50 protein-coding genes (2 of these 50 cut by a window edge) are annotated in these 57,671 nt (G+C 33.7%); 20 read left to right on the forward strand and 30 right to left on the reverse strand.

The window, feature by feature from the left end; all coding sequences use genetic code 11:
- The 8 genes from RB619_RS10030 to RB619_RS10065 form a co-directional block, all read left to right on the forward strand.
- Positions 1–1,380, forward strand: the 3' portion of a protein-coding gene (locus tag RB619_RS10030) for an MFS transporter (RefSeq protein ID WP_308096945.1). The gene continues 12 nt to the left of window position 1, outside the view; only the last 1,380 of its 1,392 coding nucleotides appear in the window; its start codon lies off the left edge, out of view; it ends in the stop codon at positions 1,378–1,380.
- Positions 1,381–1,409: 29 nt separating this feature from the next.
- Positions 1,410–2,600 carry a glycosidase gene (locus tag RB619_RS10035; protein ID WP_308096946.1) on the forward strand — a complete coding sequence of 397 codons (1,191 nt, stop codon included), beginning with the start codon at positions 1,410–1,412 and terminating at the stop codon, positions 2,598–2,600.
- Positions 2,601–2,606: 6 nt separating this feature from the next.
- Positions 2,607–3,797 (forward strand): AGE family epimerase/isomerase, encoded by a 1,191-nt coding sequence (locus RB619_RS10040; RefSeq protein WP_308096948.1) that lies wholly within the window; start codon positions 2,607–2,609, stop codon positions 3,795–3,797.
- Between the two features lie 44 nt (positions 3,798–3,841).
- Positions 3,842–4,399 carry a carbohydrate binding domain-containing protein gene (locus tag RB619_RS10045; RefSeq protein ID WP_308096950.1) on the forward strand — a complete coding sequence of 186 codons (558 nt, stop codon included), beginning with the start codon at positions 3,842–3,844 and terminating at the stop codon, positions 4,397–4,399.
- Positions 4,400–4,401: 2 nt separating this feature from the next.
- Complete coding sequence (locus RB619_RS10050; protein WP_308096952.1) at positions 4,402–5,637, forward strand: glycosyl hydrolase; 1,236 nt, start codon at positions 4,402–4,404, stop codon at positions 5,635–5,637.
- 281 nt (positions 5,638–5,918) lie between these two features.
- Positions 5,919–7,205 (forward strand): cellulase family glycosylhydrolase, encoded by a 1,287-nt coding sequence (locus RB619_RS10055; protein ID WP_308096954.1) that lies wholly within the window; start codon positions 5,919–5,921, stop codon positions 7,203–7,205.
- 155 nt (positions 7,206–7,360) lie between these two features.
- Complete coding sequence (locus RB619_RS10060; RefSeq protein ID WP_308096956.1) at positions 7,361–8,920, forward strand: glycosyl hydrolase family 28 protein; 1,560 nt, start codon at positions 7,361–7,363, stop codon at positions 8,918–8,920.
- A gap of 106 nt (positions 8,921–9,026) precedes the next feature.
- Positions 9,027–11,006 (forward strand): glycoside hydrolase family 97 protein, encoded by a 1,980-nt coding sequence (locus tag RB619_RS10065; RefSeq protein WP_308096958.1) that lies wholly within the window; start codon positions 9,027–9,029, stop codon positions 11,004–11,006.
- A 118-nt stretch (positions 11,007–11,124) separates the two neighbouring features.
- Here the strand turns inward: RB619_RS10065 and RB619_RS10070 are convergent, their stop codons facing one another.
- The 4 genes from RB619_RS10070 to RB619_RS10085 all read right to left on the reverse strand — a co-directional run bounded on the left by RB619_RS10070 (position 11,125) and on the right by RB619_RS10085 (position 17,639).
- The gene (locus RB619_RS10070; protein WP_308096960.1) at positions 11,125–12,081 is read right to left on the reverse strand and encodes an aldo/keto reductase; all 957 of its coding nucleotides are present in this window, start codon (positions 12,079–12,081) and stop codon (positions 11,125–11,127) included.
- A 368-nt stretch (positions 12,082–12,449) separates the two neighbouring features.
- Positions 12,450–14,747 carry a beta-glucosidase BglX gene (gene bglX / locus RB619_RS10075; RefSeq protein WP_308096962.1) on the reverse strand — a complete coding sequence of 766 codons (2,298 nt, stop codon included), beginning with the start codon at positions 14,745–14,747 and terminating at the stop codon, positions 12,450–12,452.
- A gap of 416 nt (positions 14,748–15,163) precedes the next feature.
- Positions 15,164–16,555: a sialate O-acetylesterase gene (locus RB619_RS10080; protein WP_308096964.1), complete on the reverse strand. Its 1,392-nt coding sequence runs from the start codon at positions 16,553–16,555 to the stop codon at positions 15,164–15,166.
- Complete coding sequence (locus RB619_RS10085; protein ID WP_308096966.1) at positions 16,545–17,639, reverse strand: GDSL-type esterase/lipase family protein; 1,095 nt, start codon at positions 17,637–17,639, stop codon at positions 16,545–16,547. The genes RB619_RS10080 and RB619_RS10085 overlap by 11 nt, the downstream gene beginning before the upstream one ends.
- Positions 17,640–17,846: 207 nt before the next feature.
- Here RB619_RS10085 and RB619_RS10090 point away from each other — a divergent pair, with 207 nt between their 5' ends.
- Entirely contained in the window at positions 17,847–18,356 is a 510-nt protein-coding gene (locus RB619_RS10090) for a C40 family peptidase (RefSeq protein ID WP_308096967.1), read from the forward strand.
- Positions 18,357–18,443: 87 nt separating this feature from the next.
- On the opposite strand, the gene RB619_RS10095 is transcribed toward RB619_RS10090, so the two are convergent.
- Together RB619_RS10095 and RB619_RS10100 are read right to left on the reverse strand one after the other, a co-directional pair.
- Positions 18,444–20,021 carry a L,D-transpeptidase family protein gene (locus RB619_RS10095; RefSeq protein WP_308096969.1) on the reverse strand — a complete coding sequence of 526 codons (1,578 nt, stop codon included), beginning with the start codon at positions 20,019–20,021 and terminating at the stop codon, positions 18,444–18,446.
- A gap of 156 nt (positions 20,022–20,177) precedes the next feature.
- A complete protein-coding gene (locus RB619_RS10100) occupies positions 20,178–20,591 on the reverse strand; it encodes a DUF1573 domain-containing protein (protein ID WP_308096971.1) in 414 nt (137 codons plus the stop codon).
- Positions 20,592–20,757: 166 nt separating this feature from the next.
- Between RB619_RS10100 and RB619_RS10105 the strand changes: the two genes are divergently transcribed.
- The 3 genes from RB619_RS10105 to RB619_RS10115 all read left to right on the forward strand — a co-directional run bounded on the left by RB619_RS10105 (position 20,758) and on the right by RB619_RS10115 (position 23,591).
- Positions 20,758–22,020, forward strand: coding sequence for a HAMP domain-containing sensor histidine kinase (locus RB619_RS10105; protein ID WP_308096972.1), 1,263 nt, complete (start codon positions 20,758–20,760; stop codon positions 22,018–22,020).
- Positions 22,017–22,703 (forward strand): response regulator transcription factor, encoded by a 687-nt coding sequence (locus RB619_RS10110; RefSeq protein WP_308096974.1) that lies wholly within the window; start codon positions 22,017–22,019, stop codon positions 22,701–22,703. Before RB619_RS10105 ends, RB619_RS10110 begins: the two co-directional genes overlap by 4 nt.
- 123 nt (positions 22,704–22,826) lie before the next feature.
- Complete coding sequence (locus RB619_RS10115; protein ID WP_308096976.1) at positions 22,827–23,591, forward strand: MBL fold metallo-hydrolase; 765 nt, start codon at positions 22,827–22,829, stop codon at positions 23,589–23,591.
- 1 nt (position 23,592) lies between these two features.
- Here RB619_RS10115 and RB619_RS10120 read toward each other — a convergent pair whose 3' ends face one another.
- Positions 23,593–25,815: a B12-binding domain-containing radical SAM protein gene (locus tag RB619_RS10120; RefSeq protein ID WP_308096978.1), complete on the reverse strand. Its 2,223-nt coding sequence runs from the start codon at positions 25,813–25,815 to the stop codon at positions 23,593–23,595.
- A 133-nt stretch (positions 25,816–25,948) separates the two neighbouring features.
- Between RB619_RS10120 and RB619_RS10125 the strand changes: the two genes are divergently transcribed.
- Entirely contained in the window at positions 25,949–29,254 is a 3,306-nt protein-coding gene (locus RB619_RS10125) for a T9SS type B sorting domain-containing protein (protein ID WP_308096980.1), read from the forward strand.
- A gap of 81 nt (positions 29,255–29,335) precedes the next feature.
- Here RB619_RS10125 and RB619_RS10130 read toward each other — a convergent pair whose 3' ends face one another.
- From RB619_RS10130 to RB619_RS10145, 4 genes are all read right to left on the reverse strand, one after another.
- On the reverse strand, positions 29,336–30,700 hold the full coding sequence (locus tag RB619_RS10130) for an alpha/beta fold hydrolase (RefSeq protein ID WP_308096982.1): 1,365 nt from the start codon (positions 30,698–30,700) through the stop codon (positions 29,336–29,338).
- 32 nt (positions 30,701–30,732) lie between these two features.
- Positions 30,733–31,401 (reverse strand): SdpI family protein, encoded by a 669-nt coding sequence (locus tag RB619_RS10135; protein WP_308096984.1) that lies wholly within the window; start codon positions 31,399–31,401, stop codon positions 30,733–30,735.
- A gap of 3 nt (positions 31,402–31,404) precedes the next feature.
- Positions 31,405–31,659, reverse strand: a complete 255-nt coding sequence (locus RB619_RS10140; protein WP_308097203.1) for an autorepressor SdpR family transcription factor — start codon at positions 31,657–31,659, stop codon at positions 31,405–31,407.
- Positions 31,660–31,758: 99 nt separating this feature from the next.
- On the reverse strand, positions 31,759–33,036 hold the full coding sequence (locus RB619_RS10145; RefSeq protein WP_308096986.1) for an MFS transporter: 1,278 nt from the start codon (positions 33,034–33,036) through the stop codon (positions 31,759–31,761).
- Positions 33,037–33,308: 272 nt separating this feature from the next.
- Here RB619_RS10145 and bshC point away from each other — a divergent pair, with 272 nt between their 5' ends.
- The 3 genes from bshC to RB619_RS10160 all read left to right on the forward strand — a co-directional run bounded on the left by bshC (position 33,309) and on the right by RB619_RS10160 (position 37,030).
- Positions 33,309–34,898: a bacillithiol biosynthesis cysteine-adding enzyme BshC gene (gene bshC, locus RB619_RS10150; RefSeq protein ID WP_308096988.1), complete on the forward strand. Its 1,590-nt coding sequence runs from the start codon at positions 33,309–33,311 to the stop codon at positions 34,896–34,898.
- A 219-nt stretch (positions 34,899–35,117) separates the two neighbouring features.
- Positions 35,118–36,389, forward strand: a complete 1,272-nt coding sequence (locus RB619_RS10155; protein WP_308096990.1) for a DUF5009 domain-containing protein — start codon at positions 35,118–35,120, stop codon at positions 36,387–36,389.
- A 221-nt stretch (positions 36,390–36,610) separates the two neighbouring features.
- On the forward strand, positions 36,611–37,030 hold the full coding sequence (locus tag RB619_RS10160) for a nucleoside-diphosphate kinase (RefSeq protein ID WP_129052660.1): 420 nt from the start codon (positions 36,611–36,613) through the stop codon (positions 37,028–37,030).
- 124 nt (positions 37,031–37,154) lie between these two features.
- On the opposite strand, the gene RB619_RS10165 is transcribed toward RB619_RS10160, so the two are convergent.
- Together RB619_RS10165 and RB619_RS10170 are read right to left on the reverse strand one after the other, a co-directional pair.
- Positions 37,155–37,451 (reverse strand): DUF721 domain-containing protein, encoded by a 297-nt coding sequence (locus RB619_RS10165; RefSeq protein WP_308096993.1) that lies wholly within the window; start codon positions 37,449–37,451, stop codon positions 37,155–37,157.
- On the reverse strand, positions 37,432–37,872 hold the full coding sequence (locus tag RB619_RS10170; RefSeq protein ID WP_308096995.1) for a hypothetical protein: 441 nt from the start codon (positions 37,870–37,872) through the stop codon (positions 37,432–37,434). The genes RB619_RS10165 and RB619_RS10170 overlap by 20 nt, the downstream gene beginning before the upstream one ends.
- 233 nt (positions 37,873–38,105) lie before the next feature.
- Here RB619_RS10170 and RB619_RS10175 point away from each other — a divergent pair, with 233 nt between their 5' ends.
- Positions 38,106–39,170 carry a serine hydrolase gene (locus tag RB619_RS10175; protein ID WP_308096997.1) on the forward strand — a complete coding sequence of 355 codons (1,065 nt, stop codon included), beginning with the start codon at positions 38,106–38,108 and terminating at the stop codon, positions 39,168–39,170.
- 19 nt (positions 39,171–39,189) lie between these two features.
- Here the strand turns inward: RB619_RS10175 and RB619_RS10180 are convergent, their stop codons facing one another.
- From RB619_RS10180 to RB619_RS10235, 12 genes are all read right to left on the reverse strand, one after another.
- Positions 39,190–39,798, reverse strand: a complete 609-nt coding sequence (locus RB619_RS10180) for a Zn-dependent protease (protein WP_308096999.1) — start codon at positions 39,796–39,798, stop codon at positions 39,190–39,192.
- A 202-nt stretch (positions 39,799–40,000) separates the two neighbouring features.
- On the reverse strand, positions 40,001–40,954 hold the full coding sequence (ftsY, locus tag RB619_RS10185) for a signal recognition particle-docking protein FtsY (protein ID WP_308097001.1): 954 nt from the start codon (positions 40,952–40,954) through the stop codon (positions 40,001–40,003).
- Between the two features lie 187 nt (positions 40,955–41,141).
- Complete coding sequence (locus RB619_RS10190) at positions 41,142–41,294, reverse strand: DUF4295 domain-containing protein (RefSeq protein ID WP_008468081.1); 153 nt, start codon at positions 41,292–41,294, stop codon at positions 41,142–41,144.
- Between the two features lie 75 nt (positions 41,295–41,369).
- Positions 41,370–41,552: a 50S ribosomal protein L33 gene (gene rpmG / locus RB619_RS10195; protein WP_008253902.1), complete on the reverse strand. Its 183-nt coding sequence runs from the start codon at positions 41,550–41,552 to the stop codon at positions 41,370–41,372.
- A gap of 27 nt (positions 41,553–41,579) precedes the next feature.
- Positions 41,580–41,816 carry a 50S ribosomal protein L28 gene (rpmB, locus tag RB619_RS10200; RefSeq protein ID WP_008468080.1) on the reverse strand — a complete coding sequence of 79 codons (237 nt, stop codon included), beginning with the start codon at positions 41,814–41,816 and terminating at the stop codon, positions 41,580–41,582.
- A 71-nt stretch (positions 41,817–41,887) separates the two neighbouring features.
- Positions 41,888–43,141, reverse strand: a complete 1,254-nt coding sequence (locus tag RB619_RS10205; protein ID WP_308097003.1) for a competence/damage-inducible protein A — start codon at positions 43,139–43,141, stop codon at positions 41,888–41,890.
- A 213-nt stretch (positions 43,142–43,354) separates the two neighbouring features.
- Entirely contained in the window at positions 43,355–43,699 is a 345-nt protein-coding gene (locus RB619_RS10210; protein ID WP_133524699.1) for an Hpt domain-containing protein, read from the reverse strand.
- Complete coding sequence (locus RB619_RS10215) at positions 43,699–44,310, reverse strand: fumarylacetoacetate hydrolase family protein (RefSeq protein ID WP_308097006.1); 612 nt, start codon at positions 44,308–44,310, stop codon at positions 43,699–43,701. Before RB619_RS10215 ends, RB619_RS10210 begins: the two co-directional genes overlap by 1 nt.
- 89 nt (positions 44,311–44,399) lie before the next feature.
- Entirely contained in the window at positions 44,400–45,170 is a 771-nt protein-coding gene (locus RB619_RS10220) for a 3'-5' exonuclease (protein ID WP_308097008.1), read from the reverse strand.
- 214 nt (positions 45,171–45,384) lie between these two features.
- Positions 45,385–46,710: a dihydrolipoamide acetyltransferase family protein gene (locus RB619_RS10225; RefSeq protein ID WP_308097010.1), complete on the reverse strand. Its 1,326-nt coding sequence runs from the start codon at positions 46,708–46,710 to the stop codon at positions 45,385–45,387.
- 84 nt (positions 46,711–46,794) lie between these two features.
- Positions 46,795–47,958 (reverse strand): glycosyltransferase family 2 protein, encoded by a 1,164-nt coding sequence (locus tag RB619_RS10230; protein ID WP_308097012.1) that lies wholly within the window; start codon positions 47,956–47,958, stop codon positions 46,795–46,797.
- 30 nt (positions 47,959–47,988) lie between these two features.
- Positions 47,989–49,173, reverse strand: a complete 1,185-nt coding sequence (locus RB619_RS10235) for a hypothetical protein (protein ID WP_308097014.1) — start codon at positions 49,171–49,173, stop codon at positions 47,989–47,991.
- 144 nt (positions 49,174–49,317) lie between these two features.
- Here RB619_RS10235 and RB619_RS10240 point away from each other — a divergent pair, with 144 nt between their 5' ends.
- Positions 49,318–49,893, forward strand: a complete 576-nt coding sequence (locus tag RB619_RS10240; RefSeq protein ID WP_308097016.1) for a hypothetical protein — start codon at positions 49,318–49,320, stop codon at positions 49,891–49,893.
- Between the two features lie 4 nt (positions 49,894–49,897).
- On the forward strand, positions 49,898–50,299 hold the full coding sequence (locus RB619_RS10245; RefSeq protein WP_308097018.1) for a hypothetical protein: 402 nt from the start codon (positions 49,898–49,900) through the stop codon (positions 50,297–50,299).
- A 103-nt stretch (positions 50,300–50,402) separates the two neighbouring features.
- Here the strand turns inward: RB619_RS10245 and RB619_RS10250 are convergent, their stop codons facing one another.
- Positions 50,403–51,593, reverse strand: a complete 1,191-nt coding sequence (locus RB619_RS10250) for a DUF5009 domain-containing protein (RefSeq protein WP_308097019.1) — start codon at positions 51,591–51,593, stop codon at positions 50,403–50,405.
- A 139-nt stretch (positions 51,594–51,732) separates the two neighbouring features.
- On the opposite strand from RB619_RS10250, the gene RB619_RS10255 reads away from it, so the two are divergent.
- Positions 51,733–52,476, forward strand: a complete 744-nt coding sequence (locus tag RB619_RS10255; RefSeq protein ID WP_308097021.1) for a CpsB/CapC family capsule biosynthesis tyrosine phosphatase — start codon at positions 51,733–51,735, stop codon at positions 52,474–52,476.
- Between the two features lie 88 nt (positions 52,477–52,564).
- Here RB619_RS10255 and RB619_RS10260 read toward each other — a convergent pair whose 3' ends face one another.
- The 4 genes from RB619_RS10260 to RB619_RS10275 form a co-directional block, all read right to left on the reverse strand.
- Complete coding sequence (locus RB619_RS10260) at positions 52,565–54,949, reverse strand: polysaccharide biosynthesis tyrosine autokinase (protein WP_308097022.1); 2,385 nt, start codon at positions 54,947–54,949, stop codon at positions 52,565–52,567.
- A gap of 14 nt (positions 54,950–54,963) precedes the next feature.
- The gene (locus tag RB619_RS10265) at positions 54,964–55,755 is read right to left on the reverse strand and encodes a polysaccharide biosynthesis/export family protein (RefSeq protein ID WP_374119684.1); all 792 of its coding nucleotides are present in this window, start codon (positions 55,753–55,755) and stop codon (positions 54,964–54,966) included.
- A 120-nt stretch (positions 55,756–55,875) separates the two neighbouring features.
- Complete coding sequence (locus RB619_RS10270; protein ID WP_308097025.1) at positions 55,876–57,234, reverse strand: undecaprenyl-phosphate glucose phosphotransferase; 1,359 nt, start codon at positions 57,232–57,234, stop codon at positions 55,876–55,878.
- Between the two features lie 56 nt (positions 57,235–57,290).
- On the reverse strand, positions 57,291–57,671 hold the 3' end of the coding sequence (locus RB619_RS10275; protein ID WP_308097026.1) for a WecB/TagA/CpsF family glycosyltransferase. The gene runs 381 nt beyond the window's last position; only the last 381 of its 762 coding nucleotides appear in the window; the start codon falls outside the window, past its right edge — the gene reads right to left on this strand; its stop codon occupies positions 57,291–57,293.

Here is a 57,671-nt window from a genome sequence, read left to right on the forward strand (position 1 = left end):
ATTAATTTAAAAGAAAAAATCGGTTACGGTCTCGGAGACGCTGCATCATCCATGTTCTGGAAAATTTTCAGCATGTACCTTCTCTTTTTCTATACCGATGTTTTCGGGTTAGCCCCTGCTGTCGTAGGAACCATGTTTTTAATTACCAGAATCTGGGATTCCTGTTTTGATCCTATCGTAGGAATCATTGCTGACAGAACAAAAACAAAATGGGGAAAATTCAGACCGTATTTATTATGGATTGCCGTGCCTTTTGCTGTAATTGGAGTTCTAACTTTTTACACACCTGATTTCAGCGAAAAAGGAAAAATAATATATGCTTACGTAACGTATTCATTAATGATGATGATCTACTCGTTAATAAACGTTCCGTATGCTTCACTTTTAGGCGTAATGTCGTCTGACCGAAAAGAAAGAACAACTTTATCTTCTTACCGAATGGTTTTTGCTTTTGGAGGAAGTTTATTGGCACTTTGGTTAATTGAACCTTTAGTAAATTACTTTGGCGGAAGCCTTAATTCTAAAACGGGCTGGTTGGCAACCATTGCAATTTTTGGCGTTATTACGACTGCATTTTTCTGGGCTTGTTTCTTTTTCACCAAAGAAAGAGTTCAACCAATAGAAGATGAACAATCTAACTTAAAAGAAGATTTAAACGATTTACTAAAAAACAAACCTTGGTGGATTTTATTAGGAGCTGGAATTGGGACTTTGGTTTTTAATTCTATCAGAGATGGTGCCGCGGTTTATTACTTTAAATATTATGTAAGCAGTTCTGTAAACTTCGATTTTTCACTTTTCGGAACTGATTTTCACATGGCACCAACTTCAATTTATTTAGTATTAGGTCAGGCAGCAAATATTATCGGAGTTATATTGGCAACTCCAATTGCGAATAAAATTGGCAAGAAAAAAACCTTTTTTGGCGCAATGGCAATCGCTTCAGCTTTGAGTATTATTTTCTATTTCTTCGGAAAAGAAGATGTGTTCTTAATCATGACTTTCCAAATTTTAATCAGCATTTGTGCGGGCTGTATTTTCCCGTTAATCTGGTCAATGTATGCTGACAGTGCCGATTATTCAGAATGGAAACAGGGACGTCGTGCAACGGGCTTGGTTTTCTCAGCTTCATCAATGTCACAAAAATTTGGATGGACAATTGGCGGTGCTGGCGCTGGATGGCTTTTGGGCTATTATGGCTTTCAGGCCAATGTTGAGCAAACCGCTACAGCACAACACGGAATTCAATTAATGTTAAGCATACTTCCTGCAATTGCGGCCGCAATATCAGTCGCTTTTATTGCCTTCTACCCGCTTTCTGAAGAAAAACTGCAAACGATAGAACAAGATTTAAACGAAAAAAGAGACCAGAAAATTTAAAAATAAATCAGATACAGAAATAAAAATATATGACAACAATATCATCTTCAGCTGTTTTTCAGGACCGAAAAGCAGCATTAGAAAAAGAACATAAAGCACTTGTCGAGCAAAAAAATGCTCCCGAAGAAAATGCTGGAAACGGAATTTATCAGCGTTATAAAAATCCTGTTGTTACCGCAGCTCACGTGCCTTTGAACTGGCGTTTTGACTTAAACGAAAAAACAAATCCGTTTTTGCAGGAAAGAATTGGAATGAACGCAGCGTTTAATGCCGGCGCTATGAAATGGAACGGAAAATATTTGCTTGCAGTACGTGTGGAAGGAATTGACAGAAAATCATTTTTTGCAATTGCCGAAAGTCCGAATGGTGTTGATAATTTTAAGTTTTGGGAGAAACCATGTGTGATTCCTCAAACCGAAGAACCAGATACAAACGTTTATGACATGCGTTTGATCAATCACGAAGATGGCTGGGTTTACGGTATTTTTTGTACCGAAAGAAAAGATCCAAAAGCACCAAAAGGCGATACAAGTTCGGCTGTAGCCAATGCTGGAATCGTGCGCTCTAAAGATTTAATAAACTGGGAAAGGCTTCCAGATTTAATTTCGAATACAGGACAACAGCGCAATGTTGTTTTACACCCAGAATTCGTAAACGGAAAATATGCTTTATATACACGTCCACAAGATGGTTTTATTGATGTTGGAGCTGGTGGCGGAATTGGATTAGGTTATGTTGAAGACATGAAAAACCCAATTGTTAAAGAGGAAAAAATCATCTTCGGGAAACAATATCATACAATTTATGAATTGAAAAACGGTCTAGGTCCCGCTCCTATCAAAACCGAAAAAGGTTGGTTACACTTGGCACACGGCGTTCGTAATACTGCTGCAGGTTTGCGCTATACATTATATATGTTCATGACTGATTTGAATGATATTTCAAAAGTTACACACGTTCCTGCCGGACATTTTATGGGACCTGAAGGAATTGAAAGAGTTGGTGATGTATCAAATGTTTTATTCTCAAACGGTTGGATAGAAGATGCTGATGGAACTGTTTATGTGTATTACGCATCATCAGATACGAGAATGCATGTTGCAGTTTCATCTGTTGCAAAACTTGTTGATTATGTTACGAATACGCCAGCCGATACATTTATTTCTGCAGGTTCTGTAGAAACGATTATCAGCCAAATTGAAAAAAATAACGCAATATAATTCGTCGTGTCAGCAAAACTAAAGCAATTAAAATCTGAACTTTCAGCCGAACTTGATTCCATTTTAAAATATTGGTCAAAAAACACTATTGACAATCAAAATGGCGGTTTTATTGGTCAGATTGATTTTGAAGAACATATTATCGCCAATACCGAAAAAGGTGCTGTTTTGAATGCCCGAATTTTATGGTCGTTTTCAGCAAGTTATCAGGTTACGAAAAATGAAGAACATAAAAAATTGGCAGAAAGAGCTTTTAATTTTCTTTCCAAATATTTTTATGACTCAGAATTTGGCGGTTTGTTTTGGAGCATCAATGTTGACAAAACACCAAAAGATACCAAAAATCAAATTTACGCTTTGGCTTTTGCGATTTATGGATTATCTGAATATTATGCTATTTCTAAAGATGAAAAAGCTTTAGAAATAGCCATCAATTTATATTTAAAAATTCAGGAGAACAGTTTTGATCCTGAAAACAAAGGCTATTTCGAAGCTTTAACCCGCGAGTGGCAACCAATTGACGATTTGCGTTTGAGCGACAAAGATGCCAATGAAAAAAAGACCATGAACACACATTTGCATATCGTCGAGGCGTATGCAAATTTGTTTAAAGTCTGGAAAGACAAAGCACTTCAAAATGATATTATCGGATTGCTTGAAACCATTCATAAACATTTTATCAATACTGAAACCGGACATTTGCGTTTATTTTTTGACGAAAACTGGATCGAAAAACCAGATGTAATTTCATACGGTCATGATATTGAAGCCGCTTGGCTTTTATTGCAATGTGCTGAAATATCAGAAGATAAAAGTTTGATTTCCCGCTATAAGAAACACGCTCTTTTAATGGCAGAAGTTACAAAAGAAGGCCTTGATTCTGATGGTGGTTTATGGTATGAATTAGATCCAAAAAACAATGAACTTGTTGCCGAAAAACATTGGTGGGTTCAGGCCGAAGCTTTAATTGGTTTTTATAACGCATACCAATTAACGGGCGACGAAAATTATTTAGACATTGTTTTTAAAAATTGGAATTTCATTAAAAAACACATTCTCGACAAAAAAAATGGCGAATGGTTTTGGGGAATTTACAGCGATTATACTTTAATCGAAAAAGACAAAGCCGGTTTCTGGAAATGCCCGTATCACAACAGTCGCGCTTGTTTAGAACTTATCCAGCGAATAAACGATTAAAAAAAACTTTCTACTGCATTTAATATTGAATTAAAATATTGATTATGAAAACACTCTTCTTTTTTTGTTCCCTATTTCTAATTACAATAACAAATGCGCAAACCAACTTAGTAAAAAACGGCGGATTTGAAACCGATCTTCTTAATTGGAGAGGCGAAGAAAATGCTGTGCTTTCTCCAATTGAAAAAAAATCAGGAAAGAAGAGTGCCGTAATTAATCAGTTTGTTGGCGCCGAGTGGAAAGCTTTGGACCAAATTATTACGTTGCCTAAAAACACTTATGCTTTAGAAGTTAGCGCTTGGATAAAATCTGACGCTATTGAAACTCAAAAAGAGGAATACAAAAGCGGTGCAGTAATTTTAGAATTTACAAATTCCGGAGACAAACAAATTAGTACTGAAAGAATTGGTCAGGCTGTAGGTTCTACAAACTGGACTCATTTTAAAAAGACAATAAAAGTACCTGCAGAAGCTAGGAAAATAAGAATTATGTTGGCGTTAGCTCAGACAAACGGAACTGTTTTTTTTGATGATGTAAAAGCCATAACACTTTCTGAAGAAGAATATCTCAAATTAAATCCGATTGCTAATCCTGAAAAATAAAAATGAAAAATACTATTCTGAAAATAACTTTCATAAGTGCGCTGTTTCTATCAATTATAGGCTGTTCTGGCAGTGATGATCCAGAGCCAGTAGTTGTGGTTGATCCGCCAGTTGTGGTCGACACTGATCCATTGACGACCGCAAATGCTGCAACGTATTTAGTTGATGCTAATGCGACCAAAGAAACGGTTGCTTTATTTTATAATTTAAAAAAATTAGCCAAAACTAAAACGGCAATTGGTCAGCAAGATGCTTTTAATAGTTATTACCAAGATGCGGGAGGCGATTCTGATATCAAAAAAAATACGGGTTATGATCCAGCTATTTTAGGTTCCGATTTTATGTTTATTACGGACAAAAGTAACGACGGTACGGCAAGCAATTGGTTTTATCAACAGGAACAAAAAATTGTTTCAGATGCAAAAGCCGCTTACGCAAAAGGCATGATCAATACTTTTTGCTGGCATTTGAGAGAACCTAATAAAGAGGAATCTTTTTATGCTGCCGATATGACATCGGAACAAAAAACTACAGCTTTCAGGAGCATTTTACCAGGCGGAACAAACAATGAATGGTATAAGAAAAAATTGGATAAAGTTGCCAGCGTAGTTTCCAATTTAAAAGGCGCAAACGGCGAATTGATTCCGATAATATTCAGGCCTTTTCATGAATTTGATGGAAGCTGGTTTTGGTGGGGAGCGAATTTTTCAACTGCTGATGAATACAAAAAAGCATACCAATTTACCGTTGATTATTTGAAGAATACTAAAGGCGTTCACAACATTTTATATGCTTTTTCTCCTGATAATTCATACACAACTCAAGCTGATTATTTGAGCCGTTATCCAGGCGATAATTATGTGGATATTATTGGAATGGACAATTATGGTGATTTCAATAATCAAGGACAAACTGGCGCTGATAGAGCAAACAGTAAACTAAAAATCCTTTCTGATTATGCAAAAACTAAAGTAAAAATTGCTGCTTTGACAGAAACTGGTTTTCGCGTAACAGGCACAACGCCTGCAATTACCGATTGGTTTTCAACTTTATTGTATAGTGCTTTAACTAAAAATGAGATCCAAATAAGTTACGTGATGTTTTGGAACAACAATAAAGACGGTTATTATGTTCCAAATGGTTCGGTTTCGAATACAACTGATTTTAAAAATTATAGTGCAAAAACAAAATCGGCATTAGTGAATTCCTTGCCGAAAATGTATGAATTGCCGAAATAACACAAAGTTTGTCATTCCGAGGAACGAGGACACGAGCGATAGCGAACTGGCGAAGCAATCTCCGCGAGTAACTCTGTCCTGAGAATCGCCAATCTTTATCGAGCTTCTTGTGGAGATTTCTCCTTCGTCGAAATGACAAGATTGTGGAAAATTGAAAAACTTAAACATCTAATAAAAACCTAAACCCTAGCCCTGATAGAAGTGGAAATCCTTTTATTTTTTTCTTTAAAAAATAAAAGATTGAAACGGATAGCAGGAAATTGCTCCTAAAAAAATAAATAATGAAAAGTATATTTCGCAAAACCCTTGGATTAGCTTTAATTTTTACCGCAATCGCTTGTCAGGCACAGGAACGAATTACGGTAAAAGGAACGCAATTTTACAAAGGCAATAAACCGTACGCGTACATTGGAACCAATTATTGGTACGGAAGTTTATTGGCCTCAAAAAAAATTGGAGATCGAAAAAGATTGCTTCGTGAACTAGACTTAATGCAGAAAAACGGCATTGATAATCTCCGAATTTTAGTTGGTGGTGATGGCGGAAAATATGATTTTACGGTTCGTCCGGCGTTGCAATACGAACAGGGGAAATACGACCAAGATTTATTGGACGGATTGGATTTCCTAATCAACGAAATGCGTAAACGTAAAATGTACGCCGTTTTATACTTGACAAACAATTGGGAATGGTCTGGCGGAATGTCGCAATATTTAGAATGGAACGGTAAAGGTTCGGTTCCGGTTCCGGGAATTGCTCCAAATACTTGGCCTCAGTTTATGTCGTATACAGAGCAATTTCACAGCTGTGAGCCTTGTATGAAAGCTTTAGAAAATCATGTGAAATTTATTATGGGAAGAACAAATGCGTATTCTCATAAAAAATACACAGAAGACAACACGATTATGGCTTGGCAAGTTGGGAATGAACCAAGACTTTTTACGGTTGAAAACGAAACAAAATTTACAGTTTGGCTAAACAATATTGTCAATTTAATGGACAGTTTAGACAAAAATCATTTGATTTCAACGGGTTCTGAAGGATTAAACAGCTCAAATGATGACATCGGAATTTTTGAGCGAACACATCAAAATCCGAATATTGATTATTTGACGATGCACATTTGGCCAAAAAACTGGGGTTGGTTTAAAGCAGATAATGCTGAAAAAACTTTACCAACGACTTTGGAAAATGCCGGAAAATATATTGACAAACATGTGGCTGTTGCAAACCATTTAAAGCGCCCAATAATTATTGAAGAATTTGGTTTGGGAAGAGAAAACGAAAGTTTATTACCAACGGCATCAGTCTCAAATCGAGATATTTTTTACAATTATATTTTTGGCCGAGTTGCTGAAAGTGTTAAAAATAACGGAGCATTACAAGGAGCGAATTTCTGGGGATTTGGTGGCGAAGGAAAAGCAGTTAACGAATCTGGAAAATGGAGTCCGGGCGATCCGTTAACGACAGACCCTCCACAAGAGCCACAAGGATTGAATTCGGTTTTTTCTTCGGATAAATCGACTTTGGATATTGTAAAAAAATACAATTTACAATTGAGGAAATAAAAATTTTAAACCATATAAGTAATTTAAGAAAATATAATTGAATCCCTATTCTCTGTAGAGACGCACTGCTGTGTGTCTTATGCGCAAAGAATAAACTGGACGTAGATGCAGATGCATTGCTGTGCGTCACTGCGGAATAACCAAATCAAAATTTGATGAAAAAACACATTTCTATATTATTCATTTTCTTTTCTATAATCTCAAATGCTCAGACTTTTGATGTAACAAAATATGGTGCAATTGGTGACGGAAAAACCATAAATACAAAAGCGCTTCAAAATACGATTGACGCTTGTTTTAAAAATGGAGGCGGAACAGTTTTTGTTCCAACGGGAATTTTTATGACGGGAACTTTGAATTTAAAAAGCAATGTAAACCTTCATTTAGAAAGCGGTGCCGTTATAAAAGGAAGCGCCAACATCAATGATTATATTCCCGTAAATGGCGTTCATTACGGAATGTTTTTTACTGAGAATTCAGAAAACATTACCATTTCTGGAAGCGGAACAATCGATGCAAATGGTGATACTTTTTTCGACACAACAAAAGCAAAAAAAATTGAATGGGGTGGCACTTCGGGAACGCGTCAAAAAGAAAATTTCAGAAAAGTTGTAGATGGCGGAATTGGAGACGGACCTATTGTACCAAAAGAAAGACCGTATCAAACTATCATTTTTAGTAATTGCAAAAGAGTCACAATAAAAGATGTTTTCATTACACAATCAACTTTCTGGACCATTTTGATTGCCGATTGTGACAGTGTTTTGATTGATGGAATTCGACTTTGGACGAATATGCTGGCGCCAAATGCAGACGGAATTGATATTACTTCAGGACGAAATATAACGGTTAGTAATTGCGATGTTCGCGCGGGCGACGACGCCATTATTGTTGTGGGTTACGCTTCGCATTTTGAAGTTCCGGGTTTTAAGGATTTGCGTCATTCTTCAGAAAATATCAATATTGTGAATTGTAACCTTCAGTCGGCTTCGAGCGCGATTCGCATTGGTTATTTTGATCATAATTCGGTTCGAAATATCAATATCTCGAATTGTAACATCACGAATTCGACACGCGGAATCGGAATTTTTCTGAGAGATCAAGGTTCTCTTGAAAACATAAATGTATCGAATGTCAATATCGAAACTAAACTCAGAACCGGTGATTGGTGGGGAAATGGTGAACCAATTCATATTTCGGCAGTTCGTGGAAAAGTAAAAGTTGCAGGCACAGAAACGGAAACTTTGGGCGTTATTAAAAATGTAACTTTCAGCAACATAAATTGCAAAGCTGAAAACGGAATTTTAATTTATGGTTCAGAAGAAAGTGTTTTGCAGAATATCAATTTCAAAAATGTAACTTTCGATTTTATCGACAGCAAATTAAATGATGTTGCCGGCGGAAATATCGATCTTCGTGGCTGTCTTGACGAAAAACAACAACTTTTTCAGCGTGATATTCCCGGAATTTACGGTCAATATGTTGACGAACTTACAATCGAAGATTTTAAATTAACGTGGACAAAAACCAGAATGCCTTATTTTACAAACGGTATCGAAATCAATAATTTTAATGATGTACGAATCATTAATTTTAAAGGAACTGGATCGCCAATTAATAAAAACGCTGTTCCAGTTTTATTAGAAAACGGAACTAAAACCGACTTGAATTTAGATAAAAAGATGGTTGTAAAATTGGTTAACGTTAAAAATTAATTTTCTCACCATATAAGTAATATAAATTCATTTAACTGGTTTGCGCATTTGCAGTCAGCTTTTTTAAATGAACTTATATTACTTATATGGTTTAAAAAATATTAGCATGAAAAATACATTTCTTCTTTTTTGTTTTTTATTTCTCACCGCTTCTTTTTCTCAAAAGAAAAAGGATTTCAACTTGACTTCTCCAAATGGAAAAATAAAGATTACTGTTTCTGTGAATGATAAAATTACATGGACGATTCTTCATGAAAAAGATTTGATTTTGGCTTCTTCCCCTATGTCAATGACTTTGGATGAAAATGTTGTTTTAGGAAAAAATGCTATTGTTTTAAATTCAAAAAAAGAAAATGTTGATACTTCATTTGAAACTCCTTTTTACAAAAAGAAATCGGTCGAAAACAAATACAATCAGCTGACTTTAAATTTTAAAAATGATTTCAGTATTGAATATCGTGCTTTTGACGACGGTGTTGCGTATCGATTTATCACTAAAAAGAAAAAAGACATTACCGTAAAATCAGAAGAAGTTACTTTGAATTTTGATCAAGATTACAATACTTTAATGCCTTATGTTCGTGATTTAAGAAATCCGAAAGATCCATTTATTTCATCATTTGAATCACATTACGAAAACAAAAAAATAAGCGAATTTTCAAAAGATACTCTTGCATTTTTACCGTTTTTAATTGATTATAAAAACCATAAAAAAGCCGTTTTTCTAGAAGCCAATTTAGAAGATTATCCAGGATTATTTGTGACAAATAACAATCAGAAAACAGGTTTTGAATCTCGTTTTTCAAAATATCCAATTCAGGAAACCAATGGCGGATTTAATTACCTCAACAAGTTAATTACCGAAAGAGCTGATTATTTGGTTAAAACCAAAGGAACGCGAACTTTTCCTTGGAGAGCGATTGTTATTTCTGAAAATGATTCGGCTTTAGCTAATAATGATATGGTTCAGAAATTATCCGAACCTTCAAAAATAAAAGACATTTCGTGGATAAAACCCGGAAAAGTCGCTTGGGATTGGTGGAACGATTGGAATATTTATAACGTTGATTTTAAAGCCGGAATTAATACACAAACCTATAAATATTACATAGATTTCGCTTCTAAAAACAAAGTCGAATATGTTGTTTTAGATGAAGGCTGGAGCGTTGAAACCGACATTATGAAACACAATCCGAATGTCGATTTGGAAGCTTTAATTGCTTACGCGAAAGAAAGAAACGTCGGAATTATTTTGTGGGCTTCGTGGATGGCGATAAACAATAAAGCAGAAGCCGTTTTTGAAAATTATGCAAAGTTAGGCGTAAAAGGTTTTAAAGTTGATTTCATTGATAGAGACGATGCAAAAATGGTGAATTCCGTTTATGATATTGCTCAGCAAGCCAGCAATCATAAATTGCTTTTGGATTTTCATGGCATGTATAAACCAACCGGAATTCAAAGAACTTTTCCAAACATCCTAAATTTTGAAGGTGTAAAAGGTTTAGAAAATAATAAATGGACACCGAATGATGATGTTCCATTATACGATTGCACAATTCCGTTTATCAGAATGATGGCCGGTCCAATGGATTACACGCCCGGCGCCATGCGAAATGCTACGAAAAGCGAATTCAAACCAAGTCATTCTAATCCTGTAAGTCAGGGAACAAGATGTCATCAATTGGCGCTTTACACCATTTTTGAAGCACCTTTGCAAATGATGGCTGACAGTCCAACGGCTTATATGAAGGAACAAGAAAGCACCAATTTTATTGCTAAAGTTCCAACCACTTTTGATGAAACTGTTTCGTTAAATAGTGAAGTTGGAAAGTTTGTAACGATAGCGCGAAAAAAAGAAAATACTTGGTATTTAGGCGCAATCACAAACTGGGATTCACGAGAAATTACAATTGATTTTTCTTTCCTAGAAAAAGGCAAAAAATTCGAAGCCGAAATTTTCTCTGACGGATTAAATGCTGATAAAGCCGCTGTTGATTTTAAAAGAGAAACTATAACCGTTGATTCAACAACAAAATTGACATATCGACTAGCAAACGGTGGCGGATTGGCGATGATTATAAAATAAATATGTCTTTTCTAGATATTTCAAACCCGACAGGTTTTAAAAACCTGTCGGGTTTAATATTCATGACGTAGACGCATTGCTGTGCGCCTCTACGATTATGCGTTTTTACGATTCACAATTAAGACAAAATCTTCTCAATCGCATTCAATTCATCATGCGTAAACTCCGTATTTTGCAAACAATCAATATTATTACACAATTGTTTTACAGAACTAGCACCAATTAAAACCGATGTAATTCGTTTGTCCTTTTGCAACCAAGCCAAAGCCATTTGCGCCAAAGATTGATTTCTATTCTTAGCAATTTCATTCAGCTGAATTAATTTCTGAATTCTTTCTTCCGTAACCTCATCTTCTTTCAAATGTCCGTTTGGATTATGAGCTCTCGAGTTTTCAGGAATTCCGTTTAAATATTTATCTGTCAAAAGTCCTTGCGCTAAAGGTGAAAATGCAATACAGCCCACTCCTTTTTCTTCTAAAACATCAAGTAAACCATCTTCAACCCAACGCTGTAACATCGAATATTTAGCTTGGTGAATCAAACAAGGCGTTCCCAATTGTTTTAAAACATCAACCGCAACACGAGTTTGCTCTGCCGAATAATTACTGATTCCAACATACAATGCTTTTCCGCTTCTAACAGCGTAATCCAACGCCATCATCGTTTCTTCAATTGGTGTTTCCGGATCAGGACGGTGTGAATAAAAAATATCGACATAATCGACTTTCATTCTCTTTAAACTCTGATCTAAACTTGACAATAAATATTTCCTTGAACCCCAGTCGCCATAAGGTCCGTCCCACATCGTGTAGCCAGCTTTGGTAGAAATTATAATTTCATCACGAAGGTTTCCTTGAAAATTATGCCACAGAATTTTACCAAAATTAGTCTCCGCAGAACCCGGAACTGGTCCGTAATTATTAGCTAAATCATAGTGAGTAATTCCTTTATCAAAAGCTTCTACAGCAATACTTTCAGCATTATCAAAATTATCTACTGATCCGAAATTATGCCATAATCCTAAGGAAATTTCAGGCAATAATAACCCGCTTTTTCCGCATCTGTTATATTTCATTATTTTAAGTTAAGGTTGGAAGTTTAATAGGTTTTAAAAATACAAAAAACTCCCGCAGATTTGGCAGATACAAGAGATAAAAAAATCTATCGAATTTGCCAAACCTGCGAGAGGAGAATATTTCTACCATTAATCTCGCAAAGTCGCAAAGTCGCAAAGTCGCAAAGTTTTAATTTAAAAATATGATTCAATAGCGTCCAGCTTTAGCTGGATGAAAATATAAACGCAATCAAAAAGGCTTTAGCCAAACTTTAAAGTTTGGCTAAAGCCTTTTCTTATTGAAATCTTATTCCCCCTAGCTAAAGCTAGGGGCTATTCAAAAAACCTTTGCACCTTTGTCACTTTGTCACTTTGCCTCTCAAAAAAATCTATTCTTTTATTTCAAAGCCACTTTGCAAACCTTTATCAGAACTTCCTCCAACCATGATTTTAAAAGTTCCCGGCTCAACTAAATACTTTCCTTCGTTATCATAAAAACCAAGTTCTTTATCCGTTAAAGTAAAAGTTACCGTTTTCGTTTCACCTTTTTTAAGATTAACCAATTCAAAGCCTTTCAATTCTTTTATTGGGCGAACGATGCTTGCAAATTCATCATGAATATACAATTGAACTACTTCTTTTCCGTCATAATTTCCTGAGTTTGTAACCTCAATGCTAACCTGAACTTTTTCTCCTTTTGCAAAAGATGTTTTATTCAATTTCAGGTTTTTATAATCAAAAGTCGTATAACTCAAACCAAAACCAAACGGAAATTGAGGTGTTTTCTCCACATCCATATAATGTGACCAGAAAACATTTTTATCGCTGTCTGTTGGTCTTCCAGTGCTGTATTTATTGTAATAAATCGGCACTTGACCTACATTTCTAGGAAACGACATAGGCAGTTTTCCGCTTGGGTTATAATCTCCGTATAAAACCTGTGCAACTGCATTTCCAGTCTGCGTTCCTAATTGCCAAGCCTCAACAATTGCCGGAATATTTTCTGCCGCCCACGGAATACTCAACGGACGACCATTATTCAAAACCAAAACTACATTAGGGTTTACTTTATAAATTTCCTCCAATAATTCTTGCTGTAAACCTGGCAAATTTAAATCCGTTCTACTTCTTCCTTCACCACTTTGAAAACCGTATTCTCCTAAAACCATTACTACAACATCTGCATTTTTTGCTGCAGTTTTAGCTACTTCGAATCCGCTTTTGTCTGTAGTATTAAAAACTGTTTCGGTCAAGAAAGTTGCTTTTTGTTTCAATAAATCGGCACCTTTTTCAAAAGTCAATTGATTGTCTTTGTATTGCTGCATTCCTTCCAAGACTGAAACTGCAGTATTATCATCCGCTGCAATTCTCCAGCTTCCTAACGGACTGTTTTTATCATTTGCCAAAGCGCCAATCAAAGCAATTTTTTGTCCTGATTTTTTCAGCGGAAGCAAATTCTTTTCATTCTTCAATAAAACGATAGATTTTTTCGCCATGTCTAAAACGCCATCATTGTTAGCTTTACTTCCAACAACTTCTTTTTCACGTTTTTCGTCGCAATATCTGTACGGATCATCAAATAAACCTAACTCAAACTTCACGCGTAAAATTCTTCTAACAGCATCATCAACCAAAGACTCTTTTACTTTTCCAGATTTTACTAAATCAACCAATTTCGCAACATACAAATACGATTCCATATCCATATCAGAACCCGCAATTACAGCTTTTGCCGTTGCATCAGCTTCATCTTTTGCGTAGCCGTGCGCAATCATTTCACGAATCGAAGCATAATCCGAAATCACAAATCCGTCAAACTTCCATTTTCCTTTTAAAATATCTCTTTGCAAAAATGCATTTCCAGTTGCTGGAACGCCATTTAAAGTATTAAAGGAATTCATAAACGTACGAACTCCAGCCTGAACTGTCGCTTCAAAAGGAGGCAAAACCGAATTATACAATTTAGAATTACTGATATCCACAATATTATATTCCAATCCCGCTTCAACATAACCATATGCGGCAAAATGTTTCGCGCAAGCCGCAATCGTATTTACTTTAGCCAAATCAGCAACAGTTTCTCCCTGAAAACCTTTTACACGCGCATAACCTACTTTACTTCCTAAATACGGATCTTCACCCGCACCTTCCATCACACGTCCCCAGCGCGCATCATTTGCAACGTCAACATTTGGTCCAAAAGTCCAATTAATTCCAGATGCCGAAGCTTCATCTGCTGCAATCGCCGCCGACTTTTTTATCGCTTCCAAATCCCAACTAGCTGCTTCTGCTAACGGAATCGGACTCAATGTCTTATAACCATGTATTACGTCAAAACCAATAATTAATGGAATTCCCAAACGTGTTTCTTCAACCGCTATTTTCTGCACGGCACGAACTTCTTTTACACCACGAACCGTCAGCATCGAACCGACTAATCCTTTTCTTAAATGTTCGTATTTTAATTCGGCCGTTCCGCCTTTTGGAGCCGGTCCAGTCACATCCCAAAAACCGTTATATTGGTTCATCTGTCCCACTTTTTCTTCCAAAGTCATCAAAGGCAAAAGCAAATCAATTCTTTGCTCAACAGTTTTATTTTTATCCAGATACGGCTTTTTTTGTGCATTCATATTTCCAACAGTAAACAGGGACAAAATCCCAATAATTATTATTTTTTTATTTTTCATAGTTTTTTTTAAAAAAAAGGTGCTAAGATTCTGAGATACTAAGTTTTTTCTTTTGGGCGTGTCCCTCCGGGTCGGGCTATCCGTTTCAAGTCCTCGCTCTTCCTTCGTCAGGCTGTGGGCTTTCCACTTCTATCCCTCACGCGAATCGTTTTCAAAAGAGCGTTTTTGATTATCTTGTCATCCTGAGGAACGAAGGATCACACTAGAAACTCCACATAGAACGTCACCAATTTTTGTCGAATCCCGAGTGTGATCCTTCGTTCCTCAGTATGACAAACTTTGCGAGGGCTTCAACTCCGCTCAGCCTGACAAACGCAAAATAAAAAATCAGTGCTAATCCGTTCAATCAGTATAATCCGTGGGCAAAAAATCTAAAATCTATCCCAAGGCTTCGGGACTAAAATCTAAAATTTCTACTACTCCGAAATAAAACAAGAAGCCGGCAAATTCACCTTATTAAACAAATCCGACTGAATTGTATTTCCCCATGCAAATCTCACTTTTGCAGGATTTGACACTTTTTTAGAAACCAAAATGACTTGATTATTTTTTATAGAAGCTTCCGCAGGAAAGAAATTTCCATCCGCACCAGCTACTTCAAACTGATTCGAAACTTTGTTTTTGAAATACAATCCCTCAGCATAATCAAAAGAAACTGTGACTTTATTTTTCTCGATTTTAATGTTTTTAAAAAGGGGGCCGTTTACCAAATTAGAATTTAGTCCCGAAGCCTCGGGATAAGTTTCGGCAAGAGCCAAATTAGCCAAACGAATTCCAACTGACTTTTTATTCTTTGGATGAATATCAATCGTATCTGAAATATCAGAAGTCAAAACCATTCCAGTTTTTGGAACTTCTTTCAGAATTTTTCTTTGAGAATTTCGAACCGTAACATTCGAGAAATTATTACTTCCCGTTTTAAATGGCGCAATCTGAACGTAGTAAAAAGGAAATTCGTCGTTCCAAGCTTTTCTCCAAGAGGAAATTAAAGCCGACAACGTTTTATCATAAACCAAAGAACCAACATTAGATTCTCCCTGATACCACAGTGTTCCAGCAATTTTGAACCCTACAAAAGGATAAATCATTGCATTATAAGCACGCCCAGGTTGTCTTGGGCCGTATTCTTGTTCGTTTAGTTTTTTGGCATTTTCTAGTAAAACTGCGTCATTATTAACAACTTCTTCCGGCATCCAGATTTCTGCCGGAGTTCCGCCCCAATTCGAAGAAATCAATCCAATTGGAACATTTTTTAAATCTTCGCGCAAACGTTTGGCAAAAAAATAGCCAATTGCACTAAAATATTTCATCGTTTCAGGAGTCGACTCAACCCAGTTTCCAAGCAAATTATTTTGCGGACTTGTAGCGGTTAATTTTGGAACAGTAAAAAAACGAATATTAGAATTCGTCGCATTTTTCATTTCTTCTTCTCCATTATCAATTCCCCAGCTTACTGACATTTCCATATTCGATTGTCCGGAACAAACCCAGACTTCGCCAATCAAAATGTTTTTAAGAACAACTTCATTATACCCTTTTATGGAAATTGCAAAAGGTCCGCCTGCTTCTGGAGTTTTAATATGAACTTCCCATTGTGCCTGATTGTTCGCAACTGTTTTATATTCCTGATTGTTCCAGCTCGAAACCAATTTGATTTCTTCTTTTGGATTTGCCCAGCCCCAAATTTTAACTTCAGAGTTGCGTTGCAAAACCATATTGTCGCCAAAAATATTCGGAAGTGTAACGTTTGCCATCATAGAACTGGAAATCAACAGAAAGAAAACAAACTTAAAAATATTATTTTTCATTTAGAAGCTTTTTTAAAAAAGGTCCGTATTGATCTGCCATTACTTTTTGATCTGCAACGTCTGGATGACCTAAACAGCCATTCGGTTTCATTGGTTTGAATTTGAAAATTAAAATTGTTTTGTGCGCTTTATCATTCGCGAAAGCGTTTTTAACTTTATTCAAACATTCTTCAAAAACAACTGCTTTTTCTCCGTTAACCATTGGGCTGTTTGTAATTACAATTTGTGCTTTTGGATTATGTTCGTAAAGCATTTTTATAAAATTGATGTAATTCGAAACGTATTTTTCTGCGTTAAAAGGCAAGCGCTCTTTCTTTCCATCTCCACCAGAAAAATCATTTGTTCCTAAAGCAATGCTGATAATATTTGGCTGAAAAGCAAAATCATATTTAGGTTTTGAATTATCTTTCGTCAAATATAAATTCTGATATACTTCTGGCATTATAGGTTCGTCCTTATTTTCGTCATTCCAGTTGCGATACATTCCGATTCCGGAAACAGAACTAGTCAAATAATCAACATCAATTGCTCTTGAAAGTGTTGGTCCATAAGCATAATATCCGTTATGATGATCCATGTATTCTCCTTTGTCGCAATCAACAGAATCACTTGCAGCTGCACATGTAATGGAATCGCCTATAAATTCAATTTTCTTTTTCTTTTTTGATGAAATTGGAGTCAGTTTTGCTGTTGTTCCGGCAAATAAAATACCGCCAGTTCGCGCTTCTGTATTTTTATAAATTTCAAGGCGATGCTCTTTTTTATTTGAAGTTGCTTTTATTGGAAAAGCTTGTAAAGCACCTTTTTCAATTTTAATTTTTCCAAGATATTTTCCATCTAAAACTAAAGCGACATAATTATGATGTTCATAAGAATCAACACTTTGAAGCGAAATCGAACATTCATTTCCAGTAAAATTAAAAGAAACAGAAGAAGCAGTTCCAATTAAAATAACATTATCATTTTGAAGTTTTTCGATTCGGCCTTCGTATAAAAAAGTTTTATTCTGATTTGTATTTTGAGAAACACAAACCGTTGCAATCTGCAAAAACAAAATTAAAAATGGTATTTTTTTCAGAAACATAAGTTATTTGTTAAAATATAAATAGTATTCACAAATATATCTGAAATCTAGCAGACAGAAAGATACTAAAACATCAAAATACAATAAAAAAACACCATGCAAATACAGCAACTTTCAAATTCTAATTGCAAAGTCTTACAAAATCAAGAGTTTTTCTTTGAATTTCAAAAACAACGGTCTACTTTTATGAATTAAACTTTAGTAAAAATGAAAATCTATCCAATTATTCTTTTGCTGTCGTTTGTTTTATTTTCTTCTTTCATCACAAAAGAAAAAGAAAGACAAGCCGTAATCCATTTTGAACAAAATCAGGATCAAATTGACAGAGATTCAATTGTTGCCTATGCAAAAAAGTATTTGGGAACTCCTTATGTTTATGCAGGCAATAATCCGAAAAAAGGTTTTGATTGCTCTGGTTTTGTGAGTTATGTTTTCAAGAACTATGGAGTTACTTTACCAAGAAGCTCCGGCGAATATAAAAACATTGGAACCAAATTAAACCCTGAAGAATTTAAAGTGGGTGATATTTTAGTTTTCTACGGATATAAAGACAAAACGATTATAGGGCATCTCGGGATTATTTGCGAAGCCAATGGTATGAAGTCTAAATTCATTCATGCATCGTCAGGAAAAGCACAGTGTGTAACTATTACCTCACTTGATACAGAACATTACACAAACCGATTTTATAAATGTATTGATGTTTTGTCGAAATAGTTTTTTTTACCACTAATTACACAAATTTTCACAAATTATTTTTCAATCTTTGAGCATAAAAATTCGTATAATTAGTGGCAAACTTTCTTATTCTTCTGTCAGTAATTTAATCAGGCTTTCATCTCTTTGATAAATATCTTTATAAAAATTCATTTGGCCTTTTCTGTCCACCCAAGCTGTGAAATAACCAATGTAAACTGGAACTTTCTTTTTTAAACTAACCCAGTTTTCTTTTCCAGCGTGCATTGCTTTATCAATTTTCTCAGGAGTCCAACGCGGATCATCTTTTAATAATATAATCGCTAAATCGCGAGGTTTTGCTACACGTACGCAACCGTGGCTGAAGGCTCTGCTTTCTCGTTCAAACAAACTTTTTGACGGCGTATCATGCAGGTAAATATTACTCGAATTTGGAAATAAAAATTTAACCAAACCAAGCGAATTATTTTTCCCCGGAAGTTGACGAACGGCACCATTATTCCACTCCAGATTTTTCTGAGCCAAATAATTTTTGTTTTTAGCCATTCCCGGTTTTATTTCTTTATTGATAATACTTGTGGGAACATTCCAATATGGACTAAAAACAATATTGTTCATCATACCGCTGAAAATAACCGTTTTTGTCATCGCTTTTCCAACCACAACCGGCGAAATGAAAGCAATTTTTCCGTCTTCAATTAAATACAGTTTAAACTCGGGAATATTTACTTCAATGTATTTTTTCCCTTTTTCTAATTCGGGGTCAATCCATCGGCAACGTTCCATGTTGACAATAATTGTTTTTATTCGGTCAGAAACTGGAACATTCAACTCGGCAATATGTTCTGGCAGGATTATATTTTTTGGCGTTAATCCGTGATGCAATTCGTAGTTTTTCAATGCATTCATTAAAACGGTATCGCAAACCGCGCTTTTGTCATCTTCTTTAATATCTTTTGTAGCAAAAAGTCTTTCTCTAATTTGGGCCACAACATTTGATGAATCACCAACTTTCAGGTTTTTATAATCATCGCCAGTTTCGATTGTTTTCCAACCACCTTTTTTCTCAATATCACGATATTGTTTTAAAACATCGCGCAGTTTATAATACTGGCTGAACATTTTGCTTCTGTGATCATCGTTTATCGTTGATTTTTTAAAAATAGAATCGGTTAAGGCGCGATAATTCAGTTTTTTTCTCGGCAAAAGCCATTCAAGCGAAATAGTCGTTTTTTCGTCAAAACCTGAGTAAACTTTTTCGGCGTAGTAGAAATACAGATTTGAAATCATTAAATCCGTATTTTCTTTTGATAATTTATTTTCAGAATTATTTTCAAAAACAGCGTTCAGTTCTTTATACGGGAAATTGGCTTTTAATCCTTCCTCGTCAAGACCTTTGTATTTATTGAATAAAGTGTGTGCAAATTCATCAACACCTTTGTTGTCCTGCCATAATTGAGTCGATTTGTTCTTTTTATATAACGCAAGAACCTCATCTTGAAATTTGGCAAGTTTTGGGTACGAAGTATAAAAACCGGTAATTTTCAAACTGTCGATTGTTAGTTTGAGTTCCGGTATTTCGGCTTTTACTTTTATTTGATTTTCTTCTTTTTTATCCCCTTTTGAATTACATGAAATAACTGCAAAAAGACTTACGGCTGCGATAAACTGATACCAGATTTTCATAATAAAATTTTTAATAAAAATAGGAAAGTTTTTATAAATATAAACTTTCCTAAAATGAAATTTTCAATCCATCTCATCAGTCAAAAAAGCATAAAAAAAGTCCCAAATACTCTACCTATTTGGGACTCGTGATATAACCAACCTATTAAAATTCTATTAGATTACAGTACCTTTTAAAGTAAGTACTTTAGGAGTAGTTTCGGCACTTGTAGTTACCGTTACTGTTTTTGTAAAACCACCTTTGTTTGCTGCATTATATGTCGCAGTAACTTTAGCCGTTTTTCCTGGCTGAATTGGTTCTTTAGTATAATCTGTTGCTGTACAGCCACAAGATCCTTGAACATTTGTAATTACAACAGCTGTTTTTCCTGTATTTTTAAATTCGTAAACAATCGCTTTTGGAGTTCCTTGTGGAATTTCACCAACATCAATTGTTTCTGCTTTCCAAACGATTGTAGAAGCCGCAACTGTTTCTTTTGTTTCAGAAACTAAAGATTTTACTGGAGCAACTGCTGAGAAAGACATTAAACCTAATGCCAAAGCTAACATGGATAATTTGATCATTTTCATAGTTAAATATTTTAAATGGTTTATAGTTCTAAATTTGTATTCCAAAAGTATTTCAGAAAAATTCAAATCGCTGTTAACCGGTTTCAAATCTTTGTTAACGACTTGTTAACTGCTATTTTTAAGCATAAATTTCATTAATATTACACTTTTAAAAAGACATTTTTCCTTGAAAATTAATAGACTCAATAGTATTATCCTCCTCGGATTAATTGCCATTATAAGCATTTTGGTAGCGCAATTGCTTTGGACAAAAGAAGCTTTTACATTAGAGCAAAAAAAGCTGAGCCAAAAAGCGCATATTGCTTTGCTTGAAGTTGCCAGAAAATTATATGAAGGCACAGATCGCGAACCATCGTGCCAAAGTCCGGTTCGAAAAATTTCAAACGATTATTATATTGTAAACATCGACAACGAATTTGAGCCCGATATTTTGGAATTTTATCTGAAATCGGAATTCAAAAAAATGAATATTACGACTGATTTCGAATATGCGATGTACAATTGCCAAAGCGATGAAATGGTGTATGGAAATTATATTTCTTTGTCGCAGAAAACAAAAGCAAAAAAGACCGTTACTTTCCCTAAACATAAAAATCTTGTTTACTATTTTGCAGTTCGTTTCCCAAATGAAACAACTTATTTATTCAGTTCGATGCGCTTTTGGTTTGTGCTGTCGACTGCATTGATTTTGATTTTGCTGATTTATGTTTATTCGATTTTCAAACTTTTACAGCAAAAAAAATACTCTGAACTGCAGCGCGATTTCATTAATAATATGACGCATGAATTTAAAACGCCGCTATCGTCAATATTAATTGCTTCGAAATATTTAATCGAGCAAAACCCAATTAAGGATGATAAAAAACTGCACACGTATACTGATATTATAATCAATCAAAGTCATAAACTGAATAATCATATCGAGAAGATTTTGAATATTGCAAAATCAGATTATGTGCCTTTAGCATTACATAAAGAGACCGTTTTAATTGTTCCAATTATTGAAGAAACAATTGAGAATATTCAATTAAAATATCCTGATGCAATTATTAAAATTGAAAGTCCTTCAAAAGAATTTCTATTAGAAACCGATGTTTTTCATTTTAATAATTTGGTTTATAATCTGCTGGACAATGCCGTAAAATATTGCAATGAAAAGCCTAATATTGTTATTCAAATTGCATTAGAAAATCAAGTTTTGAAATTAAAATTTATTGACAACGGAATTGGAATTTCTCCTAAAAACATTTCTTTTATCTTTGATAAGTTTTACCGAGCTCAAAACGAAAAAAGCAACGAAGTAAACGGTTTTGGACTTGGTTTATATTATGTAAAAGAAATTTGCAGTCTTCAAAATTGGAAAATAAAAGCCGAAAACAATTCCGAAAAAGGCATCACTATAACTTTGTCAATTCCTTATAAAAAATGAAACAGTTCAAAATACTTTATACCGAAGATGATGAAACTTTAGCTTTTTTGACCAAAGACAATTTGGAACAAAATAATTACGAAGTTGTTCATTGCTGTGATGGACAGCTGGGTTTGCAAACCTTTAAAAAAGAAAAATTTGATATTTGCATTTTTGACATTATGATGCCAAAAATGGACGGTTTTGATTTAGCTACTGAAATCAGGAAATTAAATACCGATATTCCGATTATTTTTCTTTCGGCAAAAACTTTAAAAGAAGACCGAATTAAAGGACTTCGTCTTGGTGCCGATGATTATTTGGTAAAGCCATTTAGTATTGAAGAATTGATTTTGAAAATTGAGATTTTTTTAAAGCGTTCGCAAAAGAATGTTCCGTTAGAAAAACCGGTTTATGAAATTGGAAAATATCAATTTGACATTAATAATTTTATTCTTTTTAACGAAAATGAAAAAATCAGCCTTACGCAGCGCGAAGCCGAATTGTTGAAGCTTTTTCTGGACAATAAAAATTTAGTTTTAAAAAGAGAGCAGATTTTAACCGCGCTCTGGGGAACTGACGATTATTTTATGGGAAGAAGCCTTGATGTTTTTATTTCTCGTCTTCGAAAAATTTTGACAAGCGAAAAAGGAATTTCGATTGAAAATTTACACGGGATTGGTTTTAGATTTTCTGTCGAATAGTTTTAATCTTATTGTAGGGATCATTTTTGTAAGCAATTCTTAACAATTCTGATAAAAATATAGAAAAATCTGTAAAAGGATTTTGAAAAATCTTTGTATTTTTAAGTTCTAATTTTCCCCGATATGAAATTACATCATTTACGTAACGCTACTTTAGTTATTGAAACGGAGCAACATGTGATTTTAGTTGATCCGATGTTAGGAAAAAGAAAAACGATTCCGCCATTTACAATCTTTCGATATAACCCAAAAAGAAATCCGCTGGTTTCTTTGCCAAAAAACAGCAGAGAAATTTTGAGCAAAGTAACCGTTTGCTTGATTACACACTTGCATCCTGATCATATTGACAAAGCCGGAGAAGTTTATTTAAGAAGAAAAAGCATTCCGGTTGTGTGCAGTTCTAAAGATGAAAAGGAGCTCGCAAAACGAGGTTTGAAAATTGTTCAAACTTTAAATTACTGGGAACCTCAGCCTTTTCTAGACGGAAGAATTATTGGAATTCCAGCACTTCATGGTTATGGTTTTGTCGCAAAATTGATGGGAAAAGTAATGGGTTTTTACATTGAACTGGCAAACGAAAAATCAGTTTATATAAGCTCTGACACTATTTTTACAGATGATGTGCAAAAAGTGTTAATCGAACTTAAGCCTGATATTGCTACCGTAGCCTGTGGCACCGCGAGATTAGATATTGGTCAGCCTTTACTAATGCGAATGAACGATATTTTGAAATTTACTGCACTTGCACCCGGGAATGTTTTTGCTAATCATCTTGAGGCCTTAAATCACTGCCCAACTAAACGTGAGGATTTAAAAACTGCTTTGGCAGAAAATAATCTTTTATCAAAAACGGCTATTCCTGCTGATGGAACTTTTGTGGAGTATTGATCTATAAAACCAACAATCCAAACTCACGCAACGTATTCACAGGTTTTGAATACCAAAACAATTCAAAATCTTCTAAAGAGGGCTGGCTTTCAAAATCATTTTTGACTTCCTGAAACGTATAACTCTTAGCTCCTGAAACCGAAATATTTGTCAAAATTGAAAGCAACCATTCACCTTCGTCTTTGCTGGTTTGAATGGTAAAACTTTCTTTCTTGTCATGAAAAGTCAAAGACATCATTTCCCAGCTTCTTCCTTTTTTTGATTTTGTAAAAATTTCGGCTGAAGGTTTTCCTCCCAACCAAACTACTTTTGCATTGGGTTTTGTGTTGAAATCGTTTTGTTCTTCTAAAGCATTAAAAATAAAATCGGGATGAATTTTTGTTTTCGGAATTTTAAAATCAAACCAATCCTGCAATTCGTAATCAAAACAGATTCCGTGCATGAAATTGAAAAGCGATTTTTTTAATCCGAAGCTGAATTTATCGTGATTGATTCCTGTTGAATCTGTATAATCAATATCGTTATTAGCAAAAGTTCCGATGGTTTCTGTTTTTTTGGTCACGCCAAATTTTTCCGGATACAACCCAACCGGACTATGCGCCGTCAAGGCAAATTGGTGCCAAAATCCAGATTGCAACACTCCAGCTTCAAACAATTGGCGCACCATTTCAAGACTGTCAATCGTTTCCTGAATCGTCTGCGTTGGATATCCGTACATTAAATACGCATGAACCATAATTCCGGCTTCGGTAAAATTGCGGGTTACTTTTGCTACTTGTTCAACCGTAACACCTTTATCAATTAATTTCAAAAGTCGGTCTGATGCGACTTCTAAACCTCCGGAAACGGCAATACAACCAGAAGCTTTCAAAAGCAGACACAAATCTTTAGAAAAGCTTTTCTCAAAACGAATATTCGTCCACCACGTTACGGCCAGTTTTCGTTTTAAAATTTCGAGTGCCACAGCGCGCATTAAAGCGGGCGGTGCGGCTTCATCAACAAAATGAAATCCGTTTTGTCCTGTTTGCGCAATCAATTCTTCCATTCGATCGCAGAGCAAACTTGCTGCTACAGGTTCATAAACTTTTATGTAATCTAAAGAAATATCGCAAAAAGTGCATTTTCCCCAATAACAGCCATGCGCCATCGTGAGTTTATTCCAGCGTCCGTCGCTCCACATTCTGTGCATTGGATTTACGATTTCGATTACCGAAATATATTTATCCAAAGGCAAATCTGAATAATCTGGAGTTCCTACGTAAGCTTGTTTATAATCGTGTTTTAGGGAATTGTTTTTATAAACAACTTCTCCATTTTCTAATAAAAAAGTTCTTTTATAACGCTTCTCGTCCCGCGACTCCGCTCGGGATGACAAATTTTCAACAAGTTCTTCTATCGGAACTTCTCCATCATCCAAAGTAATAAAATCGAAAAACTCAAAAACGCGTTTATCAGAGAGCGAACGCAATTCCGTATTTGGAAAACCGCCCCCCATTGAAATCTTAATATGGGGATGATTTTGTTTGACCCATTGTGCGCATCGAAACGCGCTATATAAATTTCCAGGAAATGGAACTGAAATTAAAAACAAAGTAGGTTTTACGGCTTCGATTTTAGCTTTTAAAAGCAAAATTAAAATCGAATCAATATAAGTTGGTTTCTGCTGAAGCGTTTCGTACAATTCATCAAAAGAATTGGCACTTCTTCCTAAACGTTCAGCATATCGGCTGAAGCCAAAATTTTCATCAACACATTCTACAATAAAATCCGAAATATCTTCAAGATACAACGTTGCCAAATGTTTTGCTTTATCCTGCGTTCCCATTGTTCCAAAAGCCCAATCGAGTTCTTCTAATTGCGCAAAACGGGAAGCTTCTGGCAGAAAATCTTCTTGACAAATTTGTAAAGCCAAAGTTGGATTTTTCCCTTGTAAAAACTGAATTACAGGATCAATTGTTTTAATGTATTCATCCTGCAACGCAAAAATACGCTTAGAATTATCTGAAACATCAGAACCTAAAACTTCAAACTTCAAACTTGAAACCTGAAACAAATCCTGAAGTCCTTTCTTCGAAAACAATTCCAAAATCACATCAATACCTAAATCAGCTTGAACCGATTCGATATTTTTGGTATTCAGAAAACCTTTTATATACGCCGTTGCCGGATACGGAGTATTCAGTTGTGTAAAAGGCGGCGTAATTACAAACAGTTTTGTTTTCAAAGGGAATTATTTTTTGCAAAAATACGAGATATTTAGCGACTTTTTAGAGAAAGATTTTGCGAGATGCGGTTTTGATTTTTTGGTTATATTTTGTAGATAATTAATTACATTTGCGACAATCCAAATCGTATCAATGAAACAAAAATTACTTTTTATTTTTCTGTTTTTTTCTTTATTCTTTTTTAATAGTTCCAATGCGCAAGATTTTCAATGGGCTAGACAATTTGGAAATACAGAAAGTGATTCATCAACAAAAATAGAAGTTGATAAAGATGAAAATAGTTATGTAATTGGATTTACTGCTTCTTTAGTTTTTGATTTAGATCCAACACCAAATGGAGAAAAACTAATTGATAACACGGCTTCTAATCATTTTAATTTTGGAGAAGTCTACTTATCAAAATTAGATAAGGATGGGAATTTTTTGTGGGGAAAAACATTTGGTATTTATAAATCAGATGAAGATCAAGCAGTTGATGTTAAAATTGGAACAGATAATACTATATACGTTCTTTTTGTATTGAACGAAATGACAAAAGACGGTGTTGTTGAACCTACTGTTACCATCGTAAAATTTTCTCCTGATGGAAATGAACTATCTCGAATAAAACTTAAGAATTCAGACAATTGGGCCGCGGGCCGTTTATATGCGTCTTCATTTGATTTAGACAATCAAAACAATATCTATATTTCAGGAATATATCGAGGCAATGTAAGGTTGCATCCTTCTAATCCAGACTTTGATCTAAATAGTTCAAATTTTGGCCAATATCTTTTAAAGATCGCTTCTAATGGAGATTTACAATGGAAAAAAACATACTCGCACGTTGGTTTTTTAAAAGCCTTAGTTGCAAAGGATCAAAGTATTCAACTTGTTTATAATAATGCAGCTCCCAATTGTGAAATTTACAATCTAAAAAGTACTGATGGCTCAATTATATGGAAAAAAGAGCTTGCAAATCAAGGTGCCGAAAACTTTTCTAGTGATTTAGAAGGAAATATTATCATTAGTGGTATTGCAAGTTATTATGTTAATAATATTGATGTTGATCCTTCGTCGAATGTAGTTCCTGTTACTTCTCGTAAATATTTCTTATGGTTAGACAAAAACGGCAACTATAAAGATGTAAAAGAATATGACCAGAATATTTTTATAAATAGCATTAAAAATGATAGCGACAATAATGTTTTTTTTGCAGGATCTTTTCTTGGCACTTTAGATGCAGATCCATCTGCAAGCAGTTACATCTTAAAAACTCAAAATGATTATTACAATGAGGGCCTTTTGATGAAATTTGATTCAAATAGAAATTTTGAAAGTGCTTTTAAATTAGGTGAAGAAAAAACAGTAACGCCGCCAACTAATAACAGTTGCTATTATTTAAGGTTTAATGACCTTGTAATTACTAAAAAGTCGCAATATTTTGTAGGTAATTTTGCTTGGGATTGCGACTTAAATCCTTCTTCTAATGTTGAATCATTTAATTCTCTTCACAATCAAAATATTATTACATATGATGGTTTTATTTTAAAACTGGGATTATGTAATTCTGAGAAACCAGATGGTCAAGCCGATCAATATTTTTGTTCCAATAAAAACGCTACTATCAACAATCTGGCTCCTAATTCTAGTTCTATAAAATGGTATGAATCGGAAACATCAACAGCGGAATTGACCAAAACAACTAGTTTAATAGACGGCAAAATTTATTATGCTTCACAAAAGACTGGCGATTGCCCAGAAAGTATTCAAAGATTAGCAGTAAAGGTTCATATTACCGCATCACCTGCAACACCTGCAGTTTCAAATCTTAATTTCTGCAAAATCGACAATCCAAAAATAGCTGACATTATAGTATCTGGACAAAACATCAAATGGTATAATAAAATCACTGAAGGAGATCTATTATCAACAACTACGTTACTGCAAGATCAAACTACCTATTTCATCACGCAAACTATAAACGGATGCGAAAGCAACCGATATCCAGTTCTAATAAATGTAAAAGAAGTTCTTCGTCTAACTATTACTTCACCACAAAAGTTCTGTATTCAACAAAATGCAACATTGAATACCATTCAAGTTACGGGACAAAACATCAAATGGTACGATGCTCAAACCGCTGGAAATCTTTTGCCAAATGCTACCTTACTTCAAAATGACATAACATATTACGCTTCACAAACAATTAATGGATGCGAAAGTGAAAGAACTCCTGTAACAATTACAATTCAAAATACTTTGGCGCCAACAGGAAATGCAACTCAACAGTTTTGCACTGGCCAGAATCCAACAATTGCTAATATTGAAGTTACTGGAACAGCAATAAAATGGTATGATACTTTAACAAATGGTACATTATTAGCAGAAACAACAAATCTGGTAAATGGCAAAACGTATTATGCATCACAAACTATAAACAGTTGCGAAGGTTCTAAATTTGGAGTTACAATTTCAATTTTGAATACGCCATCTGTTCCAACAGCAAATGCAAATCAGACATTCTGTAAAAATGAAAATGCAACATTAAGCAATATTCAGATTTCAGGACAGAATATTAAATGGTACGATACCAACTTCTCTGCATCAACTTTACCTAACAATACTGTTTTGGAAGATAATAAAACCTATTATGCTTCGCAGACTATTGGATGTGAAGGTGACCGAATAGCCATTTTAATTCGGGTCTATGATACTGCTATTCCAACTGGAAATAGCAACCAGCAATTTTGTATCGACGAAAAAGCAACAATTGCTAATCTAACTATTTCAGGAACAAATATAAAATGGTACGATTCGGCAACAGGTCAAACTATTTTACCTGAGACTACTTTATTGCAAAGCAAAGTCTATTACGCTACTCAAACGCTAAACAATTGTGAGAGCAAAAGATTAACTGTTTCGGTGAAAATTGAGGATTTACAAGCCCCAATTGTAAGTTCACATCAAACTTTCTGTATACAGCAAAAAGCTAAAATAAGCGACATTCCGGTTTCGGGACAAAATATAAAATGGTTTGACACTTCTTCTTCTAATTCCGTTTTACCTACATCAACTTTACTGGAAAGCAGAATTACCTATTATGTTTCAGAAACAATTGGTAATTGTGAAAGCGCAAGAGTTCCAGTTAACATTCATATTCTAGAAGCAACGGATTCTAATTGTATCAACTTTGTTGACGAACTTTCTTTTCCAAAATTCTTTACTCCAAATGGCGACGGATACAATGATTACTGGACAATTGATTTTGCTTACCTAGCTCCAAATACAGCAATCAGAATATTTGATCGTTATGGAAAGTTTATTAAAGAACTAAATAAAAACACCTCTTGGGATGGTAATTATCTTGGACAGGAGCAACCTGGAGCAGATTATTGGTTTATCGTTACCCGATCAAACGGCAAGGAATTTAGAGGGCATTTTGCTTTGAAGAGATAAAAATGAATTAAAAAGTCCGCATTGATTTAAATAGAAAATCTTAAATCAATACGGACTTTAATTCATAAATCGAAAATTCATCTATTTCGTCTGCAATACCATCCAGCTTGAAATTTCTTCTAAAGCCAAAGGCGAAAACGTCTGTTCAATTTTTTCATATTCTTCAGGAGAACCTGTTTTACATTCTTGAAACATATGATTTAAATTAGCGAGTTCTTTTGTTGTTACATTTTTATTTCCTGCTTTTAGCAATGTTTTTTTAATAGCTTCTAAGTCAACAGTTGCAGGAACTTGTAAATCTTTGCCACCATTAAGTGCTAAAACAGGACATTTTACTTTTGCTAAATTTACTGCCGGATCCATTTTTAAAAAATAATACATCCAGTTATTTGTAATTTGTGGTGTTACTGCTTTTGCAAAATCCTCATTATATTTTGACGTAAAATAAGCCATAATATTTTTTTTCAAATTTTCATCATTTACTGAAGAGGCAAGAATCATATCATAAGCACCCTTAAAAGCTTCCTGTCCTTTTTGAATTTCACTTTCTGAAACTCCGCTTGCTCTTTCAACTGCTTCTTTTTGCATAAGCAATAATTTCTCACCTCGAAGTCCAGGCCCTGCAAGCAAAACAATAAAGTCAATTGCTTTTGAATTTCCAGCAACAATTGGAGCAATTACTGCGCCTTCGCTATGACCAATTAGTCCAATTTTATTTTTATTAATTTCTTTTCTGGCTTGTAAATAATCAACCCCGGCCTGAACATCTTTTGCAAAATCGGCAGTTGTGCATTTTGAAATATCTCCTGTAGATTGCGCAACACCACGGTCATCAAAACGTAATACTGCAAAACCATTTTTGGTCAAAAAATCAGCTAAAAGTAGAAATGGTTTGTGTCCTAGCATTTCCCCATCTCTATTTTGTCCGCCACTTCCAGAAATCAAAATTACAGCTGGAAAATTGCCTTCTTTTTTAGGAAGCGATAAAGTTCCTGCTAAAACTACGTTATCTATTTTATTTTCGAATTTTACATCTTCAGTATAATACGGATATGGTTTTTGGGGTTCTTGAGGTCTCGCGAAAACTTGTTTCTGAATAATATCTTTAGATAAATTAAGTTCGGTCGATTGTCCTCGTTGTGTAAATTTTCCAACAATAATATTGTCTTTATTCAACGTTCCTTCATAAGAAATTTGAGCTTTCGACATTTCTAATTTTAAAACAGAATTTTCAAAAACAGCTTTTTCCATAGGAATTCCTGTAACTTTTTGATCTGGACTATCCATCGTTGCACTATATCCTGTTTCCGTTTTGTTGACATGAAACACAAGTCTCAATTGAGTTCCTGGCACTTTCAAAAGTCCATTCCATTGTCCCGTAATTTCTTGTCCATTCATTATAAAAGAAATTAAAGCTGTAATTATAACAAGTATTGTTTTTATCATTTTTGTTGAAATAAATAAGGTGTTATTACTAATTAAGAATTATGATTTTCTTGCTTTTTCTCCAATTGTTTAAATTTGAAGAAAGAGTATGCAACCGGCACAAGAGCTAAAGTAACTCCGATGCCAACAAAAGCTTTTGCGAAAATAAAACCCGAAAAAATGATTCCACCAAGTATGATGATCATACCTCCAAAAAACCAAAGTTTCCCTGCAAATGCGTGCGTTGCTTTCCAAACTTCCTGACTTTCGAGTGTCCAAGGTGTTCTGATTCCGATAAAATAATTCGGCTGAATAACTTTAAAATAATTTCCCATTCCCATTAACAGGATTCCCACCAGAATATACATCAAATTTGGATTTGAAGCCGATTGGTTTTTTGAAACGTACAGAAGAAATACAGCCAGTAAAGACATAAACGAAACCATAAAAAACTTCAGGTTATAAAACTTTTTTCCCATTAAAGAAATCCTTTTTTTAGGATCTAATTTTGCTGCGGCAAACATTACAAAATACATTAGTGCAGGAAGGATAAAAACTATTACAATCAAAAAAGTCTTGCTTCCCCACCTATCAATTTCTCCATTAATATTCCAATGAACCGGAACTCTTTCTGGAAGACTGTTCCAAATAAATGCTAAATACGCAAACGGAATCAGAACAATTCCAATAATTGGAAGCTCTTTTTTTAATTCTAAATTCATTTTTTATTTTTTAAAAGTTAGTATCCATTGCAAAACATCTTCCATGATGGTGGTATTTATGGAATAATAGATGTACTGCCCGTTTTTTTCGGATGTAATCAAATCGGCACGTTTTAAAATATCCAAATGATGCGAAATACTAGGTTTTGAAATATTGAACGCATCAGCAATTTCTCCTGCTGATAAATCCCTTTCTTTCAAAAGCTCTAAAATTTCTCTTCGGGTTGCATCATTTAATGCTTTAAAAACATCATTCATCATTTACATATTTAGACAAATATCTAAATACTTTTTTAACTGACAAAAAAAAAGCAGTAATTTTTTACATTACTGCTTTTTACTATTTATAAATATTTTTTAAAATTTATGTTCGTCTTTGCTAATTACCAAGAAGGAGAATAAAGAAATACAAGCAGCGCCAGTTAAATACAAACCAACGTAACTTACACTATAAGTGGAAGCTAAATAAATAGCGATCATAGGCGCAAAAGCAGCTCCCAAAATTCCGGCCAAATTAAAAGTCAATGATGCGCCCGAATAACGAACATTTGTTGGAAACAACTCCGATAAAAAAGTTCCTAATGGTCCATAAGTAAATCCCATTAAAGCCATTCCGATACAGGCAAAAGTAGCCACTAAAGCGATATTTCCCGTACTTAAAAAATAAGAAAAGAAAAATCCGAAAATGGCAATCGCAATCGTTGCTATAATAAGCATTTTACGTCGCCCGATTTTATCTGCAACTACAGCCGAAACTGGAATAAAAAGCGCAAAAAACAATACTGAAAATAATTGAATTAATAGTCCGTCTCTTTTCACAATTCCTAAGTCAGAAGTTGCCCAGCTCAACGTAAAGACTGTCATTAAATAAAAAACTAAGAAAGTTGTGATTGCAGCAAATGTTCCAAAAATTAGCTGGTTTTTATATGACTTTACAATTGTCAAAAACGGAACTTTAACTTCTTCCTGCTCTTTTTTAGAATTTTCAAAAGATGGTGTTTCGTTAATTTTTGTTCGAATGTAAAATCCAACAATTACTAAAAGTGAACTCGCAATAAACGGAATTCTCCATCCATAATCCATAAAATCTTCATTGCTCATTGAATCTGTTAGCAATAAGAAAGTACCACCAGAAAGCAGCAATCCTATTGGAGCACCTAATTGCGGAAACATTCCGTACCATGCACGTTTATTTGGAGGCGCATTTTCAATCGCCAATAAAACAGCTCCACCCCACTCTCCTCCTAAACCAACGCCTTGTCCAAATCGGCACAACATCAGCAATAAAGGAGCAGCAACGCCAATACTGGCATAACTTGGTAAAAATCCAATTGCAACCGTAGAAATTCCCATCGTTAACAAAGCTGCAACCAAAGTAAATTTACGACCAATTTTATCTCCATAATGACCAAAAAAAGCAGAGCCTAAAGGACGAGATAAAAAAGCAATTGAAAAAGTAGCTAACGATTCCAAAGTCGCTATAGTCGAATTAGCACCGGGGAAAAATAATTGCGGAAAAACCAATACTGCAGCATTGGCATAAATATAAAAATCAAAAAATTCAATTGTGGTACCTATAAGGCTTCCAAAAAGAACATGTTTTAATGAGTTCTTCTGATCTGGGTTATTTTTCATGTAAAATAGATATAACTTTTTTTTGATTACAAAAATATAGTTTCATTACTAATAATTCACATTTAACCAAAATAGTTTCAAAACACCAATTGCTTTTTAACAAATTTGATGTGTTTTACATTTTACAAACTGTCCTTTTGTCTTAAACTAAAAACTTGGTTTTATGATCTTTAATAAACGTTAACAAAAAACAAATCATAAGCAATCGTTAAAAACGTTTTTAACTCTATATTTTCATTAAATTTACAGCTATCAAAAATAAATCTAAAATTATGCCTACCGACTGTATCAGCTATCAAACTTCAGGATATTTCTCTGCCTTGATACAAGATTATTTAGATCAAAAACCAACGCTTCAATCTTTATATAATAATTTTCCAACATTGGAGAATTTCGAAAAACAAATCCAAGAAAAACAATCAAATTTTGATAACCGCAACCGAATTTCTTTGGTTGAAACGCTAAAAAAGCAATATCAAAACATTGAACTTTCGGATTTGACCAAACAAAACATTGAACTTCTAGCATTAGAAAATACTTTTACGGTTACAACTGGCCATCAATTAAATTTGTTTAGCGGACCTCTTTATTTCTTATATAAAATCATTTCGACAATTAATTTGACCAAAGAATTAAAGTCGAAATATCCATCAATTAATTTTGTTCCAATTTACTGGATGGCGACCGAAGATCATGATTTTGAAGAAATTAATTATTTTAATTTTAAAGGAAAAAAATTCAGATGGAATAAAGAAAGTACAGGTCCAGTTGGCCGACTTTCGACTGAAGGTTTAGCCGAATTTTTAGAAATTTATTCATTAGAATTAGGGTCAAATACAAACGCAAATACTTTAAAAAAGCTTTTTGAAGATTCTTATTTAAAGCACGACAATCTAGCCGATGCAACTCGTTTTTTAGCCAATAGTTTATTTGCTAATTACGGCTTAGTTATTTTTGATGCTGATGATGCTAATTTAAAACAAGCTTTTATTCCGTTTGCTAAAGAAGAACTAGAAAAACAGACATCATTTAATACGGTTCAAAAAACAATTGAATCATTAAAAGAATATACAATTCAGGTAAATCCGCGTGAAATTAATTTGTTTTACATTGAAGATGACTTACGCGAAAGAATCATTTTTGAAAACAACAAATACTTCGTAAACAATACCAAAATATCATTTTCTAAAGAAGAAATTTTTCAAGTTTTAGAAAATAATCCAGAGAAATTCAGCCCAAATGTAATTATGCGTCCGTTGTATCAGGAAATAATTCTTCCTAATTTATGCTACATTGGCGGAGGCGGAGAAATTGCTTATTGGCTGGAATTAAAATCTTTTTTTGATGCTGTAAACATTACTTTTCCAATGCTTTTAGTTCGTAATTCGGTTCTTCTTTCGACAGAAAAACAAGCTAAAAAAGCAGATAATTTAGGGTTGACTTGGAAAGATTTATTTACAAAACAAGAAAATTTAGTAAATGCGATAACGCATAAAATTTCTCCTTTTCCAATTGATTTAACGCCTCAAAAAGAGATGCTGAAAACACAATTTGAATATCTTTACAATCTAGCCAATCAAACTGACAAATCTTTTTCTGGCGCTGTAAAAGCTCAGGAAGTAAAACAGACAAAAGGCTTAGAGAATTTAGAAAAAAGATTATTAAAAGCACAAAAAAGAAAGTTAAGCGATCAATTGCAACGCGTAACCGACTTGCAATGTGAGCTGTTCCCAAATAACAGTTTACAGGAACGTCAAAGCAATTTTTCGGAATTTTATCTGGAAAAAGGCGAACAGCTGATCCCGCTTTTAATACAAAAACTGAAACCATTAGAAATGAATTTTAATATTATAACAATTTAAAAGTTCGCCACGAATTACACGAATTTTCACGAATTATTTTTTATTGCAAAGAATATAAATTAGTGGAAATTTGTGATCCCGATAGCTATCGGGAGTGGCTAAAAAAATAAAATAATAATTCTTGAGAACCAAATAACCACCTATCTTCTCAAAATTATTATTCTTCAAACCAAATAGCGATTTTTAAAAAATATTAACTAACCAATTTACCCTAAACCAATGGTAAAAGAACGCTTAATTTCGCTAGACGTCTTTCGTGGACTAACTATTTTATTGATGACAATTGTAAACAATCCCGGAGACTGGGGCCATGTTTACTCGCCATTATTACACGCCGAATGGAACGGTTGCACGCCAACCGATTTGGTTTTTCCGTTTTTTGTTTTTATCATGGGAGTTGCAATTCCGCTTGCAATGCCAGATAAATTTTATGACGACACCACCTTCAACAAAATCCTGATTCGTTCTTTAAGAATGTTCTGTCTCGGAATCTTCTTTAACTTTTTTGGAAAAATTCAGCTATTTGGGCTTGAAGGAATGCCGCTTTTAATTGGACGTTTAGCCATAACAATTGGAGTTGGTTATGCATTAATGGGAAGTTTTAGTTCGAAAGTCAAAAATATTCTGGCTTTCTCAATTCTTTTTATTTACTTGTTTCTGGCCTACAGTGGTATCGAAGCGTATCAAGATGTAAGACTTCCAGGCGTTTTACAACGAATTGCAATTGTCTATTTTGTGGTTTCGCTTTTGTATTTAAAAACATCTCAAAAAACACAAATCATTACAGGAGTTACGTTATTACTAGGATATTGGGCACTAATGACTTTAATTCCTGTTCCCGGAATTGGAGAAGCTAATCTAGAAAAAGGAACAAATCTTGCCGCTTGGCTTGACAGCGTTTTATTAAAAGGACATATGTATCGTGGCACCGTAACTTGGGATCCAGAAGGAATTTTAAGTACAATTCCCTCAATCGTAAACGGAATTATAGGATTACTGATTGGCAAAGTTTTGCTTCTTGATATAACCAAAATTCAAAAAGCTCAAAAAATGGGAATCGCAGGAACGGCACTTATTTTTTTCGGTTTAATCTGGGATACCGTTTTTCCAATTAATAAATCCATCTGGACAAGCAGTTATGTTTTATACACTACAGGCTTAGCAACCGTTTTCCTAACTATTTTATACTATGTAATTGATATTGCCGATTATAAAAAAGGCTTCAAATTGTTTTTAATCTGGGGCGTAAACCCAATGATTGTTTTCTTCACCTCACAGATTATTCCACAAGCTTTAGTAATGATTGAATTTCAGAATCCTCATAAACCGGAAGAAAAAATCAATTTATTAAGTTACTTATACAACTTCGGGATTGCACCATTTTTTAGCAATCCTATGACTGCTTCGCTTGCAGGCGCATTAGTTTATGTGTGCATTTGGACATTTATTTTGTGGATTTTCTATAGAAACAAATTAATATTCAAAGTGTAAAAAATAACCATATAAGTAATATAAGTTCATTTAAATAATTGCGTGTATAACATTTCCATAAAGTATAACGTATTTCTAAAATGAACTTATATTGCTTATATGGTTTCAAAAAAACCTTTTCTTGGTTAAAACATCATTCTAACCTATTTAAATTATGGATTTATTAAAATCAATTCATAAAAAAAGTCTACTTTTGCACAAAATTTAAAAAGCACAATAAAATGGCAACAAATAGAACTTTTACAATGATTAAACCAGATGCTGTTGCAAACGGACACATCGGGAATATCTTAGCAATGATTACTAATGGAGGTTTCAAAATCGTTTCATTAAAATTAACTCAATTAACTGTAGCTGATGCTCAAGCATTTTATGCAGTTCACGCAGAAAGACCTTTCTACGGAGAATTAGTTGAATTCATGTCACGCGGACCAATTGTTGCTGCAATTTTAGAAAAAGACAACGCAGTAGAAGATTTCAGAACTTTAATTGGAGCTACAAATCCAGCTGAAGCTGCTGAAGGAACTATTCGTAAAGCATACGCAACTTCTATCGGAGAAAATGCAGTTCACGGTTCTGACAGCGACGAAAACGCTGCAATCGAAGGTGCATTCCACTTTGCTGGAAGAGAGCAATTCTAATTAGTTTTCAGTGTTCAGCTTTTAGTTGGCAGTGAACTACTACATAATATAAAAAAATCCCAATTCGTTTGAATTGGGATTTTTTTATATTAAAACTGAACACTAAAAAACTGAACACTGACCACTATCTCAAAACCACTTCTTTCACCACATCACGCCCCAACTCCTCATTAATCATCTTAATGATTTTAGATTTTCCGTGGCTTAATTCTTCTCTCAAAACAGCCGAACCTAATTCAACATAAAGCGTACTTCCTTTCAAAACAACATTTCTTGTGTATGTTTTCACCCCATTTCCCATTAAATTTGTCCAGGCATCTTTAACATCAATTTGATCCATTCCAGGTTGTAGTTTATTCACCTGTATGATCTGTTTTAAAACAGCCCCAATCGTACTTTCGTTATTTATTCTTTTTGCCATCGTTCAAAATATTAATAGGTGCTGCTTTTTTATAATGATACTCTTTGTTCTGGTCATTTTTTACCACAAATTCCTTGTCCGAAATCGAGATCAATTCCTCGCTCCACTTTGCATAATTGGTCTTATAATCTAAAAACGTTCCCTTTTCAGTAAATCGAACTGATAAATTTTCAAAAGTATTAGTTGTCAAAAAAGTTCCATCAAGCTGTGCCATAACTTTTGTCCTCGTTCCTTTCGTACCCGTGATTTTAAAAAAATCAAAATTCTCGTTCATTCCGTACGCCTTCTCTTCACCTTTATCAAAAACCACTTTTTCAATTTCCCAATATCCATTCAATTTTGCAATATCTGCAGGTTTTATTTCTTGTTTACAGCTTATCATCAAAAGTGATAAAACCAAAATCATAAAAGTATTTTTCATAATAGCTTATAATATTAATAAGGAGCTATTTCCTGCTGTCCGCTGTATCTTTTATGGTGAACCCCACCATAAAAGGATGCCACTCCCATCAGGGCTAGGGCTCCCGTTTTCAAAAGAAAATTTAGTAAAATACAAAGGTAACTTTATATCATATAAAAGAAATAAAAAATTACGAAACCCATTAAACTATTTTACATATTTTTGGTCAAACCCCAAACCAAAACCAAAAAAACATGACCAAAACTATTTGTATCATCCTGACAGTCTTACTGTTTATGGCCTGCAGTAAAGAAACCGCAGAACCAGATCCCGTCCCAGCTGAAAATATGTATTTTCCTCCTTTAACCGGAACAAACTGGGAAACAAAATCAATATCTGATTTAAAATGGAATCAAAACGCTGTTCAGCCACTTTTAGATTATTTACAGCTTAAAAACTCCAAATCGTTCATAATCTTAGTTAACGGCCGAATTGTTTTAGAAAACTATTTTAATAATCATACAGCATCAACAAATTGGTATTGGGCCAGTGCCGGAAAAACATTGACTTCAACCGTGACCGGAATTGCACAGCAAGAAAATTTATTAAATATAAATGATAAAGTTTCAAAATATCTGGGCACAGGATGGACAAGCGAAACACTTGCAAAAGAAAATTTAATTACCTGCAAACATTTACTAACTATGACATCTGGTCTTGATGACAGTACAGACGATGTAGAATCAGCCAATTTAATCTACAAAGCCGATGCAGGAACACGTTGGGCATATCACAATGTTTACGTAAAACTTCAAGACGTTGTAAAAAAAGCAAGCGGACAAAGCTGGGAAGCCTATTTCAACAGTAAATTAAGAGACAAAATAGGAATGAATGGCGCATGGGTTCAAATTGATGCAAACAGTGTTTATACAAGTACGACACGAAGCATGGCGCGTTTTGGACTTTTAATGCTTAACAAAGGAAAATGGGAAAATAACATCATTTTAAACGAAGCTTATTTTAACGAAGCAACTTCAACCTCTCAAAATATCAATTTAGGTTATGGCTATTTATGGTGGATAAACGGAAAAGCTTCCTACCATCTACCACAATCGCAACTTACTTTTCAGGGAAGCGTAATTCCGACTGCACCAAACGATATGTTCATGGCTCTGGGAAAAAATGATCAAAAAATATATGTTATTCCGAGTAAAAAAATGGTTGTAATTAGAATGGGTGAAGCTGCAGATAATGCAAATCTTGCTCTTTCTGACTTCGATAAAACTTTATGGGAAAAGATAAATGCTTTGTATCAATAAAGCACTATAAATCTGCAATTTAAATTAATTGCCAACCTTTACGTTTTAAAAAGCTTTTGCAATCTTTGCAGAAGCTTTTTTCTTGATCCAAAGGATTTCCTTCCTCGGCATCACGCATCAAACAGGTTTTTATTTTGCAATGCGGCAAACCTGCTGTATGACCTAATTCGTGCAACACAAGTTTATAAAATTGCTGACTTTTATTCTTGACAGATAATCTAAAATCAGAAACTACACAGGCTCTTCCTGGTTTATAACCTAAACCCATTACACCCCAGTCTTTTATCTTGTCTTTAGTCGTACTAATATCAGAATTTGATAATCCCACAATTACAGAATCTTCACCAATAGTATTTTTAAGACTTTTAATAATACTATCAGCACGATATCTATTTCGTGGCTTGTAATATGAATTCTCTGCAAATGAAATATTTGATCTTAAGACTACTTTCGGGTTTATAGTTTTAATTTCTGCCAAGACTTTTTGTGCCTGTTCAATTTTAAAACTGCCCAAAGGCTGAATCACAATTACTTTCTGAACGGCATTTTGACTTTTATCAGCATCTCCAATTTTCCTTTGCGTACATAAAATCACAATAAAAAGAAAAACAAGAAAATAGTATTTCATATCAAAACCCGGTTATAAATTATTGCTTAGTGCGCAATCTTTTAAGAACTCCCATGAAGAAGAAGCCTATACCAAGAACTAATAAAATATAGTAAAAAGAAAGACTGTTATCTCGAAGCACATTTGCCAAAACAAAGCAAATAACACTTAAAAAATAAAATACCACAGCCGATATATTTTTTAAAGAATCAAACATTATATATTATTTAAAGAAACTGTCAACGAATTCATATTTATTAAAGACTTGCAAATCTTCAATTCCTTCACCAACACCAATATATTTTACAGGAATTTTAAATTGATCAGAAATTCCAATTACAACACCACCTTTTGCAGTCCCATCTAATTTAGTTACTGCTAATGAAGTAACTTCTGTCGCTGCTGTAAACTGTTTTGCTTGTTCAAAAGCATTTTGACCTGTAGAACCATCCAAAACCAAAAGAACATCATGAGGCGCATCTTCAACCACTTTCTGCATCACGCGTTTAACTTTTGTCAACTCATTCATTAAGTTGATTTTATTATGTAAACGTCCCGCAGTATCAATAATTACAACATCGGCATTTTGAGCTACTGCAGATTGTAATGTATCAAAAGCTACAGAAGCAGGATCGCTACCCATATTCTGTCTTACAATTGGCACATCTACTCTATCTGCCCAAACTTGCAATTGATCAATCGCAGCTGCTCGGAAAGTATCTGCAGCACCTAAAACAACTTTATGTCCCGCTTTTTTAAATTGATAAGCCAATTTACCAATCGTTGTCGTTTTGCCAACACCATTTACTCCAACAACCATTAAAACATAAGGTTTTTTATCTTTTGGAACTTCAAATTCCGTTGCTTCGCCAGTATTGGTTTCAGATAATAATGCTCCTATTTCATCTCTAAGAATCTGATTCAACTCGTCAGTTCCTAAATATTTATCTTCAGCAACACGTTTTTCGATTCTCTCGATAATTTTCAAAGTAGTATTTACACCAACATCCGAAGCTACAAGAACCTCTTCCAGATTATCTAAAACATCATCATCGACTTTAGATTTTCCGGCAACGGCTTTACTTAACTTTGAGAAAAAAGTAGTTTTTGTTTTTTCAAGACCTTTGTCTAAAGTCTCTTTTTTTTCGGTAGAGAATAATTTTTTAAAAAAACTCATTTTTTTGTAGATTTTTTGATTATTAGATTTCTTGATTTTCAAATCAGAAATCTAAATCTTTAAAGAAAGTGCAATTGTTGCTCAAAAAAGAGTCAATTGTTACGATTCTTCAAATTTTTAGACAAATATAGGTAATAAAAAAGCTACTTCCGAATGAAAGTAGCTTTTCTATATATTGTAATCTTAATTATTTCTTTTTCAAGAATTCATCAACTTCTTCAGGAGCCATAATAGATTCTACGAATGTATATGCGCCAGTTTTAGGAGATTTTACCATTTTGATGGCTTTTGATAATCTCTTAGAAGATGTTTGTAACGATGCTACGGTTTTCTTTGCCATGATTCAAATGTTATTTGAAGCTTTTATAAAACTCTCATGGCTACACCATTCGAGATTTACAAAAATCTCTAATTATTACTTAATTTCTTTGTGAACAGTTACTCTTTTCAAGATTGGATTAAATTTTTTAATCTCTAATCTGTCTGGAGTATTTTTTTTGTTCTTAGTTGTAATATATCTAGAAGTTCCTGGAACACCAGAAGTCTTGTGCTCAGTACATTCTAAAATTACTTGGATTCTATTACCTTTCTTTGCCATCTTGCTATATATTTATTTAGGAAAAGATTATTTGATAAATCCTTCTGACTGTGCTTTTTTCAAAACAGCAGTGATTCCATTTTTATTAATTGTTTTTATCGTAGATGCTGCTACTCTAAGAGTAATCCATCTATCTTCTTCTGGAAGATAAAAACGCTTTTTAACTAAGTTTACAGAAAACTTTCTCTTAGTTTTGTTCATAGCGTGAGAAACGTTATTTCCTACCATCGCTCTTTTACCTGTAAGGTCACAAACTCTTGACATTATACTTATCTTTTATCGTTATTCAAAATCAGGGTGCAAAGAAAAGAAAAATAAACCATTGTAGCAAAAAATTATTGCACAATTTTTAAAATTTCTTTCTGTAATATTTCCAAACTCTTAATTGAAGCTCTATCTATCACTTTTTCACGTGGTTGACCAAAGTTAAATTCTTCTACAATTATATCATCTGGAGTCGCCAAAGCTATAAAAACAGTGCCAATTTCGGCATCTGAGTCTCCTTTTGACGGTCCGGCGTTCCCGGTTGTTGCAATTGCATAGTCGGTTTTCAGCATCTCTTTCACACTCAAAGCCATAGCCGACGCAACTTGCGCACTTACAACCGAATATTGATCAATTAAATCTTGCGAAATCCCCAAAACATTGACCTTAGCTTCAGTTGCGTACGAAACGACACTTCCTTTAAAATATTTTGACGAACCTTGCACAGAAGACAAAAGCGAAGCAATTCTTCCTCCTGTACAACTTTCTGCCGTAGAAATCGTTTTATTTTGCTTCGAAAGCAACTTGCCAATTACGGTTTCAATGGTTTCATTTTCTTCGTAACCTACTATTATATCATGAATTATAGCATCTAAAGATTGTACATTTTCTTCAATTGCTTTTTCTAATTTTTCTTTATCACTTCCTCGTGCAGTCAAACGCAAACGCACTCTTCCCGGATTTGGCAAATAAGCCAATTTGATAAAATCAGGCAAATTATTTTCCCAATCTTCTATACGCTCCGCAACTAAACTTTCTCCTTGTCCATACGTCAAAATGGTTTTATGAATAATATATGGGCGTTCGTATTCGCGCACTATTTTCGGAATTATCTCTTCTTCGACTAAACATTTCATTTCGTACGGAACTCCAGGAAGCGATACAAATACTGTATTTTCTTTCTTCATCCACATTCCCGGCGCGGTTCCAACTTGATTATGAAGTACCGTACAAGTTGACGGCACCAATGCCTGGTCTTTGTTCAGCTGTGAAATTGGTCTTTTATAAAAACCCTCGATCAACTGTGTGACATGAGCCAAAACTTTGGAATCAACAACCAGTTCATCATCAAAATATTCACAGAATGTTTTTTTTGTAACATCGTCCTTTGTCGGACCTAAACCGCCTGTTACAATAACAATATCAACTTTATTCTGCAGCTGGGTAAACGTATCTAAAATATGTTTTTTATCATCACTAATCGAAATCATTTCGACAACTTCAACTCCAATTCGGTCTAGTGATTTTGCAATAAAACCAGAGTTTGTATCAATAATTTGACCTATTAAAATTTCGTCTCCAATAGTTATAATGGTTGCTTTCATTCAAATGTATTTATTTGCTTAAGTAATTGTAAGCCATTAACCGAAAGTAGGTTGTTGTGTTCCGAGGTGCGTGAGGGGTAGAAACGGCATCCTTTTGTGACAAATGTCAAATGCTCGTTAAATGATTTTTCTGGAACAAAAGATATAGTGAATAACCCGACCCCATTTTTGCCCTGATTTTTAAAAGGGCAAAAATGCGGTCACGCCATAATTTTACAAATCAAAATCTTTTTTGATCTCTTTTATCGCTTCTTTTACTTGTATTTTAATACTCTTAAAAGTTTCGATAATATCTTTTTTCTTGCCTTCTGCCTTAGTCCATGCTTCAACTTGCAGAATTTCCTCAAAAGCAACATTCAAGCCCATTAAGTCCAATGTAGGCTTTATTTTGTGCGCATAGGAATAGGCATACTTATGATCCTTTTTCTTAATTCCTTCTTTGATTTGTTTTAAATCTTCAGGAACTTCAGTAACAAATAATTTAAGAATTTCGTTTACAAATTCTGGATCATTATCTGAAAGCGCATATACTTTCGAAAGGTTGTACTTTAAAGCCATTATTTTACTTGTATTCTGAATAATTTTTTATCTTCTAAAAATCCTTCTAAAACATCATTGGGTTTTACAGCAGCTACACCTTCAGGAGTTCCTGTAAAAATAATATCGCCAATTTTCAGTGTAAAAAACTGAGAAACATAAGATACAAGCTCATCAATTTTCCACAACATCAAACCGGTATTTCCTTTTTGAACTGTTTTAGAATTGTTTGTTAACTCAAAAGTAAGATTTTCCATAGAAACGAAATCACTTTTTGGTAAAAAATCTCCAATGACAGCCGAACCGTCAAATGCTTTTGCTTTTTCCCAAGGCAATCCTTTTGCTTTTAATTTATCTTGTAAATCTCTGGCAGTAAAATCGATACCAACACTAATTTCATCATAATACTTATGCGCAAATTTAGGTTCGATATACTTTCCTACTTTATTAATTTTAACAATTATCTCAATTTCGTGATGAATTTCCTCAGAAAATTCTGGAATTACAAAAGGATGCTGCTTCAACAAAACTGCCGAATCCGGTTTCATAAAAACCACAGGTTCTGCCGGGCGCTCATTTTTTAATTCCGCAATATGATTGGTATAATTTCTACCGATACAGATTATCTTCATTCTTCTTAAGTGTTCAGTAATCAGTTTTTAGTGTTCAGCAAACTTAGCACTCAAAAATACTGAACACTAAAAACTGAACACTGAATACTTTATTTCGTGTTTAATTTTCTTAATTTAATCCCTGTCAAAACTTTCTTGGTATACAAAGGAAAATCAGCATTTTGAATCCAGCTGAAATATCCAGGCTCTGTTTCTAAAATTTTCTCCACTTTTGCTCCTTTATGTTTTCCGAAAGTAAATATCTCCTCATCATCTTTATCAAAAGCAATCATTCCGGCAAAATCAGCAATTTTTTTACGGGTTGTGAATTCAGATAATGATTTCATATCATTTTCCAATTCAGGATAACGATCTAATTGTGCTTTTAAAATTTCGTAAGTTGCCATGGTGTCTGCCTCTGCCGAGTGCGCGTTTTCAAGACTTTTTCCGCAATAGAATTTTAGCGCTGCACTTAAAGTACGTTCTTCCATTTTATGGAAAATCGTCTGAACGTCTACAGAAACTTTGTTTTTCATATCAAAATCAACTCCAGCGCGAAGCAATTCTTCTGCTAAAAGCGGAATATCAAAACGATCTGAGTTGAAACCTCCCAAATCACTATCTTTTATCATATTATAAACAAGCGGCGCTAATTCAGCAAAAGTAGGTTCGTTTGCCACTTTTTCATCAGTTATTCCGTGAACAGCCGTTGTTTGAGGAGGAATTGGAATAGTTGGATTTACCAGCCAAGTTTTACTTTCTTTATTTCCGTTTGGAAAAACTTTAAAAATTGAAATTTCCACGATCCGATCTTTACCAATGTCAATTCCAGTTGTTTCAAGATCAAAAAAGCAAATTGGTTTGTTTAGTTTTAATTCCATTTTAATTTTTATAAGATTACAAATGTAATTTTAAAAGCCGAATTTTCCGCCCCTATTTTTATTTTTTTGCCCACAAAAGGGCTATTTTATAAATTTTAACTTTCAAAAATAACGATAATCAACAATTCAAAAAATCTCATCTTACTATTTCTCTGCTAATAAAAAACCCGGAAAATAAAATATTTTCCGGGTTCTAAATTTATTTATGAATTGATTAGAAATCTCTATCTACATCAAAAGCTTCTAAATATTCTGCTACTCTTTTTACGAAACTTCCACCTAATGCACCATCTACAACTCTATGATCATAAGAGTGCGATAAGAACATTTTTTGACGAATTCCGATGAAATCACCTTCTGGAGTTTCAATAACAGCTGGCACTTTACGAATTGCACCAAGTGCTAAAATTCCAACCTGTGGCTGATTGATAATTGGAGTTCCAAAAACACTTCCAAAAGTCCCCACGTTGGTAACCGTGTAAGTTCCACCTTGTGTATCATCTGGTTTTAATTTTCCAGCTTTAGCACGGTTTCCTAAGTCGTTAACCGCTTTTGCCATTCCAACTAGATTTAACTGATCTGCATTTTTAATTACAGGAACAATTAAATTTCCGTTTGGCAAAGCTGCCGCCATTCCTAAATTGATATTTTTCTTTTTGATGATATAATCGCCATCAACAGAAATATTCATTCCAGGAAAATCTTTCAAAGCTTTTGCAACTGCTTCCATCATAATTGGCGTAAAAGTCAGCTTCTCGCCTTCTCTTTTTTCAAAAGCTGTTTTAACTTTATCTCTCCATTTTACAATGTTGGTTACGTCAACTTCAATAAACGACTGAACGTGTGCCGAAGTTTGTACAGAAGCCACCATGTAACCTGAAATCAGTTTACGCATTCTGTCCATTTCAATAATTTCGTCACCTCCATTTACCGAAACAGGAACCGCCTGCTGGCTTTTTTGAACTGCTGGCTCCACTACTTTCGGAGCTTCAACAGTTTTTGGAGTTTCAGCAACTTTTACCGTTACAGCGCCAGATTTGCGATCTTCAATATATTTTAAAATATCTTCTTTTGTTACGCGTCCGTCTTTTCCTGAACCTTGAATACTGTTTAGTTCAGCAACAGAAACACCTTCTTCTTTTGCAATATTTTTCACTAATGGCGAAAAGAATTTATCCGATGATGTAAAATCTTGAGGAGCAGTTACCGTTTCTTTTACCGCTTCAATTGTTTTTTCAATTTCCGCCGCAGCTGCAGGAATTACTGTTTCTTCAGTTTTTGTTTCAGCTGGAGCATCACCTTCTGTTTCAATAATCGCAATAGTTTGTCCTACTTGAACTAAATCATCTTTACCAAATAATTGTTCAATTAAAACTCCTGATACCTCGCTTGGCACTTCACTGTCAACTTTATCAGTCGCAATTTCCAGTACAGCTTCATCAGCTTCAATTCTGTCTCCAACTTCTTTCAACCAGTTTGTAATAGTTGCTTCAGCGACACTTTCTCCCATTTTAGGAAGTTTTAATTCAAATCTTGCCATATTGTTAACCTCAAGGGTGATTTTGATTTTCAGATTGCGAAATTACCGAATTTTTTAAATATAAATTACATTTAATATAATTTTTTACTCAATTTTTACAATTTGCCCCCTGTCATTTCGAGAATTGCTTCCAATAATAAAATTTGTGTTTTTGGGGAAAATCTTAAAAGTAACGTTCTTATCTTTAAGAGTTTCTATGATTTTGATACATTTTTTGAATGAAACGTACTGATTATCTAAAATAATCTCAACCTTTTTACCCTTAAAAACGTGGCACGAATTTACCATTTTTTCTTTTTTGAAATCTAAAAACTCTACTTTATTTTTTAGAATTGCAGGTAATTTTTCAGACAAAATAGTATTTGAAGAATAAAAAATATACTTTTCTGGCAAAAGATTTCGCTTTGGTTTTCCTTGAAACATTTTAACAAAAGCAAAAAACCAAATTCCTATTTGGATAAAAGCACTAAAAAAGAATGATTTCTGAAAATGCTTTTGATACAAGAAGTTCATTGCCTCTTGAAAGCGCTTCATATATTTTTCATCCTTTACAGTACTTTCTCCTTTATAATGCAAAACTGTCGTTTCATGAAAATAATAATTTGACTTTTGCATTTGCAACGCGCGATACGACAAATCAATATCATCAGCATACATAAAACAATTTTCATCAAATCCTTTTAAATCTAAATAAAGTCCATGTTTCATAAACATAAAAGCACCAACTAAAATTTCAACTTTTCCTGTTTGATTTTCACTCAAATGTTGTGCATAATACTGGTTGAAAATTTTCCATTTCGGAAAGATTTTATACAACGCTAAAACTTTAGTAAAGGCAACCCAAGGTGTTGGAATGCCACGTTTGCTTTCGGGCAGAAAATTTCCAGTTCCGTCAATTAATTTACAGCCAATAATTCCAAGGTCTATTTTTTCTTCGGCGAAAGCCAAAATCTTAGTAAAAGTATCTTCGGCTACAACTGTATCAGGATTCAAAATACAGATATATTTTCCTTTTGCTTCTTTAAAGCCAATATTATTTCCTTTAGGAAATCCAAAATTCACTTTGTTTTGGATCAGTTTGACAGAAGGAAATCGTTCCTTCATCATCAAACAGGAATCATCATTTGAATTATTATCAACAACAATAATTTCAGCATCCAACATAGCGATTGCTTCCTGAACACTTAAAACGCATTGTTCCAGAAAGTATCTTACATTATAATTAAGAATTATTACCGATAATTGCATGAATTTTTGGACTGATGATTTTTGGGGAAGTTAGAAATTTTCTGTTAAACCCAATCGTAAAGACCAATCGTTTTTACTTATTCCGTAATCCAAGGCTAAATTACTGTTGTTTTTTTTGTTCCATTTAATTCGGACTCCAGTACCAACGGCAGGATGCCATTTATCAAATTGATACGTATCCAATTTTGAAACCGATGAAATATTAGCAAAAAATACAGCGCCAAAAAATCCATTTCTGGTTATATCCGTTCTATATTCGGTTTCAAAATAAATCAAAGCATTACTTCGATATCTGTTTTTTGTAAAACCTCGTCCTGTTTTTCCGTCGCGATCCCAGCCAATACTCGGCAAATCAAGATAATGAGGTTTTCCGCCAAAAGTCGACCAATAAAACGCCCTCGAAGCCCAAACTCGGTGTTTAGTTTTACTAAAAGAATGATATTTTCGTGCATCAAAATACAACGACTGCCATTTATCTCCGTTGACACCGCTTGTATTTATTCGCAAATCGGCTTCAATATACATTCCTTCTTCGGGATTCACTATGTTTTTTCTGGAATCATAAAGACCCTGAAAAGCAAATCCGAACGAAGTTTCATCTGAAAAATCTCCGTCCATATATTTAACATAGTCAGTCTCCCCATCAATATTTGACTCTTCAGAAATATTAGTATAGTTGTCATAAAGAAAACCCATTCCTAATCGATAATTTCCAACCACTTTACGTGTAATGAATTGATAAAAACGCCACTGTTTATAGTCTAAGGTTGACATTTCTTCTTTGGAATTATTATCTCCTAGCCCATACGTGAGCTGCGGATAAATCATGTAACGGTAATCACCAATAAAATTCCACTTATTGTCTTTTGTATAAATATAAGATTGTATAGGAAAAACGTATTGATTGCTAAAACTAAAATAAGGAGAAAAAGAAACCTGTGACATATTTGTCGTTTCATGATCTTCGCCTAAATAAAATGTAGTCAGAAAAGAGACAACGAGTCCATTTGAATTGTTTGCCCCGACTGGTACAGGCAATAAGGAAAAAGCCAGCTTTCGATCTTTGCGTACGGCTATTGAATCATTTTTTTTAAATATTTTATAAACAACATCCAAAATATCTTGGCTTTCCACAGCAGTACTATCATTTTGTGAATAACAAAATGGCGAAATAAAAATTACAAACAAGATAAATTTTATTTTTAAACTACTCATTAAAAAGACTTTAAAAATGTATTCTTACAAATTTAAAATTTTATTGAGACAATAACATTATTTTAAAAAGATTTACTGAGAGAAAACTAAATACGTCAGAAAAAGTATCTTTGAAAGAATGAATACTTATTTCAAAAACAAATAATGATTATGATTCGTCCTGCTTTGATCTGTGCTGTAATTTTTCTTTTCACTTCAAGTTTTGAAAATAAAATTGAGGTCGAATCAATAGAACTTGTTAAATCAAATACTTGGTTTATTGCGGGACCAACTAAAGAAGATCAGCGAATTATAAATGCTATCCGCCAAAAAGAAAACATTGTACGTGTTACGGCTAAGGAATTTCCAATTGGAGAAATTGAATTGAATGTTACTATAAATCCGTCAGAAACTAATGATGGAATTCCGAAAAACCTATCTGAGACTTCTGGTTTTGTGACCATTATATACAAATCAACTCAGTTAATAAAACTGCAGGCACGCGAAGGAAACTCTGAAGGAACAGGTTGTGTACATGGAGGCTCGCACCCTATGGCCGATTTACCTGCATCTCCTAAAAATTTTACCACTTTAAAGATTCCGTGGAAAAACTTCAAACAAGACGGACTAGCTGACGGAAAACTTTTGAATATCCACAATTTGTGTAAATTCAATTTTGTGAATTACAAACCAGTTTCTGGAGCTCTATTGGAAATAAAATCTGTTACAATTCAAAACTAAAAATATGAAATCAAGACTTTTCATTTTGCTTTTAATTACTTCTTTCTTTTTTAATTTCGGCTATAGCCAAAAGAAATCAGCCACTTCAAAAATTGATATTAACGGCGTTTGGGCAGATATAAATTCTGGTGTTGAGAATGCAGTTGCCATAATCTCAGAAAAAAATGGAGAAGTCATTTTCTCTCATTACTTAGAATGGAAAGGACAAAAATTTGTCGAAAGCGGAAAGGGAAAACGAATCGGCAATACAATTACATACACAGTAAATGTGACTTTGCCAATTGATGGCTGGGCAACCGCTGGAACTCATACTTTAATTTTATCTGAAGATGGAAATACTCTAGAAGGAACTTTTCAAGATAATAAAAATCGAAATGGGCCAATCGCGTTTAAACGAGTTAGGTGATTTTTGTTTCAAGTTTGAGGTTTCAAGTTTGAGGTTTCAGGTTTCAAGTTCACTCTACACGTATAACTTGAAACCTGAAACTTGAAACCTGAAATTTTTCTCTCTACAAGTGCAACTGAATTTTATATTTATTGCAAATTTTCATTACCAAAAGCATAATCGTCGAAAAAACTAGCGACCAGATAATCCCTGGAATTCCTTCGCGGAAATAATCTGGAATAATATGAATATTAAAAGCTAAAGTGAAATAATAAATTACACCTGGCAAAATATAAATCAACAACGGATTTGCTGCTGCAGGCATAAAAAATTCACTCCATTTTGTTTGCTTTTTAATTTCCATAAGCCAATACAGAAAATAAAACAATACCGTACAAATAGTTGCTGAAAACATTGTCCACGATGGAGTTCCTTTAATTTTTGAAATCCCAAAATAAGGTCTAAGCAAATAACCAACTATAAAAAACAGAACGGCAAAACCAATAACTGGCCAGTTGATTTTGGTTTCGATTTTTTTATCAAAAAACAATAACGAAATAACAACTCCAGCACTTACTAAAGAAGCGTGCGTTAAATGCCCTGCAACAAAACTAAGCCAAGATGATTGATGTATTATGGAACCTTCGACTAGATTCAATGAATTTGCAACGACACAAAAAACTAAAAAAGTAATCATTGCCCATAATCTACCGCAAACCAACCAATAATAAACAACTGTAAAAAGATACGCCCAGCCAATAAGGCCAAGGATTCCCCACCATTTTGGCGTCATTCCTCTTTCGCCTGTATCTTGAATATAAAGAAAATATAGAAGAACCAAAACCAGCATTCCACCATATTGTAGTGTATATTTTAACCAAACTGGAAAATCTTTAGAATATTTATTCCAAATTGGAATTGGCATTGAATAGGCTAACAATCCCCAAAAAGCAGGTGCGATGAGCATTTTTGAAGCATCATAACCGTATTCAGCATTCACCATGAAAACTCCAATTATAATTAAGGCCAAAGCTCTTTTTAAGGTGTGTGCCCAAATCGTTTTGGAACTATCTCCTTTTATAAGTCGCGCATTAAAGGCAAAAGGAATAGACATTCCTACAATAAACAGGAAAGCAGGAAAAACCAGATCGACAAAAGTCATTGCATCAGCATCAGCTGGCATATGTTTCATCCATTGGGGAACATTTTTTATACTCGCAAGTTCATTTACAAAAATCATTACAAAAATGGTAATTCCTCGCAAAGCATCTATAGAAACAATTCTTTGGTTATATAAATTTTCTTTTATTTTCATAAAACATTAAATTATTAGCAGAAACAAATATAAAATAATACCCGAGATAGAAAAATTAGATTACCATTCAAAATCTATATTATTAAAAGTTTACCATTTTCAATTCGAAAATATAGAGTAGTTTACTTACTTTTGCAGCATGTTATCATTCTTAAAATCAAAACCGTATTTAAAGGACCTTCTAGCAGGTAACTTTGTTGATATTCATTCACATTTATTACCTGGAATTGATGATGGTGCCAAAACAATAGAAGACACAAACAGACTTGCAAAGTCTTTTGAAGAAATGGGTGTTGTTCAATTTATTGCAACACCGCATATTAGCCATTATATTTGGAATAATTCACCTCAATCAATTATAGCCAAACATAAAGAAACCCAAATTTTACTGGAAGCTGAAAATACAAAAATTCCTTTTCAGGCTGCAGCTGAATATTTCATGGATGATTGGTTCGAAACCCATTTTCAAAACGAAAAGCTATTGACATTAAAAGACAATTATGTATTAGTCGAAATGTCGTACATGAACGCACCAGTTCAATTGTATAAGATTCTTTTTGATCTTCAGGTTGCAGGATATATTCCGGTTTTAGCACATCCTGAGCGTTATTTGTTTTATCATAAAAACCTTAATGAATATGATAAATTAAAAAAAGCTGGCTGTTTATTTCAGCTTAACTTGCTTGCTACTGTAGGTTATTATGGTGCTGAAATCACAAAAGTTGCCGATGAACTTCTAAAAAAAGGAATGTATGATTTTGTGGGAACCGATGTACACCATAACAATCATATTGCTTCATTCAATCAAAAAGTAAAAATTGACAATAATAATATTAAAGTTTTAAAAGAAGTCATTGCTAATAACCAATTTTTCAAATTCTAATTCTGACTCTGAACTAATTTAAAAACAATATCGCATAAAAAAAGCGGCTCAAATAATTGAGCCACTTTTTTTATGCGATTAATTTATATTATTTCGAAATGATTCTTTTGTACCAAGGTTTTTTCTCTACTCGTACACCGTAACCATATCCATATCCATAACCTTTTGTCGAATCCGTGTCATTAAGAACGATACACATATTCGGTAATTTCTTCTCTTTATAGAACGTATTTGCAATATTCAACATACGTTTTTCTAGGACATTTGCTCTCATTACATAAACAAATGTATCAGCATTTTTAGCAATTAATAAAGTATCTGTAACTAAACTAACTGGTGCTGTATCGACAATAATATAATCGTATTCTTTTTTAAGATCTTCAAAAAGCTGATCTACTTTATTGCTCATCAATAATTCAGCCGGATTTGGAGGAATTACACCTGATGGCAGAATAAAGAAATTCTTATATCCTTCATGTTTGATAATATAATCTTTCACCTCTTTATCAGTTGAAGACAAATAATTTGTCAAACCTAAGCTAGGTACGTTAATATATTCCCCAAACTTAGGATTTCTAATATCGGCACCAATTAACAAAACTCTTCTTCCTGACAGAGCAAAAGTCGCCGCAAGATTTACTGATATAAAAGTTTTACCTTCTGAAGGGAAAGTTGATGTCACAAAAACCGTTTTTGCAATTCCTTCAGGAACTTTCGTAAGCATAAACTCTAAGTTTGTCCTTACAATTCGAATTGCCTCTGCAGAACTTGTTCTACTTTCTGATTTTATCAATTCGGCAATATCATCAGAAGTTGGTACATCTCCAATAAATGGAATTTGTGTTTTTCCTTCCAAATCTAATTTACTTTTGATTTTTGTATCTAATAAATCATTACCATAAATAACACCAAATGGAACCAATAACCCTAAAAGCATTCCTGCCAAATAAATAATTCTTTTCTTTGGACTAATTGGATTTTTATCAGCTTTTGCAGCATCAATTACTCGTGCATTAGGCTCTGTAGCAGATAGCGAAATTGCGGTTTCTTCACGTTTTTGAAGTAAATATAAATACAATTCTTCTTTAACTTTTTGCTGTCTAGCGATTACTCTAAACTGACGTTCTTGCACCGGAATTTTACCAATTTTGCTGTTTAAAATTCCTTCCTGGCTTTTAATGTCACGATTTTGAATTTGCAAATTAGCCTGCATTCGTCTCAAACTTGCAGCAACATTTGATTTTAAAGATGATATTTGTTGATCTAATTTTACTACTGATGGATTCTCTTCAGTAGCTGACTTTAGAATTCTATTTCGATCTAAAACTAACTGATTATAAGACGAAATTAATCCGCTTGCATCATTGTTATCAGAGATCATGTTAGTTGGCAATAAATCAGAATTAGTGCTTTTTTTAATAAAATCCAAAAGTGAAGAAACAACATTCAATTGAATTTCAGTTTCAACTCCCTTTTTATCATATTCTGTTGAACCTTCAATAAAAAGTTTTGCTTCAGATTCGATGTCTGTCAACTTGTTTGTCTTTTTGAAACTCTCAACATCCTGCTCAACTCCATCTAATTCCTGTGCTATTAAAGCTAATCTACTTGCTATAAATTTAGAAGTGTTTTCAGAAATAAAATTTTTGTCTTCAGCTGCATTTTCATTATAAATCTGAATCATGTTATCAAGAAAGTCTTCAGCTTTTTTAGCAACAGGATCAGAGATTGAAACATTTACAACACTGCTAGTTTTACTTATAGGTTCAACTTTTAGTCTTTTTCTAAAACTTTCAGTTAATTCATCTAAAGGATTAATAATTATAGTAATTGCCCCAAACCTTCCCGTATGGTTTTTAGCATAAAATGAGGTCTTTTGAATAACTAAAATACCAATTTTAGTTGCAATCTTTTCTCCAAATTTAAATTCATTTTTTGCGGATAAAATAAAGCTTTCCTTTTCCTCTTCTTCATTTTCTAACAAAAAGGAATTTGAATTCAAAAGTTTGCAATTCAAAACCGCTTTTGTCTTATCAAATAAAACTGTTTTGTTTAAAAAATAAGCTTTAATTGGTGTATCAACGTATACATCACGATCCACTACTTTTCCTTCAACAAAAAAGGCAATATTAAGGTTTAATTTTTTAGTTGTATTTTCGACTAGTGTTCTGGATTTTAAAATTTCAATTTCATTGTCAACATTATTTTTCATGCTTCCACCTAAACCTAAATCGGCAAAAGCAGATAATTCTGAAAGCATTCCGCCTTTTTTCTCATCTTTTACTAAAATTGAAGTTGTAGCTTCATAGCTTGGTGTAGTATAGCGTAAATATATAAACGCTAAAATCAAACCAATTACTACACTTACTAAAAACCATCTCCAATGAATTAAATATTTATCTAACTGTTCTCTTAAATTAACATCCTCGATTTCGTCATCAATTACATCGTTATAAAAATCTTGCTTTTGCATTTTCTATTTCAGTTTTATTTAAAGATTAGGACAGACAACGATACCAAAATAGAAATCGCTGATATAATTACTGAGGTATTAGGACCAACCGCAGATGAGTTTACTCTTGTTGAATTTGGTTCAACATAAATTACATCATTTTGAGCCAGATAATAAAATGGTGAATTTATAAAATCAGATTTTGTAATATCCACTCTATTATATGATTTCACTCCATTAACTTCTCTTATCACTAATATATTATCCCTGCGTCCATAAATAGTCAGATCTTTCGCCATACTCAAAGCTTCGATCAAAGTAACTCTTTCTGAAGCAATCGGATAGGTACCTGGTAGATTAACCTCACCCTGCAATGAAATTTTAAAATTCATAATGCGAAGGTTAATAATAGGGTTTTTAATATAAACACTAATTTTTTCTTGCAATAATTTAAGAACTTCGGTACGCGTTAATCCGGCCACTTTTAATTTCCCTAACACAGGAAATTCAATATAACCATTTTCGTCTACTAAATACAATTGGACAGTTTCTTGTCCTCTAGTAACATCAAGTCTGTTGTTATTTGTTGTACTATATGTTCTTAAATTAAAAGGAATTGCAACTTCAGGATCATCAGCAGATACTAGAATCATCAATAAGTCGTCTGGCTGAATTTTAATCTCATAGGAATTTAGATTTTGCTGTGCAGTCATTCCATCAATATTTTGATAATACACAACATCTTTTTTGGATCCACAAGAAAAACATAAAAATAAAAGCAATAAAAAACTAATTGCTTTTATAAAAAAGGAAGAATTCAATTTCATTAGGTCTACAATTTACGGGGCAAATATAAGGATTAAAAAAATATTTATTTTAAAGGCTACTATGGCTATTTAAATACTAATAGCTAGATAAATTTGTACTGCAAAATATTTAAAAAATAATTAAAAAGCATTTTCTTCACCTTTAAACACATTAAGGACGGTTTTAATTATTATTTTAATATCGAGCAGTAAACTCCAATTTTCAATATACCAAATATCATACTCTACTCTATTTTCCATATCAATAAGTTCTTTGGTCTCTCCGCGAAAACCATTCACTTGTGCCCATCCGGTTATCCCTGGTTTTGCGTACTGACGTACCAAATAATTATTAATCAACTCGCTGTATTGCTTGGTATGATTTACCATATGCGGTCTTGGGCCGACTACGGACATATCTCCGAAAAACACATTAAAAAACTGAGGTAGTTCATCAATACTTGTTTTTCGCATAAATGCTCCAAATTTAGTAACTCTTCTGTCACCTTTTACAGCTTGTTTACTGTCTGCCGCTCCATTCAAGCGCATACTTCTAAATTTTAAACAGGTAAAAGATCTATTATCTCTGCCTGAACGCTCTTGTTTGAAAAAAACGGGGCCAGGCGATTCTATTTTTATGATAAGCATTATAATAGGAAACAGCCATGGAAATATAAATACAAGTACAAATGAAGAAAAACAAATATCAAATACTTTCTTTAAAAATCTGTTTACAGCCGCTTCTAATGGTTCTCGTCGAAACATCAATACAGGCGTGTTTTCATAAAATGTCATTTCAACTTTATTTGATTTTGTATACAACTGAAAGTCTGGAATAAACTTAATACGGACCATATGCTGTTCGCAAATTTTCACCAATTGATTTATTACAGCAATGTTATCAATATGCAATGCCACATACATTTCATCTACCTCTTCACTTACAATAAATTCTTCAATTTGATCAAATCCACCTAAAATCGGGTGTGAAATAAAGGCAAATGGATCTATTTTTTCATCAAAAAAACCAAGAAAACGGTACCCATAAGTTAAATCCTTAGCTAGAGTTCTGCGCATACGTTCTCCAGTATCATTTGCACCAATAATTATAAAACTTCTAAAATTATATCCTTTTGCTCTAATATATTTAAGAAGCTTCATTGAGAGATATCTAGAAACCATCAGCAACCCAAAGAATATTAAGTAGAAATAAAACAGCCTAAGCCTCGAGATATCTTCATACTTTAAGAAAAAAACAAAAAAAGCTGTGATTGCTAAATGAACAATTACCTTCTTTATCGTTCTTTTTAATATAGATTCAATAGGTTCGACCCTTACAATTCTAAATGAATCTCTATATAATAAAAGTCCAAGCCAAACTAAATTTCCAAGTAGTGAAATTGTCTGAACCTCTTTCCAAAATAATTTATCAATTGTGCCGAATCTAATCAACGCAGACAATACGATCGAAGTATTCAGTAATACTAAATCCCATATCATAAATAATAGTTTAAAATAACGGGAAAACCGGTATTCAGAAAGTCGTTGAAGAATTCTCATATCACAGTATTTCTTTTGAACATATCAGCAATCTTTTTTTCGATAATAAGTTTTACGAAGACTGGACCATAATATAAATATCGTTTCCACATTCTTTTTGGCTCATTTATCAATCTAACAAACCATTCTAAACCTAAACTTACCCAAAACTTGCTGGGGCGATGAATAGTTCCAGCATAAAAATCAAATACAGCACCAATTGAGCAAATTATTCCAACATCCAACTGATCCTTAAATCCATGCGCCCATTTTTCTTGCTTTGGGGCAGTCATACCTACAAACAAAACATCAGGCCTGAAAGCATTTATTTGATCTAACATCAGTTTATTTTCATAATCTGAAAATTCATTTTTAAATGGTGGTGAAAACGCATCTAA

It is taken from the genome of Flavobacterium sp. LHD-80, assembly GCF_030929605.1.
Classification (GTDB): domain Bacteria; phylum Bacteroidota; class Bacteroidia; order Flavobacteriales; family Flavobacteriaceae; genus Flavobacterium.

Excerpts from the sequence above, each read along its gene's own strand:
- RB619_RS10035 (WP_308096946.1), top strand. The coding sequence starts at position 1,410 with ATGACAACAATATCATCTTCAGCTGTTTTTCAGGACCGAAAAGCAGCA.
- RB619_RS10045 (WP_308096950.1), top strand. The coding sequence starts at position 3,842 with ATGAAAACACTCTTCTTTTTTTGTTCCCTATTTCTAATTACAATAACA.
- RB619_RS10050 (WP_308096952.1), top strand. The coding sequence starts at position 4,402 with ATGAAAAATACTATTCTGAAAATAACTTTCATAAGTGCGCTGTTTCTA.
- RB619_RS10055 (WP_308096954.1), top strand. The coding sequence starts at position 5,919 with ATGAAAAGTATATTTCGCAAAACCCTTGGATTAGCTTTAATTTTTACC.
- RB619_RS10060 (WP_308096956.1), top strand. The coding sequence starts at position 7,361 with ATGAAAAAACACATTTCTATATTATTCATTTTCTTTTCTATAATCTCA.
- RB619_RS10065 (WP_308096958.1), top strand. The coding sequence starts at position 9,027 with ATGAAAAATACATTTCTTCTTTTTTGTTTTTTATTTCTCACCGCTTCT.
- RB619_RS10070 (WP_308096960.1), bottom strand. The coding sequence starts at position 12,081 with ATGAAATATAACAGATGCGGAAAAAGCGGGTTATTATTGCCTGAAATT.
- bglX (WP_308096962.1), bottom strand. The coding sequence starts at position 14,747 with ATGAAAAATAAAAAAATAATAATTATTGGGATTTTGTCCCTGTTTACT.
- RB619_RS10080 (WP_308096964.1), bottom strand. The coding sequence starts at position 16,555 with ATGAAAAATAATATTTTTAAGTTTGTTTTCTTTCTGTTGATTTCCAGT.
- RB619_RS10085 (WP_308096966.1), bottom strand. The coding sequence starts at position 17,639 with ATGTTTCTGAAAAAAATACCATTTTTAATTTTGTTTTTGCAGATTGCA.
- RB619_RS10090 (WP_308096967.1), top strand. The coding sequence starts at position 17,847 with ATGAAAATCTATCCAATTATTCTTTTGCTGTCGTTTGTTTTATTTTCT.
- RB619_RS10095 (WP_308096969.1), bottom strand. The coding sequence starts at position 20,021 with ATGAAAATCTGGTATCAGTTTATCGCAGCCGTAAGTCTTTTTGCAGTT.
- RB619_RS10100 (WP_308096971.1), bottom strand. The coding sequence starts at position 20,591 with ATGAAAATGATCAAATTATCCATGTTAGCTTTGGCATTAGGTTTAATG.
- RB619_RS10110 (WP_308096974.1), top strand. The coding sequence starts at position 22,017 with ATGAAACAGTTCAAAATACTTTATACCGAAGATGATGAAACTTTAGCT.
- RB619_RS10115 (WP_308096976.1), top strand. The coding sequence starts at position 22,827 with ATGAAATTACATCATTTACGTAACGCTACTTTAGTTATTGAAACGGAG.
- RB619_RS10125 (WP_308096980.1), top strand. The coding sequence starts at position 25,949 with ATGAAACAAAAATTACTTTTTATTTTTCTGTTTTTTTCTTTATTCTTT.
- RB619_RS10130 (WP_308096982.1), bottom strand. The coding sequence starts at position 30,700 with ATGATAAAAACAATACTTGTTATAATTACAGCTTTAATTTCTTTTATA.
- RB619_RS10135 (WP_308096984.1), bottom strand. The coding sequence starts at position 31,401 with ATGAATTTAGAATTAAAAAAAGAGCTTCCAATTATTGGAATTGTTCTG.
- RB619_RS10140 (WP_308097203.1), bottom strand. The coding sequence starts at position 31,659 with ATGAATGATGTTTTTAAAGCATTAAATGATGCAACCCGAAGAGAAATT.
- RB619_RS10145 (WP_308096986.1), bottom strand. The coding sequence starts at position 33,036 with ATGAAAAATAACCCAGATCAGAAGAACTCATTAAAACATGTTCTTTTT.
- bshC (WP_308096988.1), top strand. The coding sequence starts at position 33,309 with ATGCCTACCGACTGTATCAGCTATCAAACTTCAGGATATTTCTCTGCC.
- RB619_RS10155 (WP_308096990.1), top strand. The coding sequence starts at position 35,118 with ATGGTAAAAGAACGCTTAATTTCGCTAGACGTCTTTCGTGGACTAACT.
- RB619_RS10160 (WP_129052660.1), top strand. The coding sequence starts at position 36,611 with ATGGCAACAAATAGAACTTTTACAATGATTAAACCAGATGCTGTTGCA.
- RB619_RS10165 (WP_308096993.1), bottom strand. The coding sequence starts at position 37,451 with ATGGCAAAAAGAATAAATAACGAAAGTACGATTGGGGCTGTTTTAAAA.
- RB619_RS10170 (WP_308096995.1), bottom strand. The coding sequence starts at position 37,872 with ATGAAAAATACTTTTATGATTTTGGTTTTATCACTTTTGATGATAAGC.
- RB619_RS10175 (WP_308096997.1), top strand. The coding sequence starts at position 38,106 with ATGACCAAAACTATTTGTATCATCCTGACAGTCTTACTGTTTATGGCC.
- RB619_RS10180 (WP_308096999.1), bottom strand. The coding sequence starts at position 39,798 with ATGAAATACTATTTTCTTGTTTTTCTTTTTATTGTGATTTTATGTACG.
- ftsY (WP_308097001.1), bottom strand. The coding sequence starts at position 40,954 with ATGAGTTTTTTTAAAAAATTATTCTCTACCGAAAAAAAAGAGACTTTA.
- RB619_RS10190 (WP_008468081.1), bottom strand. The coding sequence starts at position 41,294 with ATGGCAAAGAAAACCGTAGCATCGTTACAAACATCTTCTAAGAGATTA.
- rpmG (WP_008253902.1), bottom strand. The coding sequence starts at position 41,552 with ATGGCAAAGAAAGGTAATAGAATCCAAGTAATTTTAGAATGTACTGAG.
- rpmB (WP_008468080.1), bottom strand. The coding sequence starts at position 41,816 with ATGTCAAGAGTTTGTGACCTTACAGGTAAAAGAGCGATGGTAGGAAAT.
- RB619_RS10205 (WP_308097003.1), bottom strand. The coding sequence starts at position 43,141 with ATGAAAGCAACCATTATAACTATTGGAGACGAAATTTTAATAGGTCAA.
- RB619_RS10210 (WP_133524699.1), bottom strand. The coding sequence starts at position 43,699 with ATGGCTTTAAAGTACAACCTTTCGAAAGTATATGCGCTTTCAGATAAT.
- RB619_RS10215 (WP_308097006.1), bottom strand. The coding sequence starts at position 44,310 with ATGAAGATAATCTGTATCGGTAGAAATTATACCAATCATATTGCGGAA.
- RB619_RS10220 (WP_308097008.1), bottom strand. The coding sequence starts at position 45,170 with ATGGAATTAAAACTAAACAAACCAATTTGCTTTTTTGATCTTGAAACA.
- RB619_RS10225 (WP_308097010.1), bottom strand. The coding sequence starts at position 46,710 with ATGGCAAGATTTGAATTAAAACTTCCTAAAATGGGAGAAAGTGTCGCT.
- RB619_RS10230 (WP_308097012.1), bottom strand. The coding sequence starts at position 47,958 with ATGCAATTATCGGTAATAATTCTTAATTATAATGTAAGATACTTTCTG.
- RB619_RS10235 (WP_308097014.1), bottom strand. The coding sequence starts at position 49,173 with ATGAGTAGTTTAAAAATAAAATTTATCTTGTTTGTAATTTTTATTTCG.
- RB619_RS10240 (WP_308097016.1), top strand. The coding sequence starts at position 49,318 with ATGATTATGATTCGTCCTGCTTTGATCTGTGCTGTAATTTTTCTTTTC.
- RB619_RS10245 (WP_308097018.1), top strand. The coding sequence starts at position 49,898 with ATGAAATCAAGACTTTTCATTTTGCTTTTAATTACTTCTTTCTTTTTT.
- RB619_RS10250 (WP_308097019.1), bottom strand. The coding sequence starts at position 51,593 with ATGAAAATAAAAGAAAATTTATATAACCAAAGAATTGTTTCTATAGAT.
- RB619_RS10255 (WP_308097021.1), top strand. The coding sequence starts at position 51,733 with ATGTTATCATTCTTAAAATCAAAACCGTATTTAAAGGACCTTCTAGCA.
- RB619_RS10260 (WP_308097022.1), bottom strand. The coding sequence starts at position 54,949 with ATGCAAAAGCAAGATTTTTATAACGATGTAATTGATGACGAAATCGAG.
- RB619_RS10265 (WP_374119684.1), bottom strand. The coding sequence starts at position 55,755 with ATGAAATTGAATTCTTCCTTTTTTATAAAAGCAATTAGTTTTTTATTG.
- RB619_RS10270 (WP_308097025.1), bottom strand. The coding sequence starts at position 57,234 with ATGATATGGGATTTAGTATTACTGAATACTTCGATCGTATTGTCTGCG.